At 39.8% G+C, this 57671-nt stretch carries 52 protein-coding genes and 1 riboswitch (2 of these 53 cut by a window edge); of the genes, 26 read left to right on the top strand and 26 right to left on the bottom strand.

Annotated features, from left to right (window positions below; genetic code table 11):
- Positions 1-1037, bottom strand: the 5' portion of a protein-coding gene (locus tag PSM_RS08690; RefSeq protein ID WP_013465149.1) for an efflux RND transporter periplasmic adaptor subunit. 139 nt of this gene lie to the left of the window's left edge; only the first 1037 of its 1176 coding nucleotides appear in the window; the start codon lies at positions 1035-1037; its stop codon lies off the left edge, out of view.
- A gap of 171 nt (positions 1038-1208) precedes the next feature.
- Here PSM_RS08690 and PSM_RS08685 point away from each other — a divergent pair, with 171 nt between their 5' ends.
- The gene (locus tag PSM_RS08685; protein ID WP_008109286.1) at positions 1209-1472 is read left to right on the top strand and encodes a YkgJ family cysteine cluster protein; all 264 of its coding nucleotides are present in this window, start codon (positions 1209-1211) and stop codon (positions 1470-1472) included.
- Positions 1473-1844: 372 nt separating this feature from the next.
- Here the strand turns inward: PSM_RS08685 and PSM_RS08680 are convergent, their stop codons facing one another.
- Positions 1845-3698 carry a TonB-dependent receptor plug domain-containing protein gene (locus tag PSM_RS08680; protein WP_013465147.1) on the bottom strand — a complete coding sequence of 618 codons (1854 nt, stop codon included), beginning with the start codon at positions 3696-3698 and terminating at the stop codon, positions 1845-1847.
- Positions 3699-3900: 202 nt separating this feature from the next.
- Between PSM_RS08680 and PSM_RS08675 the strand changes: the two genes are divergently transcribed.
- Positions 3901-4410 (top strand): peptide-methionine (S)-S-oxide reductase, encoded by a 510-nt coding sequence (locus tag PSM_RS08675; protein ID WP_013465145.1) that lies wholly within the window; start codon positions 3901-3903, stop codon positions 4408-4410.
- A 314-nt stretch (positions 4411-4724) separates the two neighbouring features.
- On the opposite strand, the gene PSM_RS08670 is transcribed toward PSM_RS08675, so the two are convergent.
- The 5 genes from PSM_RS08670 to PSM_RS08650 all read right to left on the bottom strand — a co-directional run bounded on the left by PSM_RS08670 (position 4725) and on the right by PSM_RS08650 (position 10526).
- Positions 4725-5054 carry a hypothetical protein gene (locus PSM_RS08670; protein WP_013465144.1) on the bottom strand — a complete coding sequence of 110 codons (330 nt, stop codon included), beginning with the start codon at positions 5052-5054 and terminating at the stop codon, positions 4725-4727.
- 201 nt (positions 5055-5255) lie between these two features.
- Positions 5256-5807 carry a DUF4136 domain-containing protein gene (locus PSM_RS08665; RefSeq protein ID WP_013465143.1) on the bottom strand — a complete coding sequence of 184 codons (552 nt, stop codon included), beginning with the start codon at positions 5805-5807 and terminating at the stop codon, positions 5256-5258.
- A gap of 104 nt (positions 5808-5911) precedes the next feature.
- Complete coding sequence (locus PSM_RS08660) at positions 5912-8704, bottom strand: ATPase (RefSeq protein ID WP_013465142.1); 2793 nt, start codon at positions 8702-8704, stop codon at positions 5912-5914.
- A complete protein-coding gene (locus PSM_RS08655; RefSeq protein WP_013465141.1) occupies positions 8701-9249 on the bottom strand; it encodes a condensin complex protein MksE in 549 nt (182 codons plus the stop codon). The genes PSM_RS08660 and PSM_RS08655 overlap by 4 nt, the downstream gene beginning before the upstream one ends.
- Before the next feature lie 5 nt (positions 9250-9254).
- Positions 9255-10526 carry a hypothetical protein gene (locus PSM_RS08650; RefSeq protein ID WP_013465140.1) on the bottom strand — a complete coding sequence of 424 codons (1272 nt, stop codon included), beginning with the start codon at positions 10524-10526 and terminating at the stop codon, positions 9255-9257.
- 196 nt (positions 10527-10722) lie between these two features.
- Between PSM_RS08650 and nhaD the strand changes: the two genes are divergently transcribed.
- Together nhaD and lysC are read left to right on the top strand one after the other, a co-directional pair.
- Complete coding sequence (nhaD, locus tag PSM_RS08645) at positions 10723-11970, top strand: sodium:proton antiporter NhaD (protein ID WP_013465139.1); 1248 nt, start codon at positions 10723-10725, stop codon at positions 11968-11970.
- A gap of 98 nt (positions 11971-12068) precedes the next feature.
- A riboswitch (Lysine riboswitch) is annotated at positions 12069-12241 on the top strand.
- Positions 12242-12316: 75 nt separating this feature from the next.
- On the top strand, positions 12317-13708 hold the full coding sequence (gene lysC / locus PSM_RS08640) for a lysine-sensitive aspartokinase 3 (protein WP_029610010.1): 1392 nt from the start codon (positions 12317-12319) through the stop codon (positions 13706-13708).
- Here lysC and PSM_RS08635 read toward each other — a convergent pair.
- Positions 13685-14443, bottom strand: coding sequence for a 4'-phosphopantetheinyl transferase family protein (locus tag PSM_RS08635; protein ID WP_013465137.1), 759 nt, complete (start codon positions 14441-14443; stop codon positions 13685-13687). The two genes, lysC and PSM_RS08635, sit on opposite strands and share 24 nt — an antisense overlap.
- A gap of 166 nt (positions 14444-14609) precedes the next feature.
- On the opposite strand from PSM_RS08635, the gene PSM_RS08630 reads away from it, so the two are divergent.
- Positions 14610-15932 carry a sodium-dependent transporter gene (locus PSM_RS08630; protein ID WP_013465136.1) on the top strand — a complete coding sequence of 441 codons (1323 nt, stop codon included), beginning with the start codon at positions 14610-14612 and terminating at the stop codon, positions 15930-15932.
- Positions 15933-16016: 84 nt separating this feature from the next.
- Here the strand turns inward: PSM_RS08630 and PSM_RS08625 are convergent, their stop codons facing one another.
- Both PSM_RS08625 and PSM_RS08620 read right to left on the bottom strand, forming a co-directional pair.
- Positions 16017-16997, bottom strand: coding sequence for a 2-hydroxyacid dehydrogenase (locus PSM_RS08625; protein WP_013465135.1), 981 nt, complete (start codon positions 16995-16997; stop codon positions 16017-16019).
- An 88-nt stretch (positions 16998-17085) separates the two neighbouring features.
- Complete coding sequence (locus tag PSM_RS08620) at positions 17086-17628, bottom strand: glutathione peroxidase (protein ID WP_013465134.1); 543 nt, start codon at positions 17626-17628, stop codon at positions 17086-17088.
- A gap of 120 nt (positions 17629-17748) precedes the next feature.
- Between PSM_RS08620 and PSM_RS08615 the strand changes: the two genes are divergently transcribed.
- Complete coding sequence (locus PSM_RS08615) at positions 17749-18630, top strand: NAD(P)-dependent oxidoreductase (RefSeq protein ID WP_016900397.1); 882 nt, start codon at positions 17749-17751, stop codon at positions 18628-18630.
- Positions 18631-18854: 224 nt separating this feature from the next.
- On the opposite strand, the gene sbcB is transcribed toward PSM_RS08615, so the two are convergent.
- Positions 18855-20300, bottom strand: coding sequence for an exodeoxyribonuclease I (sbcB, locus tag PSM_RS08610; RefSeq protein WP_013465132.1), 1446 nt, complete (start codon positions 20298-20300; stop codon positions 18855-18857).
- 240 nt (positions 20301-20540) lie between these two features.
- Between sbcB and PSM_RS08605 the strand changes: the two genes are divergently transcribed.
- The 3 genes from PSM_RS08605 (at position 20541) to PSM_RS08595 (ending at position 23173) form a co-directional block, all read left to right on the top strand.
- Positions 20541-21353, top strand: a complete 813-nt coding sequence (locus tag PSM_RS08605) for an alpha/beta fold hydrolase (protein WP_013465131.1) — start codon at positions 20541-20543, stop codon at positions 21351-21353.
- Positions 21354-21498: 145 nt separating this feature from the next.
- Positions 21499-21837: a hypothetical protein gene (locus PSM_RS08600; protein WP_013465130.1), complete on the top strand. Its 339-nt coding sequence runs from the start codon at positions 21499-21501 to the stop codon at positions 21835-21837.
- Entirely contained in the window at positions 21830-23173 is a 1344-nt protein-coding gene (locus PSM_RS08595) for an SPFH domain-containing protein (RefSeq protein ID WP_013465129.1), read from the top strand. Before PSM_RS08600 ends, PSM_RS08595 begins: the two co-directional genes overlap by 8 nt.
- 76 nt (positions 23174-23249) lie before the next feature.
- Here the strand turns inward: PSM_RS08595 and PSM_RS08590 are convergent, their stop codons facing one another.
- Positions 23250-23495, bottom strand: a complete 246-nt coding sequence (locus PSM_RS08590; RefSeq protein WP_013465128.1) for a hypothetical protein — start codon at positions 23493-23495, stop codon at positions 23250-23252.
- A gap of 346 nt (positions 23496-23841) precedes the next feature.
- Here PSM_RS08590 and PSM_RS08585 point away from each other — a divergent pair, with 346 nt between their 5' ends.
- The 3 genes from PSM_RS08585 to PSM_RS08575 all read left to right on the top strand — a co-directional run bounded on the left by PSM_RS08585 (position 23842) and on the right by PSM_RS08575 (position 26786).
- Positions 23842-25140, top strand: coding sequence for a porin (locus PSM_RS08585; protein ID WP_013465127.1), 1299 nt, complete (start codon positions 23842-23844; stop codon positions 25138-25140).
- Positions 25141-25322: 182 nt separating this feature from the next.
- Entirely contained in the window at positions 25323-26168 is an 846-nt protein-coding gene (locus PSM_RS08580; RefSeq protein ID WP_013465126.1) for an HDOD domain-containing protein, read from the top strand.
- A gap of 207 nt (positions 26169-26375) precedes the next feature.
- Positions 26376-26786 (top strand): hypothetical protein, encoded by a 411-nt coding sequence (locus PSM_RS08575; protein ID WP_013465125.1) that lies wholly within the window; start codon positions 26376-26378, stop codon positions 26784-26786.
- Between the two features lie 74 nt (positions 26787-26860).
- On the opposite strand, the gene PSM_RS08570 is transcribed toward PSM_RS08575, so the two are convergent.
- Entirely contained in the window at positions 26861-27760 is a 900-nt protein-coding gene (locus tag PSM_RS08570) for a LysR substrate-binding domain-containing protein (protein WP_013465124.1), read from the bottom strand.
- A 124-nt stretch (positions 27761-27884) separates the two neighbouring features.
- Here PSM_RS08570 and PSM_RS08565 point away from each other — a divergent pair, with 124 nt between their 5' ends.
- The 3 genes from PSM_RS08565 to PSM_RS08555 all read left to right on the top strand — a co-directional run bounded on the left by PSM_RS08565 (position 27885) and on the right by PSM_RS08555 (position 30107).
- Positions 27885-28337, top strand: coding sequence for a DoxX family protein (locus PSM_RS08565; protein WP_013465123.1), 453 nt, complete (start codon positions 27885-27887; stop codon positions 28335-28337).
- A 78-nt stretch (positions 28338-28415) separates the two neighbouring features.
- The gene (locus PSM_RS08560; protein WP_013465122.1) at positions 28416-29366 is read left to right on the top strand and encodes a glutathione S-transferase family protein; all 951 of its coding nucleotides are present in this window, start codon (positions 28416-28418) and stop codon (positions 29364-29366) included.
- Positions 29367-29399: 33 nt separating this feature from the next.
- On the top strand, positions 29400-30107 hold the full coding sequence (locus PSM_RS08555) for a pirin family protein (RefSeq protein WP_013465121.1): 708 nt from the start codon (positions 29400-29402) through the stop codon (positions 30105-30107).
- Positions 30108-30179: 72 nt separating this feature from the next.
- Here PSM_RS08555 and PSM_RS08550 read toward each other — a convergent pair whose 3' ends face one another.
- On the bottom strand, positions 30180-32222 hold the full coding sequence (locus tag PSM_RS08550) for a methyl-accepting chemotaxis protein (RefSeq protein WP_013465120.1): 2043 nt from the start codon (positions 32220-32222) through the stop codon (positions 30180-30182).
- A gap of 206 nt (positions 32223-32428) precedes the next feature.
- On the opposite strand from PSM_RS08550, the gene helD reads away from it, so the two are divergent.
- Positions 32429-34552, top strand: a complete 2124-nt coding sequence (gene helD / locus PSM_RS08545; RefSeq protein WP_013465119.1) for a DNA helicase IV — start codon at positions 32429-32431, stop codon at positions 34550-34552.
- Between the two features lie 46 nt (positions 34553-34598).
- On the opposite strand, the gene PSM_RS08540 is transcribed toward helD, so the two are convergent.
- Both PSM_RS08540 and PSM_RS08535 read right to left on the bottom strand, forming a co-directional pair.
- On the bottom strand, positions 34599-35768 hold the full coding sequence (locus PSM_RS08540) for an MFS transporter (RefSeq protein ID WP_013465118.1): 1170 nt from the start codon (positions 35766-35768) through the stop codon (positions 34599-34601).
- Positions 35769-36085: 317 nt separating this feature from the next.
- A complete protein-coding gene (locus PSM_RS08535; protein WP_013465117.1) occupies positions 36086-37033 on the bottom strand; it encodes a sodium-dependent bicarbonate transport family permease in 948 nt (315 codons plus the stop codon).
- 124 nt (positions 37034-37157) lie between these two features.
- On the opposite strand from PSM_RS08535, the gene PSM_RS08530 reads away from it, so the two are divergent.
- Positions 37158-38102 (top strand): LysR family transcriptional regulator, encoded by a 945-nt coding sequence (locus tag PSM_RS08530; RefSeq protein WP_013465116.1) that lies wholly within the window; start codon positions 37158-37160, stop codon positions 38100-38102.
- A 122-nt stretch (positions 38103-38224) separates the two neighbouring features.
- A complete protein-coding gene (locus PSM_RS08525; protein WP_013465115.1) occupies positions 38225-38641 on the top strand; it encodes a hypothetical protein in 417 nt (138 codons plus the stop codon).
- 456 nt (positions 38642-39097) lie between these two features.
- Here PSM_RS08525 and PSM_RS08520 read toward each other — a convergent pair whose 3' ends face one another.
- Positions 39098-39496, bottom strand: coding sequence for a hypothetical protein (locus PSM_RS08520; protein WP_013465114.1), 399 nt, complete (start codon positions 39494-39496; stop codon positions 39098-39100).
- A 181-nt stretch (positions 39497-39677) separates the two neighbouring features.
- Between PSM_RS08520 and PSM_RS08515 the strand changes: the two genes are divergently transcribed.
- Positions 39678-40181 carry an Mpo1 family 2-hydroxy fatty acid dioxygenase gene (locus PSM_RS08515; protein ID WP_013465113.1) on the top strand — a complete coding sequence of 168 codons (504 nt, stop codon included), beginning with the start codon at positions 39678-39680 and terminating at the stop codon, positions 40179-40181.
- Between the two features lie 25 nt (positions 40182-40206).
- Positions 40207-40998 carry an SDR family oxidoreductase gene (locus PSM_RS08510; protein ID WP_013465112.1) on the top strand — a complete coding sequence of 264 codons (792 nt, stop codon included), beginning with the start codon at positions 40207-40209 and terminating at the stop codon, positions 40996-40998.
- Between the two features lie 68 nt (positions 40999-41066).
- Here the strand turns inward: PSM_RS08510 and PSM_RS08505 are convergent, their stop codons facing one another.
- The 4 genes from PSM_RS08505 to PSM_RS08490 form a co-directional block, all read right to left on the bottom strand.
- The gene (locus tag PSM_RS08505; RefSeq protein WP_013465111.1) at positions 41067-41441 is read right to left on the bottom strand and encodes a VOC family protein; all 375 of its coding nucleotides are present in this window, start codon (positions 41439-41441) and stop codon (positions 41067-41069) included.
- Between the two features lie 41 nt (positions 41442-41482).
- Positions 41483-41890: a GFA family protein gene (locus tag PSM_RS08500; protein ID WP_013465110.1), complete on the bottom strand. Its 408-nt coding sequence runs from the start codon at positions 41888-41890 to the stop codon at positions 41483-41485.
- A gap of 416 nt (positions 41891-42306) precedes the next feature.
- Complete coding sequence (locus PSM_RS08495; protein ID WP_010390276.1) at positions 42307-42486, bottom strand: DUF6435 family protein; 180 nt, start codon at positions 42484-42486, stop codon at positions 42307-42309.
- Between the two features lie 92 nt (positions 42487-42578).
- The gene (locus tag PSM_RS08490) at positions 42579-43739 is read right to left on the bottom strand and encodes a PQQ-dependent sugar dehydrogenase (protein ID WP_013465108.1); all 1161 of its coding nucleotides are present in this window, start codon (positions 43737-43739) and stop codon (positions 42579-42581) included.
- 366 nt (positions 43740-44105) lie between these two features.
- Here PSM_RS08490 and PSM_RS08485 point away from each other — a divergent pair, with 366 nt between their 5' ends.
- From PSM_RS08485 to PSM_RS08475, 3 genes are all read left to right on the top strand, one after another.
- Positions 44106-45149 (top strand): flavin reductase family protein, encoded by a 1044-nt coding sequence (locus tag PSM_RS08485; RefSeq protein WP_013465106.1) that lies wholly within the window; start codon positions 44106-44108, stop codon positions 45147-45149.
- Positions 45146-46198, top strand: a complete 1053-nt coding sequence (locus tag PSM_RS08480) for a fatty acid desaturase family protein (protein WP_013465105.1) — start codon at positions 45146-45148, stop codon at positions 46196-46198. Before PSM_RS08485 ends, PSM_RS08480 begins: the two co-directional genes overlap by 4 nt.
- Before the next feature lie 225 nt (positions 46199-46423).
- Entirely contained in the window at positions 46424-47425 is a 1002-nt protein-coding gene (locus tag PSM_RS08475) for a branched-chain amino acid aminotransferase (protein WP_290208050.1), read from the top strand.
- A gap of 328 nt (positions 47426-47753) precedes the next feature.
- On the opposite strand, the gene PSM_RS08470 is transcribed toward PSM_RS08475, so the two are convergent.
- Both PSM_RS08470 and PSM_RS08465 read right to left on the bottom strand, forming a co-directional pair.
- Entirely contained in the window at positions 47754-50309 is a 2556-nt protein-coding gene (locus PSM_RS08470; RefSeq protein ID WP_013465103.1) for a TonB-dependent receptor plug domain-containing protein, read from the bottom strand.
- Positions 50310-50486: 177 nt separating this feature from the next.
- Entirely contained in the window at positions 50487-50798 is a 312-nt protein-coding gene (locus PSM_RS08465; RefSeq protein WP_013465102.1) for a DUF962 domain-containing protein, read from the bottom strand.
- A gap of 157 nt (positions 50799-50955) precedes the next feature.
- Between PSM_RS08465 and PSM_RS08460 the strand changes: the two genes are divergently transcribed.
- Complete coding sequence (locus tag PSM_RS08460; RefSeq protein WP_013465101.1) at positions 50956-53112, top strand: prolyl oligopeptidase family serine peptidase; 2157 nt, start codon at positions 50956-50958, stop codon at positions 53110-53112.
- Positions 53113-53180: 68 nt separating this feature from the next.
- Here the strand turns inward: PSM_RS08460 and PSM_RS08455 are convergent, their stop codons facing one another.
- On the bottom strand, positions 53181-54473 hold the full coding sequence (locus PSM_RS08455) for an anti-phage deoxyguanosine triphosphatase (RefSeq protein WP_013465100.1): 1293 nt from the start codon (positions 54471-54473) through the stop codon (positions 53181-53183).
- Between the two features lie 181 nt (positions 54474-54654).
- Between PSM_RS08455 and PSM_RS08450 the strand changes: the two genes are divergently transcribed.
- Both PSM_RS08450 and PSM_RS08445 read left to right on the top strand, forming a co-directional pair.
- Positions 54655-55464, top strand: coding sequence for a glucosaminidase domain-containing protein (locus PSM_RS08450; RefSeq protein ID WP_013465099.1), 810 nt, complete (start codon positions 54655-54657; stop codon positions 55462-55464).
- On the top strand, positions 55457-56125 hold the full coding sequence (locus PSM_RS08445) for a DUF2987 domain-containing protein (RefSeq protein WP_016900395.1): 669 nt from the start codon (positions 55457-55459) through the stop codon (positions 56123-56125). Before PSM_RS08450 ends, PSM_RS08445 begins: the two co-directional genes overlap by 8 nt.
- A gap of 63 nt (positions 56126-56188) precedes the next feature.
- On the opposite strand, the gene PSM_RS08440 is transcribed toward PSM_RS08445, so the two are convergent.
- Both PSM_RS08440 and PSM_RS08435 read right to left on the bottom strand, forming a co-directional pair.
- A complete protein-coding gene (locus tag PSM_RS08440; RefSeq protein ID WP_013465097.1) occupies positions 56189-57367 on the bottom strand; it encodes a GGDEF domain-containing protein in 1179 nt (392 codons plus the stop codon).
- Positions 57368-57502: 135 nt separating this feature from the next.
- Positions 57503-57671, bottom strand: the final stretch of a protein-coding gene (locus PSM_RS08435; protein WP_013465096.1) for a TIGR01777 family oxidoreductase. It continues 722 nt past the right edge of the window; only the last 169 of its 891 coding nucleotides appear in the window; its start codon lies off the right edge, out of view — the gene reads right to left on this strand; its stop codon occupies positions 57503-57505.

Raw genomic sequence — 57671 nt, 5'->3', positions numbered from 1 at the left:
ACCATGCCGTTTTGTTCACGTATAATATTGAGAGTTTTAAACGACAGGGTTAAATCGTCATTTAATATCGCAATTTTATTTTCTTTGACTAAATGATGTGGCACAACAATGGCGTTATTAACTGCACGACCTTCTATGCTAGCGTTAACATAGGAGCCAAAACGCAATGGTTGAGTTTTGTTAGCATATGGGGTTGGTAATTGTGCCACTAAGTAGCTCATACGGCTTTTTTGATCTATCACCCCTTCACTGCGAACAACTTCTGCCTGCCATGTGGTTTCTTTGCCCGCGAACTGCGCACTAAATAACACTGTTGCACCAATACCGCCATTATTTAAGTATTGAAGCTCTTTATCGGCAACCGGTAAACGTACTTCAGCGACCGAAGTGGCGCTGAGTGAGCCAAAGCTATTACCTGGATTTACAACAGAACCCAAACTAATGCTACGCGCGTTTATAATTGCATCGTAGGGGGCTTTAATATAAGTGCGTTCTAAATTACGTTTAGCACGTTTTACACTTGCTTGTGCTGAGCGATAACGCGCCATTTTCTCTGCTAATTGCGGTTTACGTAAATAAAGCGCAGAAGCGGTAATATCGCTTGAGTCTGCTTTAATGCGTTCCCATTCAGCTTTAGCAACATGCGCTTGAGCACGTTCAATCTCAAGCGCTGAACTTGCTTGGGCGAGCCCAGCCTCAGCTTCAATTAAATCAGCTTCGTAATCATTTGGGTCAATTCGTGCTAAAATATCTCCTTGCTTTACGAAGGCACCTTCAACAAATTGCCCTGCAACAGAAATAACTTGGCCACTTACCTGAGCAATCAGCTCAGTGCGGTCTTTAGGTTGCACAATACCGTACGATTTAACATCGAGAGTGATTGCATCAAGGTGAATAGGTTGTGCTGCAACCAATGGGCGAGTATCTTGTTCTGGTTTTTCTTCTGGTGGTTTTTTCATTGCTGAAAAGCCCGCTGCAAGGGCGATGCCACCAACAAGGACCGCGATAGGGAGTATTATTTGTTTTTTAGTCGCCACAGGGCATTCCTTCATAAATTGTGCTGATGGGCTAATGATACGCAATAAAGTGTTTACAGTGTGTTTGAAGATGTAACAAGTCATTGCATAATGCGGTTACAAATAGAACAAATCGCTCTGTTTGTATGCAAAGCAGCAACAATATAATTAAAATTTATTACTGAGGTTATAATGAAAACACAATCAATGGCGTGCCGTTTAGGCTGTGGAGCATGTTGTATTGCACCAAGTATTAGCTCGCCAATACCGGGTATGCCAAATGGTAAAAAGGCCGGAGAACGTTGTATTCAGCTGGATGAGCGTAATTTATGTAAGCTATTTGGTGATGAGTCGCGCCCAAAAGTGTGTAGTGATTTTAGCGCTACTTTAGATGTTTGTGGGACGACTAATGAACACGCATTGACGTTAATTACAGAATTAGAGCAATTAACCTAATTTATTGTATTAAATACACATATATTTACAATTTATACGCTTGAAAAGTGTAGACACTTACTTTTTGTTTCTAAAAGTAGTACTGAGAGAGTGCAAAGAGACACTGCGCTTTAGGAGTAAGTGACTTAGACACAAAGTCACTTGATTTAGTGAGTCGTGTTTTTCTCATTTTCTTCTTATTCAATCCTCTTTGTTCATACCGTTTTTAATGATAAATGCACAAAGAGGGCGAAGAGGCGCTGCGCTTTTAGAGTACGTAAAGTAGGGCGAGCTGCGGTATGAAATTTTTAAGTCAGTTTGTTGCTAGTCTGTTTATTATTTCAATTAAAAAAACACGCTCAGCGTGGGATACACCCTCGCCGAGCTAAATTGTTACCAGCTATACGTGGCGCTTAGCGTATATTGCTCACCGCGACCTGGCGTGCCTGGGATTTCTTCAAACGATTCATCCCACAAATTATCCGCAGCTAAAGTAATAAAGAAATTTTGCAGTGTAGCCGGGGTTATTTTTAACGTCAGCTGAGTAAATAGTGCCTCGTCATCTGAACGGCGCAGCGCATTGTTATGCTGTTTACGCCACTCATTATCTACTCGAAACTCTAACATATCCGTCGGGTTCCAAATCGCACCGAGTGTTACACGATGATCAGGAAAATTTAAGGCATAAAAGCTAGCATCAACATTTTCAGCGCCATAGGTTTCTGTTTTATGTAAGTAGGTATAGCTGGCAACAATTTCTGTATTATTAAATTGTTTAGTGGCTAAAAACTCAAGGCCTGTGGTGTCAATATCAACCGGCTGTGCAAATCGCGCTGAGCTTGAATCAAAGCTAAATGTCCAATCGGTTAGGTTGTTATCTTTACGATAAAAAAGTGCGGAATTAAGCTGCCAGCTTTGTTGCTCAAGCAATAAGCCCAGCTCTAAATTTTTAGTGGTTTCGCGCTCAAGATTAGCGTTACTTCTGAACAACCCACCAGTCTCGCTGCCACCAATGGCGGTGTAGCCTGCTACTTGGCTTGCCTCGGCATACGACAAATACAATGTTCGCTCAGTGCCATCGTTATTTTGGGTATTGAAACTAATATCACCAATTAGCGATAGCTCAGAATCATCACGACTGGTGTTATCAAACGCAGCACCTAAGCGGACGGTTAGTTGCTGCTTGCTTGCTAGTGCTGTTGTGTATTCAGGCAATACACTAAGCTTAAAGTAGTTACGTGAAGTAAAGTTATTTTCAAGGGTGGTGGAGTCAATACTGTCTTCTATATATTGCGCCGAGTAATTAACCGCAACTGACTTTGTTTGCGCATGACGACCTGAAATAGCCAATGATTTTACTTGTGTTTCATGAAATGCTTGGAACGCGCTTGGGTTCTCTCTTGAATAAACATAATGGTCGTTATGCTTGCGGTAATAAGCCGATACTTCAAATTCACTGTTGGTAGCATAGGCTTGCTTATGGTTGAGCATCCATAATTGGGTTTCTAAGTCTTCGGTTTCATTTACACCAAAGGGGGTATAAAGGTTTGGCCAACCAAAAAACTTTTCTTGTAAGCCGTAAAATAAATCAGTTTGTGAATCGCTCCCAGTTAACTGCACTCTTCCAGAAGTACGGGTAAAGTCATGATCGCCAAAATCAATTGAACCATCACTTTGTGAGTGCGAATATTCACCTTCAAAACCAATACGCCAATTAGCGTTTGCTTCAATTGGAGTACTCACACCTGCATGAATTGTTTGTAGGTTAAAGTCATTTGAGCCAGCGCCCAAAGAGACACTGCCACCAGTTGTTATTGGTTTCCAAGCAAACGACACAGTACCTACCGAGCTATTCATGCCATAAAGTGCATTATCGGCTCCGGTTAATACGCTGGCACCCGTTAGCATTTGTGGTGCAATAGGAATTTCTGCAAAGTAGTGACCAGACTGCGGGTCTAGTAGAGTTGCACTGCCGACTCTAAAGCCGGTATTTTCAAAAATACCACCGCGTATCGTTACATCAGCTTGTGCTTCAGCCATATTGCGTGATTGCAAGTCAACACGCGGGTCGTACTCTAAATTTGAAATAGGCGAATCAAATGTACCAACAGGTAATGTATTGGCGGTGGGTGACGCTTCAATTGTTATTTGTTCTATGGTTGCTGTTTCTTTACTCTGCTCTGCATAAGCAACAGTTGAAATACTGGCTAGTACGGCCGGTATAATAAGGTGCGGGGCACGATTCATATCATTATTCTCATTTTATGCAATGGCGCTAACAATTAAATACCTATCACTTTTTATCACATGATAAGGTAAGCTCACTAAGCTAGGGTGATTTTGGGCGCTATTGTACATTAATGATAAAAAACTGCATTTGATAATCAAATCTAGCGTTACAAAATAGTAACTCTGCATCCTATAAATTATTTACATTGGTCACTTTATTATGCAAACACAACAATCGAGTCATTCATTAAATCAGCACACACTTTATTTTGCTGGTGGTTGCTTATGGGGCGTGCAAGAATTTATGAAGTATTTACCTGGAGTAGTGACTACTGAGGCGGGGCGTGCCAACGGCAAGAGTAACACAACACAAGGTGAATACGATGGCTATGCCGAATGCGTGAAAGTAACCTTTGATGCCCAAGAAGTGACCTTAAATGAATTAATCGGCTATTTTTTTGAGATTATTGACCCATACAGTATCAATAAACAAGGTAACGATGTAGGCGAAAAATACCGCACCGCCATTTTTAGCCAAGACAGTAATCATTTAAACATCGCTAGAGACTATATTAGCCAGCGTGATGATGCTGAAAAAATAGCGGTACAAGTAGCGCCACTGACTAATTATGTCCCTAGCGATCCCGAGCATCAAGACCGTTTAACTAATCACCCAGATGACTACTGTCATTTACCCTTTGAGTTATTATATAAGTACAAAGCGAGTTAATTAAAACTATTGTTTATTTTTTCTTTGAACTTTTTTGTTTATCTTTTTATCTTTTTATCTTTTTTACGAGGGAACATATCTCTACTTAAGTAAGGTACCGCTAAAAAAAGATCCCACATCCTAAGTAAAAAAGAAGGTTAAAAAGATAAGCAAATGGAGAGGTCGAGAAAAAATAAACCTCAGATTCAACTCGATAATCTGTTGGTGTATGAACATAACCGTCTTGTATAGAATTTACTGCGATTATTATAAGTAATAACCCTAAAGCAAAAGAAAACAAAGTGAATACTACTTGGCTCAATAGCATTCTAGTATTACTGATATCTACATATTTTACTTTTGGTTTCTTTTTTGATTGCTTCATTTTGGCCAAAAAAAGTAATAATGATTGCTACTAATATTCCTACAAAACCAGCGCTTGAAAAAATTAGACTGTATTCACTCTTAATATTGAAGATATTTAATAGGCTGGTTATTAACAATAAAAAAATACCAATAATTTTTATAATCGTGAGTGTTTTATTCAAACAAAACCATGTTTGACAAGAAGGGCATTGTTTTTCAATAAAAATACTATTTTTGTTAATATTATTTATATCTTTAGCTGCAAAATTACTTTTACAATTTGGGCACATTTCTTTCATTTTAATCCTTTAATTTATCTCACAACTTTAAACACTAGGTTTACTAAACGTCTTATTGATTAAGCTTTATCCCTTGTAACATGATTACTATAGCATTGAGCTATCACCTTGTTAATGCGCAACTTATTACATTATAGGCAAACAGTTTTTAAGCCATAAAAAAGCCCGCGAACATGCGGGCTTTTAAATATTAATTAAAATTTATTGCTGCGCTTTAGGCGGAAAGTTGCTTAAAATATTGGCAACCGTTTCTTTAATAGCGGCTTCACGTTGTGATGGTGTTTGTTTTTTCTTTAAACGACCATCTTTAGCACCACGCCAAATTAATTGGTTTGACTCACGATCAATAATATCGATAACTAACGTGCCTACTTCATATTCACGTGCGCTTACATCGTGGTTAAAGCCTGTGCCCCAGTAACCCCAACGTGCACCGTAGCCTACGTTAAAGGTATCTACTTCAAGCTCTTTATCAACACTTGCATGGTAATTAACAAGTACATCAGCTTGCGCTACGTCAACCAATTGCATACCTAACTGTTGGCTTAGTTGGTTGTTTACCGCATTGCGAACGCGTTTTTCCATAAGGCCACTGATTTGGTAGTTATTCGTGTCTTTGGTTAGGCTCGCGTTTTCTACCCAAGCAAACGTTTTGTAGTTACTAAAGTTTGCTGATTTATCGTAATCCCAATCGGGCGTTTGTGTACAGGCGGTAAGTAGCGCCAGTGCTGCGACAATAAATATATGTTTCATTACGTTTGCTCCAATAAAGTGCGTTTATTTAAACTACCATGGGCGAGGGTAATTTAAAATCTAAAAATAAGTGTAACTGGCTAAGATGAATAGCCAATTAATTTTTAGTCCAGTAGAGAGGCTTTATGTTCAACCTCAATCCAATCTTTTTCATCTACCCAGTTTTGTGCGCCGTTTTTTACTGAACGAATTGGCACAATATAATCACAACTTATTTGCGGTTTAACCGAAGCAAATATTGGCACAAAGCCAAAGCTCAGGGCGGTTTCTATAATTGCTTTTTGGTTTTGCGGATCGATATCAGCCGCTTCATCTATGTAAATAGGTATACGGTATAAGTTTTGTTCCTGATCGCTTAATAAGTAACGAATAAACAACATGCCACATAATAGCTTAATGGTGATACGCGTACCATTTGAACCAGCCGAATCTATTTTTTCAAAGTGCTCGGTTTCGCCCGCGCGGTTAACCACTTCAAAACGAATATCAAATAAATCGGTAAGGGTCAGGCCTGCTTTGTCTGAGGCGAGTTTAATTAAATGATCTTTTGCGTCGTTTACCGCACTTTCGCTGTACGGCTCTTGGCTAAGTAAATCAAGAGTATCGCCTTGTTCAATTTGGTTAGAGGTACTTATAATGGTATCAATGCTATCTACCAACATTTTGCGCGGGATAATATTAATTTTAAACGCTTGCAGGTTTGAAATACGATGCTGGCTTATGCCTTTATTAAAGCTATTCATTTCACGGCGTAGGCGGTCTAAATCTTCACGTAAGCCTTTAATCGTGGCGGCCACTTCGGTGAGGGCAACGCGACCTTGGCGCTCAACGGCATCACGCTCGTTATCAATATTATGAAACGCGCTAATAAGTTTTTGGTATTTACTAAACTCATCGTTTTCGTTATCGAATTTGGTAATACCTGCATTGTAAATATGCATATAAGTATTACGTACATTTATATCGAAATTACGTAGCTCTTGGCAGTCTTTGTTAAAGTGGTGAATTAAATCGCTTAAATTATCAAAATCGATTTTTATATCAATCATGTAAGGTGTCACTTTACCACTGTATAAATCTAACGTGTGGTCAATACGCTCGGTTTTAACTTGGCGCAGGCGCTCTGTTTGACGATTAATTTGCGCTTGTTTTGATTTAATTAACGAGCGTCTATCAGCAATTGAGCCACTGTTTTTTTGAATATCTTGTAGGTAGTCGTCAACTTGTTCGCGTTCGGCTAAAAGCTGCTCTTTTAGCATTGCTTGGGCGTCAACCGATTGTTGCATCACTTCAAATTGCTCTAAGCGTTTAAGTGCACTTTCAGCACTCATAAGCTCATCGTATAGCGCGTCTTTTTCTTTTTGCTTATCTGCAACATTGGCGGCCACTTCGCGCTGTTGTTTAAACTCTTTTAATGATTGCTCAAGTGCGGTTAATTGAGCACTCAGTTGCTCTTTGTTTTCGCCGCTTTGCATTTGCACAGGCGAGAGTTTTTTAAGCTTAATACTGGCACCGGGCAGGGTGAGTACACCGCCTTTTACGTTTTCACTAAGCTGCGCTAAAAATTCGCCGAAAGCATCGTCATCATCAATAGTGATATCGCCATTGCTGGTGGTAGCAAAGGAGAGAAGATCGGGGTTTAATAATCGCGATATTTCTTCAACTTCTTTCAGTGATAAGTCTTCACGCATACGAGTGAATAAATTAAATTCTAAGTTTTTAAGTTGTAACTTTAAGCTTTTAATTTGTTTTTGTGTTTCGCCAATGCGGTAATCAAGGGTGTGCAGGCTTTGACCTTGTGCACTCGTTATTGAGTGTGACAACGACTCGTAGTCATTTTTTAACTGCGTTAAGCTGGTTTTGAGCGTGGCTTTATTAACCAGCTCAAACTCACTTTTAAGAGCGTTGTAATCTAAAAACCACTGTTCAATTTGGGTTTGTTTGCGCTCTATATCGCGCGATTGTTGAACGTATAAGCTTTGTTTTTGTTCAAACTCGTGTTTTTCGTGCTCAATATCTTCAAGAGCGATGTTGAGCTCGCTTAGTTGCTCTTCCTGATACGTATCAAAATCAATCAGTGCTTGGTCAATTTTTGGTGCATAAGCGGCCAGTTTACCTTTAAGAACGGTTTGGTTTTCAAGCATAGATTCGAGGGCGGCTATGGGCTCTTGCATTGACTCAAGGGCTTTTAATTCACGTTTTGCGCGGTTTACTTTATCAAACGACCGGCGCCATACTTCGTAAAAGTCGACCTTTGAATTTGACATGTGGCGTTCAAACACACGTAACATAAAGCGCTTAACGTCGTTTGCGCCTAATTTATGTAAATTAAGAATACGACGAAATATTTCTTTGTATATTGCAGAGTCTTGAACGTTGTTAAGGGGGATCATTTTTAAATTGATCTCACCATCAAATTGCGTTGCACCGCCAGTAAGTAGGGCGTTTAACTCTTGCGCTTTAAGCTCTATCGGGTTGTAACCTTGCTGCTTTAAGTGATTAAACAGCTTGGTAAACTTAATAATGGTATTGCCTTGGGTGTACTGGGCTAAATCAAGTTTGCCTTGATAGCAAAAGTATTGGTGTGCATAACCGGCAATTTTACCTAAGCCTGCTACGCCAATGACAACTGAGCCATGGGGTAAATCGGCTTGCAATAAAATGTACGATTGATCTGATGAAAAATAAAACTTACGGGTTTCATCTAAATCGTGGCCATCCCACTCGGTAAGGCGTAAATCGTTAATTAGCGGAAATTGCAGTGCATTAATAACTGAGCTTTTACCTGTGTTGTTAGGCGCACAAATCGAGCTACTTTTATCAAGTGGGATCACACACTTTGCATAGCCTGCAGTATTAAGTAGGGCGAGTTTACTCAGTCCGTATAAGTTTTTCATTCCTCGTCCTCTCCTAAAAAGGTTTCTTCATTTACTTCCATTAAGGCATCAATATAGCGATGAATTGGCGCCTGTAGCATAAAGCCGCCTTCCACTTCGCGGGCAAGGCCTAAACGTACCATGCGTAAATACACATCTTTGCGTAAATCAGAACCCGAGAATATTTCAAGCTGATCAAATAAATGTTTATTAAGTTGTACCAAGGTTTGCATTAGCTCTAAATCGTTTGGCTCATCAAATAATGCACGCATTGGGTCTTTACCTGTGTTGGCAAAGTGTTCGATTAAAATATAAATAGTGAGCGCTATCGCGCGCGATATTTTGCCCATATTGGGGGTGCTTTCATCGCTAGCAAAATAATAAAAGCCACGACTGTCGTGCTTTAAATCATGGCCTAATGCTGTGAATAAGGCGCTGTAGGCTTCAATTTGTTGGTCAAGCTCTTGCCACATTACCGTGTCTTGTTCGCAAATGTGGTAACCCGCGACTAATTTTTTATTAATGGCTTGTAAGTGAGAAAGCTCATTTAAGTTTATCTGTGTCATGGTCATTACTCGTGCTCGGCTTTATCAGCCTGAGGCTCTGAATTAAAGGGGTACAAAGAAAAGTGCTGGCCTGCAATGTTAACGCGGGCTTTTTTATCGCTTTGGCTAATGTGTAGGGTGGTATCGCTCACTAGCTTTTGATATAAAAACAGCATTTCATCGGCTTCAAGCTCTGGGTAGCTTTCGTCTAAAAATTGCAGCAGAGGCTGTGGTTTTTTACGCTGCTTTTTGAAGCGTTTTGCAAACTGCGCTTTTACATCGTGATAGTCAGGAATGTTTGGCGTGACAAACGCAGGCACATCGTTTTGCTCTGGTAGCTGATATTCATGATGCTCAAATTCAGCCAGGCTTGCCATGTAGGCTACTATATGGCGCTGTTGACCCAATGAATACTTTTGCGCATCGCTTACAAAATGTGGCTGCACGGCGCTGAGCATATTATCTACCCCATTTTTACGTATTAGCCCTAATACTTTTGCTACTTGGCGGGTAACAAGGTTATTACGGCGCAACTCTTCACGCAGTGGCATAAGCATATCGGCACTTTTACGTAAGCTTATCCGGCCAACTAAGTGCATTTCTAGAATTCGGGTACGCAATTGCTCAAGCATGCGTTTATCGTTGTACGCTTTGCCTGAACGTTCAATATGTTCTATTTGGGTGCTAATTTGTTGCTCAATTAAAGTAAAACAGGCATGAAAGTCGCCTCTAATATCCACCATTTCCAGCATGGGTTCTATATACTCATCAAACGCTTCTATCACGGCTTTATAGCGTTTTTGTAGCGACTGCACTGCATTATTAGATTTGGCTTGCTCAACAATATTTAAAATGGCGTTTTCGTTGTGTAAAAACAGTTTGATTATTTTACGCACCCGATCATCCATAATACGGCTAAAGCGGCGTAAATCATCAAAATCTTCCATTTCACCGGCATTAGATAGCCGATTACCTAAACGGGCCAAATCATCAACCAAGACACTAATTTCTTGTGCTAAGCCTAAATGTTCTTCTTGCAGTAAAAAGGTGGCAAAATCGGCAATGGCGCGGTTAATTTCCAGTTGTGACGATTTAGCCAGCGGAATAATAATTTCTTGATTTAATAACCGGTTGGTTTCTTTATAAATACGCTCATTATTCCACGTGGGTTGCTTTTGCTTAATGGCATTTTGAAGATCTTTAATACTAAAGTCGGCCATTTTAAAGCGCTTAAATAATAGCTCTAATACACCCCAGTGTTCATTTAGGGTATTAAGTAGCTTTTTAGCTGGGATCATAAGGCGTTGCAACTTCCTAGTATTCGTTATTTTATATTTCTCGAACTTATATGGTATTCGTTTTTGCGACGATTTAATAATAGTTTTTACACCCGCTTAGTGATAGTATCCGCGCCGAATATAGGCACATAGAGTTTGTGGGTATATTTTTTACATGGTTTCAATTTTTACTTAACCCCGAAGGTTGTTTAATATCATGGTTTCCTCGATTATCCTGACGCTGATAGCGATTGCATTCTTGCTTATCGTTATTGAGGATGTGATCCACGTTAACAAAGCCAAAACGACGTTATTTTTTGGTACACTTTGCTGGATTATCTCCTTTATTTTTCCTCTTAATGGGCAAAGCCCCGAAACGATTCAAACCCTCCTAGACCACAATATTTTAGAAATTGCTTCTTTATGGCTGTTTTTAATGGCCGCAATGACCTTTGTCGCCTATTTAAACTCTAAAGGACTTATCGAAAATGTTGTGAATCGGATTATGCCAACCAGCATTAGTGAGCGAAAGCTGATGTTTTTGGTGGGGTGTTTTGCGTTTTTATTTTCATCTATTTCTGACAACGTTACGGCCACGCTAATATCACTGGCAGTGATTATGTCATTAAAACTTGAAGCCAAAAAGTTAGTTAAGTACGCCACGCTTATTGTATTTGCTGTAAACTCCGGTGGTGTATCACTTATCACGGGTGATGTAACCACACTTATGATTTTCCTTGATGGTAAAGTAACAATTAGCAATTTATTACTGTTAATTGTGCCTGCGTTACTAAGTGTATTATTACTGGCTACTTTGTTATCAATTGGCATGAATAAGCAACTCGAGTTTAAAAAAACTAAATTTAAACGTATTGAAAAAACCGACATAACCATTGCGGTTATTTTCTTCACTACGGTTATTGCTACGCTTACATTGAGTGTTTTATACAGTGTACCGCCTCTGCTTACTTTTTTATTGGGTTTATCTATTATGTTTTTAGTCGCGCAATTTTTAATGCGCAAAAAAGACATCAACAAAGATATGATCGATTTTATACGCGACATAGAGTACGACACCTTATTGTTTTTCGTGGGTGTGTTACTGCTTGTTGGTGCGTTAAAAGAAGTTGGGGTACTGAGCCAATTTACTAATTTGTATACGGTAATGGCGCCAGAGTACGCAAACTACTTAATGGGTATTTTATCTGCAGGTGTTGATAACGTGCCACTAACGGCAGCGTTATTAAAAGCCGACATTGTAATGAGTCAACAGCATTGGTTGTCGTTTACGTATGCAACCGGTGTAGGTGGCTCTATGCTAATCATTGGCTCGGCGGCCGGTATTATAGCCATGAGTAAGGTAAAAGAGCTGACGTTTGCAAGTTACCTTCGCTTATCGCTGTATTTATTACTGTGTTACACCTTTGGTTATGCGGGCTCTTACTTAATGGGTAGTTTTATTTGATTTTATAGTAAAACGACTTGACAGCTAGACGTCTAAACGATAACTTTCAAAGCCGCACTCTTAGTGCGGTTTTGTTTTATTAGCCACAGGTTAATAATACATTCAGAAGAGGTGCGATACTTAGGTACTTAATGTGAGGCAACGACAGCCTGCGATCATTAAGGAGGGAAGTACTCGCCGAGGAAAATAATGGGTCGTTACCATTGTTTTTCGGTTTATGGGGCTGAATCCTCAAAACTGTCACCAATTTAGGTGGAGAGCTTCTGGCAGTAGATTTTTCTTATCTTTATTTCCTGCCAAGTTCTTCTTGTTTTATTGCGGTTTGGATGCCGCGAAAGGAGACGAAATGACTACCCAACCAGTGCCACAAAGTTCACAGTGCACAAAATCAGATTACATTGTTGCCAAATTTGGTGGCACCAGCGTTGCTAACTTTGAGGCGATGAGCCGTTGTAGCGAAATTATCGTAAACGATAAAAATGTACGTATTGTTGCAGTAAGCGCCAGTGCCGGAGTGACCAATCATTTAGTGGAGCTTTGCAAAGCGGGTATTGAAGCCACTAAACGCCAACAGCATATTGATGGTGTCCTTGCGATTCAGCAGGCTATTTTAAATGACCTGTCGTTAGATGAGGATTTAGCCCTTGGGTTTAATCAAACGCTTGATGCATTTCAAACGTTGGCGGCACAAACACTCAATACTGAGCAGCAGTTCGATGAGCTACTTAGCTTTGGCGAGCGTTTATCGTCGTACTTATTTACCCAAGTACTAAGGTTAAAGGGTTTAAATGCCACTCGTTTTGATGTGCGCCAGGTGCTTAAAACCGATAGCCAATTTGGTAAAGCAACACCAAATGTGGCCGCCACAGCGCAAGCCGCTCAAACACATTTAATTCCGCTGCTTGATGATAGCGTTATTGTGACCCAAGGGTTTATTGGTAGCGATGCAAACAATTTAACGACCACGCTCGGTCGAGGCGGCTCAGATTATAGCGCTGCACTGCTTGCTGAGGCTATTAACGCTAAAAGTGTGCATATTTGGACTGACGTAGTGGGTATTTTTAGCACCGATCCTCGTTTGTGTGTAAAAGCCACTCCTATTGCGCGTTTAAGTTTTGATGAAGCAGCAGAAATGGCGACCTTTGGCGCTAAAGTATTGCACCCGGCAACTATTTTACCTGCCAGTCGCAGCCATATTAATGTGTTTGTTGGCTCAAGCACAGAGCCAGAACTTGGCGGTACGTGGATTGAACGTGAAAAATCGCAGCTACCTGGTATTCGTGCGGTAACGCAACGTAAAAATCAAATATTATTAACCCTTAAAAGCCCAGAAATGCTGTTAGCCAGTGGCTTTTTAGCCCGTATATTTACTATTTTAAGTGAGTGCAATATTTCGGTAGATTTGGTCACCACTTCTGAAATTAGTGTGGCAATTACCCTTGATAATGCGCCTAATGCATCACGCCCAGAGCTAGATCAAGAGTGCTTGGATAAACTCGCTGAATTTTGCCATGTATCGGTTGAAAACAATTTAACGCTGGTAGCGTTAATTGGCTCTGAAATTGTTTTGCGCCAACATGAAATGAATTTAATGAAAGTATTATGTGACTTTAATATTAGACTCATTTGCCATGGTGCAAGTAAACATAACTTGTGCTTTTTAGTTGAGCAAAGCGAGTCTGATGCAGTGGTTCAAGCGATTCATAGTCGATTACTAGAAAGTGATTGCGCTGCGTAAATCGTTAATAGTTATTATTGAGCACCGCCAGTCGGTGCTTTTTTTTGCCACAACGCTAATATCAAACATGTCGTTATGTGCTCCAACCACGGTATTGCTACAAGCTGTAAGCTGAGTGTTATTAAGTTCGTTAAACACATTAGGGCTTAATAATTGAGCAATGGGGCGGCTGGTGGCTTTAGCCAGCGCTTCTTTTAATGTCCAAATCCTAAAAAAATGATGTGCTTGAGTTGTTATGTTATCTGTATTGGTTATTAAACTCACTTCGGCTGGGTGGTAAAAGTGTTTAGCGAGTTTATTAAAAGGGCGCTTTAAACTAATTTTTTCAATATCAAAGCCAAATTGAGTTGATGCTACATTTAACGCTGCACCTACAAAACCATGAGAATGAGAAATACAGCAACTGATCACGCCTGTTGTATTTTTAATATGTAATTCTAATTTACTGTTATCGGGGTTAAATTCAGAACTAATATCACACAGCTTTAATGATGCATAAGAAGAACAAGCGGTTTTTACTAGGTATTTAAGCACTAAACGTGTGGCTAAATATTCTTGTTTAGCCTGTGGATTTTTACGCCGATTAATAACATTGAGCTCAAAAGGGCTTAAATAGTGGGGTAAATCAAATTCACCCACATTGAGGGTTGTTGCGTTAAGCAACGCAATGCAATGGCTGTTATTTGCTAAAGCGGGCGTGGCTTTTAGCTGGTTTTCAAAGTAAGTTACACTCATCATTGCTCGTTATAAATGACGACCGATTACATATTTATTACCCAAAGCTGGATAGTTTGTGAGCGGTTGTTAGTTGTTGTGAGCGCTAAGTACATTTTTATTACTCAGTGGCTCTTAAATATGGTTTAATTCGCATTCGTTAAAATAATAACAGATTTGTAGGTGTATGGCACAAGTGCGTGATGGTTTTCAAAGTCGACTAGGTTTTGTATTGGCAGCAGCCGGTGCAGCGGTAGGTTTAGGTAATATATGGGGTTTTCCTACGCAGGCTGCTAATCATGGTGGCGGCGCATTTTTACTGGTTTACTTTATCGTTATTTTTTTGCTGGCGTTACCTGCTTTGTACACCGAGCTGTATTTAGGTTACAAAGCCCAAGCTAACCCTGTTAAAGCGCTAAGCCAAGCATGGCAAGATCATGCCCCTAAAGTGGGAGCCGCAGCAGGCTATATTGGCCTTGCCGGTGCCATCGTTATGTTAAGTTTTTACTCAATTGTGGCCGGTTGGATGCTTTCCTACGCTATAGAGCCTATAAGTAGCTTTTTTGGCTGGCATAGCTTGAGTGAGTTTTTACATAGCGACTCTATGTTACGTAATTTTATTTTTACGCCGCTTATGCTTATTTTAACCGCCAGTATTATTTTAAAAGGGGTGAAGTCGGGAATAGAAACCTGGTCACGCCGTTTAATGCCGCTTTTACTTGTTCTCCTTATTGGGCTTATTATTTATATTGCAACGTTAGATGGCGCAAGCGAAGGGTTTGCTGCTTATTTAGTGCCTGATTTTAGCAAAATACTCGACCCTGATTTAATTATTGCCGCAATGGGACAGGCGTTCTTTTCGTTGTCGCTTGGGGTAGGCTGTATGATGATTTACGGCTCATATTTAAAACCTGGTGCTAACTTACCAAAATTAACCGCAAGTGTTGCGCTACTTGATACCAGCGTGGCGTTTTTAGCGGGCTTATTAATAATTCCGGCTATTTATGTTGCCCAGTACAATGGCGTTGAAGTATTTAATAACGGTAAATTAATTGGTGAGGGGCAACTTATATTTGCCATATTACCTGAGCTATTTGGCACTATGGGTGAAATTGGTTTATTGGTTGGCTTATTATTTTTTGTATTGATGTCGATAGCTTCAGTTACCTCAACTATTTCATCAACTGAGATCCCTGTGGCATTTTTGGTTGAAAACCACAGTGTAGATAGAACCAAAGCAACATGGGCAGTCAGTGCCATTGTATTTGTTTGTGCCAGTACTATTATTGTTAATTTTGATTGGCTATTTGGTTTGGTTATTATGGTATTTACTCAATACCAACTTCCGTTGATGGGACTGTTTTATTTTATTACAGTGGGCTGGTTATGGCAGCGTGGTAATAAGCTTCATCAAGCAAGTTCTGGTGCACATTATTGGTTTGCTCAGTACATTCGTTTTGTCTGCCCAGTGCTAATGACCTTAGTATTTGCAAACGTTGCGTTTGGCTAGAACGCGTTAATAACTCATGTGTTATTGATAACAAAAAAGCGAACACTATATTTTGTTCGCTTTTTTGCTTTTTGTTTAGCCGCGCTATAGCACTTCGTTTGTTAAGCTATTTCCTTGAGTAACCTCAAATGCATTTTGTAATGTTATATTAGCGATTTCGGTTAGAGCTTCTTGAGTAAAAAAGCCTTGATGCCCTGTTATTAACACATTTCTAAAACTCACTAAACGAGAGAATATATCGTCTTGATTTATTTCGTCACTGTGGTTTTTAAAAAACAGTTCTGATTCTTGTTCGTACACATCGAGCCCTAAATACCCCAGTTTTTGTGATTTAAGTGCTTTAATACATGCTTGGCTGTTTACCAGCGCACCGCGAGAAGTATTAATGAGCATGACCCCGGTTTTCATTTTATTAAATGCGGCGTCATCGATTAAATGGTGCGTGTCTTCGCTCAGCGGGCAGTGCAGTGAAATTATATCGCTTTGGGCAAGTAGGGTATTTAAATCGGTAATAGTGTAATTGCCTGGTTTTGCAAAAGGGTCGCACACTAAAACGTTAGCGCCAAAACCATTTAAAATGTTACACAGTGCCAAGCCTATTTTACCGCAGCCTATAATACCTATGGTCTTGTTATGTAAGTTAAACCCAAGTAAGCCATTTAAATCAAAGTTGTCTTCGCGTACGCGGTTATAAGCTTTGTGTGTTTTACGGCTGAGGGTGAGCATAAGGGCAACACAATGCTCCGCGACTGCCTCAGGGCTGTAAGCGGGTACGCGTAACACGCTGAGGTTACGCTGTTTGGCAACAGGCAAGTCAACGTTATTGAACCCCGCACAGCGTAATAAAATAGCGCTAACACCCAATGTGGCAAGTTGCTCAATCACTGCTTTATCTACTGTATCGTTTACAAATACGCACACAGCGTCAAAGTTTTTAGCTAATATTGCCGTCTGCGCCGATAAACTTTGCTCAAAATAAGTAATAGTGATGTTAGAAAAGCCATTTAAACTTTGCTCAAAAAAAGGTCGCTCATATTTCTGAGCACTAAAAAAAGCAATATCCATTAACTAGCTCCAAGTAATCAATTATTTTATTACCATAAACTATTCTTACTATAGATGCTTCACTCTTGTTGTTTTAATTACGACAGGATTATTTTAATACAGCCGAACGGACTCCTAAACGAGCGGTCGTCGGTTTTATAACGGGCACTGATTCTAAGCAGCTTGTTATTACATTATGTAATGACTCTGGTTTAGTTCGCGGTGCATAGCGAGCAACCAGCTGCCCTTGTGCATTAACTAAAAACTTAGTGAAGTTCCATTTTATTGCTCGGTTTTGTGCAATCCCCCGTGTATGAGACTTTAAATAACTAAACAGTGGATGCGTATCTGGGCCATTTACCATGACCTTATTAAACACCTCAAAATTAATTGAAAAATGTTTTTGATAATAGTCTTTAATGGCCATTCCCTCTAATGGCTCATTTTTATCAAATTGATTACACGGAAAGGCTAAAATAGTAAACCCATCGTTTTTGTATTGTTGATATAGCTTTTCTAGCGCGCATAATTGCGCAGAAAAATGACATTTACTGGCGGTATTAACAATAAGAACCGTTTTTCCTTTTAGCTGACTCAAAGAAAAATCATCGTTATTACAAAGTGGTGCGTTAAATTGATAAATACTATCCATAGATTACCTACCTAATTTCCGTATGAGGGAAATTTTAAAAGACTTTCATTCGCTTTTTTAGCGGCCGATTGACATAATCGAGCTTATGTTTCTAAGTTATCAGTTAAATAGGTCATTTTTATGTCAGTAAAAATTGCATTTATAGGTTTAGGCGTAATGGGTTACCCAATGGCAGGGCATCTAGCAAAAGCGGGGCACAGCGTATGTGTTTATAACCGCACAGCAGCTAAAGCACAAAAATGGGTTGAAGATTTTAACGGCAGTTTTGCACCTACCCCGCGTGAAGCTGCAAGTGGTGCCGATATGGTATTTATGTGTGTTGGCAATGACGACGACTTACGGTCAGTGGTATACGGCGATGATGGCGTTTTAGCTGGTATGGACAAAAACACGATTTTAATCGATCACACAACTACTTCTGCTGAGGTAGCGCGTGAAGTTGCGGCAAAAGCGGCTTTACAGCATATCGACTTTATTGATGCGCCAGTATCGGGCGGTCAAGCAGGTGCTGAAAACGGGGTATTAACCGTAATGGCCGGTGGCAACGAAGCGGTATTTGCTAAAGCACAACCTATCATGGCGGCATTTAGCCGTTTTAGTCAGCTTTTAGGCGAAGTGGGCTCAGGGCAATTATGTAAAATGGTTAATCAAATTTGTATTGCTGGTGTGGTACAAGGCTTAGCTGAGAGCTTACATTTTGCTAAACAAGCAGGGCTTGATGGCGAAAAAGTAATAGAAACCATTTCTAAAGGCGCAGCTGGTTCGTGGCAAATGGAAAACCGCTATAAAACAATGTGGGCAGGCGAGTACGAGTTTGGTTTTGCTGTAGATTGGATGCGTAAAGATTTAGGCATTGCCCTTGATGAAGCTAAAAATAATGGTGCAACGCTGCCAATGACTGCAACGGTCGATCAATACTACGCCGATGTACAGGCTCTTGGCGGCGGCAGGTACGACACATCAAGTTTACTAGCGCGTATTGAAGCACTGCATAAAAAGTAATGTAATTGGTAAAAGTAAACTGTTCACAAAGAGGCTAAGAGGCGCTGCGCTTTTAGAGAAAGTGATACACATAAAAAATGAATGTTGGTTTTATGTTTTCTCATTTATTCCTCATTCACTTCTCTTTGTGGGATTAACTTTCGCTTACCTAGCTATACACAAAAAACGCGACACTTTATTGCTAAATCGTCGCGTTTTTCATGGGTTATATACACTAAAGCAAATTACATGCTTTGCGCGTAGTTATACAGCGCTTTTAAAATTGTAAGATTTTTTTCGCTGTCATCATGCTCATGCGCTAGGTTTTCAAGGGTGATCATAAAATCTTGTGCGCTGATTGATGGCTGATCTTCGCCATGCATTAACTTGCTTTGGCAATATTGACGCCATTGATCAAGCTCTTGCTGGTTTAGCGTTTGTGGCCAGTTACGCGCGCGGTATCTAAACAGCAAAGTATTAAACTTAGGATCTTCAAATTCAAGCTTTAAACTTGCCAAGTCTTCAGGTTTTGCATCACGAATAATCGCAAATTTGGCTTTATCAGCATGGCTAGTAAAGCCATCATAAAGTAAATAATCTACATTTGTAGTGGCGCTGTAATCGCCTTGCTCATTAAATACTTCAGTGACTTTATCGCGAAGCTCAGTATTGGCTTTTAAAATGGCTAAATTAGCCAAGCATTGCTCACGGTCAATACCCAAGCGAGCAGCGTTTTCAGGCAGTAGTGTTTTAGCTGGTGCTAAAATAGGGCACTTATTTAAATGCACCAATTTTAAACCTACGGGTAAATCACCCTCTGCTAAATCTATACGTTTGGTGTATAAACGCTTGCGTAATTGCTCTACATTTAAATCAAGTAACACCTGCGGGTTTTGGGTTAAATCAAAACAAATAACTGCGTTTTTATTAACAGGATGAAAGCTCATAGGTGCCACCCACGTGGTACAACCCTGGGTTGCTGGAATACGCGACGAGGTATGCACTAATGGGGTCATGTTAAACACGTCCACCAATTCAGCAAGGGCTTTCTTATTACGCAAACTAAAAAAGAAGTGATACAGCTTAGGCTGCTTTTCTTTTATTAATTTAGCCAGTGCAATGGTAGCCGTTACATCACTTAATGCATCGTGCGCAGCGGCATGTTCAATACCATTAGCTACAGTTAAATGCTCAAGTTTAAAACTTGGGCTGCCATCTTCTTTTAATGGCCACTCAATGCCCTCAGGGCGAAGTGCATAGCAGGCACGCACTAAATCTATAATATCCCAACGACTGTTATTGTTTTTATATTCACGCTCATATGGGTCGTAAAAGTTACGATAAAAGCTATATCGGCTTACTTCATCATCAAAGCGAATACTGTTATAACCAGCCACACAGGTATTGGGCACGCTAAATTCGGCATGAATTTTAGCAATAAACTCAGCCTCAACTAAGCCTTTTTGCATCGCCACTTGCGGGGTAATACCGGTGATTAAACACGCTTCAGGATGGGGTAAATAATCCGCTTGCGGCTTACAGTACTCAATAAGCGGCTCGCCAATAATATTTAAATCAAGATCGGTGCGTACACCTGCAAATTGGCTCGGCTTATCTTTTTGTGGGCTTGCTCCCCAGGTCTCGTAGTCGTGCCAATAGATTGTTGCTTGATTTTGCTCTTGATAAGCCATTAAAAAACCCTATAAGTTAGCTTGAAACGGTTTATATACCGCCAAGTTACTAAATTTATGAATTATTTAGATTATGGCATAGGGTCACAGAGGTTTATAGGCTTGAATAGGGAAATCTATTAGTCAAAACATGATTTAAGGGTGATTATTTATTTTTAAGGTTCTGTGATAGAGAAATTATTTATAAACATAACGGTTAATGTTATAACTTAAGCCAACACTCCATATTCTTTCAACAACATGAAACTAATAATAAAAACGACTCTATTTTGGGTATTAATCACCTCTACCGCTGCGTTTGCTGAGCTTGCAAAAGTTAAAGTAAATGGCTTTGATATTGAATATGAAATAGCGGGTAGTGGTAAACACACTGTTTTACTCGAGGCGGGTGGCTCTGCAGGGCTGAGTGATTGGGATCCCATTTATAACTCGCTTATCAAGCATGCAAAAGTAATTCGCTATTCTCGAATTGGCAATGGCGGCTCAGCGCAAATAAAGAAAAACTATAGCTCTGAGGAGTATGCTGCTGAAGCTTTACTATTACTTAAAGCGTTAAAAATTGAAGAACCTGTGATTTATGTGGCGCATTCTTATGGTGCTTATATCGCAAGAGTATTTGCAGCAAGCTACCCTGATAACATTAAAGCGTTAATGTTAATTGAACCCGCCTCAGAGCATGATGTTGATATTATGCGTAAGATTGATTTACCGCGCGCTGAAAAAGAAATTGCTGCTATAAAACGTGATGATATGAAAAACGGCATATCGAATCAGTATTTAGACTTTTGGTCGAAGCGGCCTTTGCCCGATTATCCACAAATAGCAGATATTCCCGTGACGGTTATTGCCTCAGTTAAAAAATATGAAAATCCATCGGTGTTATTTTTTACTGAAAAAGGGCGTGAAATGTGGGGAGAACTGCATTCAAACTGGGCTAATGCTTTTCCTCAAGGTGAGATAGTGCTAACGCGTAAAAGTTACCACTATCCACAAAATGATGAGCCAGAAATGGTGATCACCCAGCTAGTCAGGTTACTTAATCGCACTGATTAATTTTTAGTTTACAAAAATATACACAAGCCAAGTTTTAATTCTGTTATTTGGGTCGTTATTCTGTAAAATTATCGGCTTAACATTTGTGACCTAGTCGTTACATTTGTTGTTGGGGTTAATTATTCAATTAATATAAGCAGACGTTATGATTTTTTATATTATTGGGTTAAGTACGCTTGTTATTATTTTGTGTGTGGCGCTTTATGTGATTTACAGCAATATACGTAAGAGCCGAGTAAGAAAGTCAAAAGAATATAATGTGTTATTTGATAAAGACACCATTATTGATGAACTCATTGCTCAACTTAGCGAGAAAAACCAAACCCAAGAAAACCAGGAAAAAACAATTAAAGGCAAACAAGAGATCCTTGCAACTTTTATAGATTTGCATCGATCGGGTAGTTTTTGTGCGCATTTAAGCGAACAAGAAATTACGTATTTTGTTAAAAAGAAACTAAACATGGAGAGTACTCAAAATGGATAGCGAGCAACAAGCAGTCGCTGAGGCAAAAAACACCTCATTTATGGCACGTTTTGGTCGTCGTAATGTGATTTTACTAACATCCGTTGTCGTGGTGTTAGCAGTGATTGCAACATTAACGTCGCAGGTTATTTCATGGAATGAAGCCGATGAACGGCTAGTTCATCAGTCAGCTTTTACCGGTAATTTAACGGTAATAAATCAAGCGGGCCCTTACTTAAAAGCATTTGGTACGACATCAGCCTATAAAAAAGTTATTTCAATTAACTTTACCGGCGATAGCAGCGCAACAGCCAGTGCCATTGTACCACTCATTCCTATTCGATTCTTAGATACCACGACCGGTGGGGCACGCGGTGTTTCCCGCTTTAGATTGCCTGGCAACGTACCCGCTAGTGAATCGGGTGCTTTACGTGGTTTATTAAAAATTCATGAAGAATTTGGCTCCCAAGAAACCCTAATTTCTAACCTTTTAATGCGTGCCACTACAGAAAATGTAAAAGCGTCGGCACGTATGATGTCGGTGGAGCAACATTATTCAGGTGGTAATGGTCAATTAAGCCAAGATTTTTCTGATCAACTTACGAATGGTATTTTTGTTACTGAGCAAATTATTAGTACTGGCGAGCGTGACAAGTCTGACGATTTAAGTAATTTAAGTAAGCAACAACGCGTTACCATTAATATAAAGAAGGATGCTGAAGGTAATCCGCTACGTAATGCGCCTATTTTAGGCTCTTATGGGATCACAGTCGTTGATGCGAGTATTATTGATATTGATTACGAAAATAAAGTAAATGCACGTTTAGAGGCGCAAAAACAAGCGGCTGCTGATGAAGCGCTGGCAAGACAAAACCTTAAAAAAGCAGAGCAACAAGCACGTACTGAAGTGGCATTAGGCGAACAAGCGATTGCAAAGCAAAGAGCTGAGTCTGAAAAGCTAAAAATTAAAGAGCAAATTGATGCAGAACGAATAAAAGCGAATGCGATTATTTCTGCTCAGCAACGTGTAGCTGTTAAAGCGGAGCTTGCAAAAGAGCAAGAAGAAATTTTAAAACAGCAACGCTTAGAAGCATTAGGTATGGACGTTTTAGCTGAAGCGCGTTTACGCGCAAAATCAGCAGCGCTTGATCCTAAGTATGTATTTGATGAAACACTTAAAGCAGAAGTTAAAATTCAAACGGCTTTATTTAATAGCTTAGGTAACAGTCGCTTAGTGCCTGAAATTGTTATAGGTGCAGGGCAGGGTGAGCAAAATAATGGTTCTGAATTTATGCGCTTACTGGCGGCCGACGCGGCATTGAGCCTTAAGAAGCGTTTAGAAAAAGAGAAAAAATAAACGTTAAAAATCATTATAAAGCCCTAGCTTTAATTGCTAGGGCTTTTTTTGTGGTATCGCTTTGTAAGTGGTGAGTTTAAAACTTAGGACACAAAGCGTGGCTAAAGCCTTTTTCGGTTAGCAAAAAAGTGGCGCTGGGCGTCGAAAATATATATTCCTCATGAAGAAGAAACGCAATTGTTCCTTTTATTTGCTCACCTTGATGATCTGAGGCATCGCTAATTAATTGTTCAGGATCTAACTGGCTTGGGCTTGGAAAGTTATTATAAAGATGCTTAAAAATTAACGTAGCAATTGTGTTAAAGGTATCGTTATTTTTCATTTTTGGAGAGTCCTTAATTTATATATGTAGCAACAAACTGGCTGTTTTAAATATGCTTTTTAAATAATAACACATTAAAAATAGGTACATGATCATCCTACTATTTTTTTAAGCTTTAATTTTGCAAGCTGCTGCTTTCATTTATTAAAATGATGATTAATTGTCATGCTTACCCTGCTAAAAAGTAGTGTGTGTTGTTGGTGTGTTGCGCAAAATCATAAAGTGTAATTGAAGAGTTGTAAAAATACGTTATCATTGTAAAACAATATGTAAAATCAAGCAGGTACTTAGCTCACGCTGACCAAGTTCGAGTTAATAACATCAACAAGGCAAGCAAGGACAAATTATGACACCTATGAAACCTTTAGCACTGGCAGTGGCTATGGTTGTTTTTTCACATCCGGCACATGCAGATACAGATCTTGATAAAGTAAAGCAGCAATTAAGCAGCTTACAAAAACAAGTGGAAATGCTGCAAAAGCAACTTGCAAAAGCAGAGCAAAAAAGTGAAAAGACAATCGAGCGCACCATTGAACAGAAAGAAGATATAGCTGAAGTTAAAGTAGCTAAACATGAACACAAGCCTCAGGGAATTAAAATTGGCGGTGCTGTTCGAACCAACTATAGCCACACCTCGTATGATGACGACAATAAAAATCGCGGCGGCGATTTTGACTTTGATATTTTTCGCTTAAATTTCTCAGGCGATGTGGGTGATGTAAAACTAAACGCTGAAATTCGTTTTTTTGATTACATGACAGCTGTTAAATACGCCTATGCTGCTTACGATTTTGCTGATGATTGGCAAGTTCAAGCAGGTATTACTCAGGTTCCTTTTGGTAACTGGCCTTACAATTCACATAACTACTTTTTCAGCACTAACTATTACGTAGGCCTTGAAGACGACCACGATTTAGGGGTGTTATTTAAGCGTAAAATTGCCGATAACTGGCAGCTTGATTTAGGCTTTTTCAAAAATGATGAATTAGGTGGTGTTGATGGTTATGTAGATAACCGCAGCGATCGCTACTCATACGATATTGTTGGTTTTAGAGAAGCTGGTGATGGTGTTTACGCTGAGCCGACCAATCCAATTGGCGAATATAATACGTTCTCAGGTCGTTACGGCTACCACATAGAGCATGAGGGTGGTAAAACTGAAATTGGTGTGTCAGCGCTTGCTGGTGGCTTGCATGATGGTGTTGACCGCGCAGGTGACTATAACGCATGGGCGCTTCACTTAAACAGTAATATGGGCCCTTGGAACTTGCAATTACAACATGGCGAATACAACTACGATATTGATAACGTAAACCGTATTGCTGTAGGCGCTTACTCGTTTTACGATAGCATGGCAGCGGAAGCAACTATGTCGAGTGCAAACGTAGCATACAGTGTGCCGGTGCAATGGGGTGCAGTAACAAACTTACAGTTTTATAATGACTACAGCGCTATTTACGACAAATCAGACAACAGCAAAGATACCTGGATGAACGTAACCGGTTTCTCGGTCGCTGCAGGTGGTTTATTTACGTACTTTGACTTAGTTCATGGTAAAAACATGCCGTTTGTTGGTGGGTCATTAGCGGGCGATAGCAGCGAAACTGAACGCCGCTTCAACATTAATATTGGCTATTACTTCTAATAAGCTAGTATTCAAAGCACACGTCTATATACTGGGCGTGTGCTGCTGTCGTTTTAAAAATTATTTTTACCCTACCAATTTCAGCACCTACAAATTGATAAATCTCTAATCAACTTCTAGTATAAAAGTTCAAATGGAATTAAATAAATAATCCATATAGCTTAGCTGGAGGCTAGACATCGATGTTTGTCGTTAATGAGCAGGTATTATCTGATGTAAACAAAAACTTTATTATTCCCCCAAAACCGCAAATTTTAGATGATCTTGATAGATTAGCACGTCAAAATGAGCCGTCTTTAATGGCTGCTGCAGATATAGTTGCTAAAGATGTGGCCATATCGTCTGCTATTTTAAAAATTGTTAATTCACCCGCTTACGGCTTAGTGCGAAGCATTGCTGACATAAAACAAGCCATCATGTTTTTAGGTTGGAATGGTATAGAAGCACTTATTCCTGCGCTTAAATTAAAGCAAATGTTTTTACAAAAAACATGTTGTATTAGTTTAGAGCGTTTTTGGGATAACGCGTCTGAAATTGCTAATGTAAACATGATTGTTGGGCAGCGAGTAAAAAATAAAATTCCAGTTGAATACTTATACACTCTCGGTTTATTTCATGATTGCGGCATAGTTCCGATGGCGATTAAATATGACGACTACGTCAATGTGCTGCATGGTTCAAATAGAAGCAGTAAAGAAAGTTTAGTTGATATTGAAGATCGTGTTTATGGCGCTAATCATGCCATTATCGGCTATTACTTAGCATCGAGTTGGCATTTACCAAGAGATATTTGCCAGCTTATTCTACGCCATCATGATTTAAGTTTACTTGAGGACACATCCGATCCTAATCAACAGCTCTGTTTTTGTGTGTTAAAGCTCTCTGAAAGCATAGTAAATAGTATTTTACGTGATGAAAAAATTAAAGATTGGGAGCGCCTTGAACCGTTTATACTTAAAAAGTTAAATATGTCTGAAGATGAATATATTGATTTACAAGAAGAAGTTATTGATTACTTAAATCAGTAAATAATCATGCCGGGTTTGCAGCCTAGTTAAACGAGCGGTTACTTGTCGCTTTTATTAAAACGAATATGCTCAGTTTAATTAGACTAAAGTCTATAGGTTAGTTTTTTTCACTTATTGGTTTGTTTTTAATCGTTTGTCGAGATTAAGTAAACACTCTAAAGTTTAGTTGTCGGCAACAAGCACGACTAACCAAATAGGAAACTAATCATGAAACGCTCACTTATCAAAACCATCGCTCTTGGCTCTTTATTAACTTGCTCAGCTGCTGTAATGGCTGATCAAAGTGACTACAAGTTAATGGTTATTGAAGAGGCTGCAACAGCCCCACAAGAATTCGAAGTTGCATTTAACAGTTGCGCATTAAATGTAAAATCAAAAAACTACAGCCAAGCTGAAGAAATTTGTTCAAAAGCAATTACATTATTACAGCAAAGTACAGGCCCGCGCTTTAAAGTACGTGAGCTGACTTCATTTGCTTTAAGTAACCGCGGTGTTGGCCGTTTAATGGCTAAAAACGAAACCGCAGCGTTATCTGACTTTTACGAAGCACAGCAAATATCAGGTAACGAGTTAGTGTCGCACAATTTAACACGTGCTAAGCAAGATCTTGCTCTATAAAATCTATTAGTGATTAAAAAAGCCCATGCTAATTTAGTTAGCATGGGCTTTTGCATTTATGTAGTTGGCTTATTTCATGTCTGTAAATTATTGTCGATTAAAAGTTGAGTCAATTTTTTTAATCCTTTACCTTTGTTGGTTATTTTCCATGCAAGGTATAAGTCTTGAATAGGACGTGGTTCAATGAGCTCCACAACATGAAGTTTTTTAGCTTTAATATGTTCAGCAATAAGGTTTACTGGTAAATAACCAATCCCGATTCCCGATAAAATAGCGGTAATTTTTTGTTTTACGGAGCTTACATAAAAACGTTGACTACCTTCGATTAAATTAGCTGACCACGGAATACTTTGTTTTGCAGAGTCATGAACTATCACTGTGGTGTATTGACCAAGCTCACTAGGCTTGATGGGTTTTTGCTCTTTTGCTAAAGGGTGGGTTGGGTGAACCACAAGTACATTTTGAATATCCGTTACTTTCACTGCTCTGATCCCTTTTTGAGCAGGCACGGGGGCGGGTGCACCAATCACTAAGTCAACATTGTCCTCTATTAACGCCTCCCATGTACCGCTCATGACCTCTTCTTTTACATCAATTTCAATGCTTTTATGTTCAATTAAAAATTGCTGCAAAGCAGCAAAAACATTTGTTACGTCAATAATTGAGTCAAAAGCAATCCGTATTCTAGGCTCCCAGCCATTAGCTATGGTTTGTGTTTGCTCCGATAAATTATTTATAGCATTGAGCACTTTACGCCCCTCGCTCAGTAAATGTTTACCTGCGGGGGTTAAAACTGCTCGCCGACCTTGGCGCTGAAATAAAGTTACATTTAATTGCTCTTCAAGTTTATTAACAATATACGACAGGGCTGATGGCACTTTATTAAGTTGTTCTGCAGCGGCTGCATAACTGCCACGATGCTCAATGGCGTCTAATACCAGTAAAGCTTCTATGCTAATAGGGGGTGTATTCATCATCATACCAAATATTAACTGTTCAAAATATTTGAACATATAAAGCAAATAATAGGAGTTATTTAATTTTAATTCAACTTATACAATAGCTGCATAATCAACAGAAACAATACAGGTAAACATTATGACGATTAAAAATATCACAGCTGCCATCACAAAAACTGAACAGTCTTTTGCAACACTACCATTAAGGCTTATTGCAGGATTAGTGTTTAGTGCTCATGGGGCACAAAAACTGTTTGCGTGGTTTGGTGGCTATGGCTTGGAAGGCACAGGGCAATGGATGGAGTCGATTGGCTTAGCACCGGGCTATTTAATGGCATTAATGGCGGGTGGCGCTGAATTTTTTGGTGGATTACTACTCATCGTTGGTTTGCTGGTGCGTCCTGCGAGTTTTTTACTGGCTATCACTATGGTGGTTGCTATTTTTACCGTACATATAGATAACGGCTTATTTATGAGCAACAACGGTTACGAGTTTGGTTTATCGTTGTTGGCAATTACCTTGGCCTTATTTATTCAAGGAGCTGGAAAGCTATCCCTTGATGGAAAAATTCATAACAGATTAAACCAATAAGCTGATCATATAACTGATTGAACTTTAAGCTGCCAATCTGCGTAAGGTTGGCACATTCTACATACTTAGGAGACGGACATGGGATTACTTGTTAACGGTGAATGGGTCGATAAATGGTACGACACCGAAAAAAGCGACGGTAAATTTGTACGTCAAGACAGCCGTTTTAGGGATACTATTTCATCTGCGCCACAAAGCAAATTTACCCCTGAGGCGGGGCGTTATCATTTATATGTATCGCTGGCGTGCCCATGGGCGCACAGAACGATTATTTTTCGTAAATTAAAGCAGCTCGAAGATATTATTTCTATGAGTATTGTTGAAGCGCCCATGATGGAAAACGGCTGGGAATTTGGCGAGCAGGGCGATCCACTTTATAACTTAGATTACGCCTATCAATTGTATTTAAAAGCCGATCCTAGTTATGAAGGGCGGGTTACTGTGCCGATTTTATGGGATAAAAAAACGCAAACTATTGTAAATAATGAATCAATAGAGATCATTCGTATGCTTAATAGTGCGTTTAATGAGCTCACTGGCAATACTGATGATTATTATCCAGAGCCACTTCGTGAAGAAATCGAAACCGTGAATAACCGTGTCTATAACACCATTAATAATGGCGTATATAAAGCCGGTTTTGCTACTACACAAGAAGCTTACAACGAGGCTTACACCGCACTATTTGATAGTTTAGACTGGCTAGAAGCGCGTTTAGCTAAGCAGCGCTATCTCGTTGGTGATGTTATTACAGAAGCTGATTGGCGTTTATTTACAACCCTTATTCGCTTTGATGCGGTGTATCACGGGCATTTTAAGTGTAACCGTCAAAAATTAAGCGAGTTTCACCATATTAGCAATTACGTTAACGAGCTTTACCAAGTACCGGGTGTTAAAGAAACAGTCGATTTAGAGTACACAAAGGTGCATTACTATGTAAGCCACTTAACGATTAATCCAACACAAATAGTACCGCTGGGTGCAAAGCATCATTTTGATGCTCCACACGACCGTGAACGTCCATATTAATTAATTAATGTTTATTCTTTTTGAGGAAAGACCATGATCAATCATTATCCAAAGAATAGTTTAGGCAGTGCCGATCACGGTTGGCTTAAATCTAAACATCATTTTAGTTTTGCACATTACTATAATCCGGCACGTATGGGCTTTGGTACATTACGCGTTGTTAATGATGATTGGGTTGCACCTGAAATGGGATTTGGAGCGCATCCACACAAAAATATGGAAATTATTAGTTTCATACGCAGTGGTGCCATTACTCATCAAGATAGTATGGGTAATAAAGGCATAACCGAGCAAGGTGAAGTGCAGGTAATGAGTGCAGGCACAGGCATTGTGCATTCTGAGTATAACCGTACGAATGAGCCACTTACTTTTTATCAAATTTGGATTCAAAGTAATAAACAAGATGTGCCGCCGCGTTGGGAAAGTAAAAAATTTCCGACCGACGTAGCTAACGAGCTTACGCTTTTAGTGTCGGGTTATGCAGAAGATGCGGGTAACACCTTATTTATCAATCAACAAGCACGTATTTATGGTGGAAAGCTTGCAAAAGGTACCACCATCACTCAGCGTATTGATCATCAAGCTTATGTACTTGCATCTGATGGTGTATTTACTGTAGATGACAAAAGCAGTGTAATTACCATGAACAAAGGGGATGGTGCTGAGGTCACTCATGCTGATTTTATCACGCTAACTGCAACAACAGAGTGTGAAATAATTATTATTGATACACTAGCCTAGGCTATTCGGCTTAGTTGGGTTTATCTTAATGGCGCAGTAAACACTGCGCCATTGTTTTACAAACATACAGCACTATACCTTAAAGCTATCTACTTGCGATTTCATTTGCTTGTAAAGCGCTGATACATTTTTTGACTGCAATGTTGTTTGCTCAGAGATTTGTTTCATTTGTGCTGACTGTTCTTTTAACGATACCAAATTTCTATTAATCTCGTTTGCTACATGGGATTGTTCTTGTGTTGCTTGTGCGGTTTCGGCCGACATTTGCTGCACTTTTTCAAAGGCGTGAGTTAGGTTGCTAAAAATACTAATAACGGCATCAAAATTACTGAGTGTGGCATTAGCATTTGTTTGACTGTTTTTAATAGAATCTGATGACGCTTTTACATTGTTATTTAAGCGTTGGATCATTGTATCTATTTCATCGGTGCTTTGTTGTGTGCGGGTGGCCAACGTTCTAACCTCATCAGCGACAACGGCAAACCCTCGGCCTTGCTCGCCAGCTCTGGCAGCCTCAATCGCGGCATTTAACGCTAATAAGTTAGTTTGTTCGGCAATATTTCTAATGACCTCAAGTACAGACGTAATATCGGTTGAGCTGCTTTCTAATTCAATAGAATTTGATAAAGCCGATTGAATATCATTGATTAAATCTTCAATTGCTTTACTCGATACATCAATGGCTTGAACTCCTTGCTGTACCTGCTCGCTAGAAATATCAGCTTCGTGGGCGGTATTTTTAGCCAGCTCAGCCATTTGCTGGTTTGCCATATCCATTTCATGACCAGCGCTTACAATAGAGTCAGACGCATTAGCAAGTTGCTGGGTCACGTCCATCGCGGTATCAGAGACATTATTAAGATCGCCGGTCACAGTACCTAGTTGAATGGATTGCTGCTGAATGTTTTTTATTATTTGCTGCAGGTGCGCTAAAAAGTTATCAAACTCATTACTCAGCTCACCGAGCTCGTCATGTGATGTAGTATTAATTCTTTGCGTTAAATCACCATCACCAGCGGCAATTTCTTGGATTCGTAGAGTAATATTATTTATATTGTCGGTGAGTTTTTTAGGGATGTAATAACCCACAGCTAAAGCAACAATAAAGGCAATAATAATGATAACAAACACAATTTTTTCAAAAAGTTGAATGCTAGCTTGCACTTCATGTTTTACTTTTCGGGCATAGGTTCGCGCTTCTTCGCCCGCTATATCAAGTATTTCTCTCAATTCATTAAAGCTTTTATCTGCTTGCGCTAAATTATCATCAATTAAGGCTATTTGATTAGCCGAACTTGAGTAAACTAACGCTTTTCCTTTCTCGTACCACTGTTGATAAAGTTGATCAAAATTAGCGTATTTTTGTGTCAGTTGTGGCTCATCAATTAAGTAGCTGCGGTAACTATTGAAGCGACGAATAACCTGAGCTGCATTTTCTTCAAATAGTTTTTGGTTTTGTGCCAATTCGCCATGTTGGTTTACAATTTTTTGTTTTGCTAGTCGAGCTTGGTATATATCTCTATCTGCATTGAGCACCTCGGCCATTGCTTCTACATAGCGACTTAATAACTCTGAGCCGACTTTATCTTGCTGCTGTTTATTGGTATGGATGCGAAGCTCTTCACCTGCTTGATCCATCATTTCTCGTATTTGTAAAAATTCAGATTCAGTTTGATTCAAATCACTTTGCATTTTACCTTGTGAGTGACTGGAATCCATTAACGTTTTACTGTGGTCTAGCCATTGATTGTATAAAGGCTCAAAACGAGAAAAAGAGTCATGTTTTGACAATAGTGCTTGTTCATCTTTTAAGTACGTTAAGTATTTGTTGAAGCGGTCTTTGACTTGTTCAGCGTTTTCTAAAAACTCTGCTTTATTGGTCTCATTATCGCCTGTGGCACTGAGTAGATTTTCCAGTGCAATACGTGCTTGGTATATGTCTCTGTCAGCATTTAAAATAACGGTAACGGCTTCAAAAAAGGTTTCGGTTTGCCTTTTCATCGCGTTGTCTTGTATGTAAGTAATTGATGCAATTGAAACAAGTAAACCTGCAAGGATCAGTGCTAAAAAAGCAATAGGTAAAATAACTTTGGTTCTAATTGAGTTAATTCGCATGTTTCAATCCTTGTTAAATCACTGTATGTAGAGTAAATATTAGTCACAATAGGGAGTTATGCCAAGGAAATGGATAAATTGATTGGTTGTTTTTTGTTCTACTTTAACGCGTTGAAAATTTTACCGCCAGATTTATTATCCTTACAGCGCGTATTACCTTAAAATAGCGTTAATTGGTTCATTTTTATAAAGGAATTCTGCTGTTAATGAATTCTATTTCCCCCAGCGTATTTGGCCGCCTGTTTACCCCACTCCTCGCTGTTGATATTAATCAACAAGGTTTAGTCATTAACAACAAAAAGCACACAGATACACTGAATTGGTGCGATTTAACCTCGCCTATTTGTTATGAATATGGGGTTTTTGGACAAACACTACGTTTTTCAACAAAGTCTAGGCAGTATCGAGTGTGGATGAGGGCTTATGGCAGTCACCGAATACTTAAAGCTAAGACGGATCAGCTATGGGTCAATAATAATATTGAACCATTAAATGAGCTGCTAGAAAATATTAACCAATTTGCACATCATCAATTTTTGCGTCAATCCTATGTGGCAGATATAAAACAGCGCGTTAAACAACAATACAACCGCTGGTTACCTTGGATAAAAAAGAGTGAGGCATTGGCAGTTGTTAGCACGCAAATAAAACGGCTCGAACAATATAGTCAGTGGAGCGATTCATTAACTCGCTTTTTACAGCATAAATACACACAGACCCAATTGCAGCGTTATGCTGGTTTTTTCGATAACGTTGAAGCAAACCCACTTACTGAAAAGCAAAGACGGGCATGCATTATCGATGACGATAATAACCTCGTATTAGCCGGTGCCGGCACAGGTAAAACCAGTGTAATGGTGGCGCGAGCGGGCTATTTAGTTAACAGTGAGCAAGCTAATTACGATGATATTTTATTACTCGCCTATGGTAAGCAAGCTGCCAGTGAAATGGACGAACGTATTAAAGCTAAGCTGAATACACAGGCTATAAAAACCGCTACTTTTCACAGCTTAGGTTTAACAATTATTAGTGAGGTTGAGAGAAAAACGCCTAAAATATCTAAACTTGCTGAAAACGAAAAAGCTAAAATAAAATGGGTTGAGGCATGTTTTGAATCACTTGCCAATGCTAAACCACAGTATGCTAAAGCATTGGTAAACTATATAAATAACAATCTTTATGACGCTAAAAGTGAGTTTGAATTTAGTGCTGCAAAGCCTAACCATATAGCGCTTCTAAAAGAGATAAAAACTGGCGGTTATTTAACCAAATTAGCAACTTTATTTAGTCAATTAATAAGTGTGTATAAAACAGCAAACAAAACCTTTGAAAGCGACTCAAAGCAGTTACAGCAGACTTGGAAACTATTAAAGCCATTATTAGCCAACTATAACCATTATTTACATACTCAAGGTGAAATAGACTTTGACGATATGATCCTCAAAGCTCTTGATTACGTCACTGCAGGGAAATTTGCTTCACCTTGGCGTTATATCATGGTTGATGAATTTCAAGATATATCGCCTACGCGTGCGGCGTTGGTTAAAGCGCTGCGCGATAGTAAGCCTAGAAGCTCTTTGTTTGTAGTAGGCGATGACTGGCAAGCTATTTACCGTTTTAGTGGTGCTGATATGCGCCTGACCACAGAATTTGCCGCACATTTTGGTTTTACCACACAAACCATACTGGATGTTACGTTTCGTTTTAATAATAAAATTAGTGAGGTTGCTTCATGTTTTATCATGAAAAACCCTGCCCAGTTAGCTAAGCAAATTAACTCGTTATCACAAGTGACAAAGCCCGCTATTAGCATATTAAAAACAGCGAATGTTGTCTCAAGCAAAAATACAAAAATAGCTGAGCTAAATAATGGGGCACTTGCCCATGTACTCGACACTATCAACAAAAATAAGCCCGCTGTTGTGTATTTACTGGCACGCTATCGCTTTCAGTTACCTACTAAAGCCGATATTAACGCCTTGCAGCACACCTTTTCTTCATTACAAATTGAGTGTGATACCTTTCATGGTTCAAAGGGTAAAGAAGCCGATTATGTAGTTATATTAGGTATGCATGGCGGGCAATTTGGATTTCCGAGCACTAAGCCATCGCCTGCAATGTTAGAAGCTCTGTTACCCGCTAAAGATTTGTATGCCCATAGCGAAGAGCGACGCTTATTTTATGTGGCGCTCACTCGTGCTAAACACAAGGTGTTTATCATAAGTGATGACAACAACCGCAGCTGTTTTGTTGACGAGCTCATAAACGAGTATCAAATTGAGCTAAAAGAGTTAAAAAACATAGCTATTAAAGTGGTAGCGCAGGTATAAACCGCTTAGTGGCAAACGAATAAGCTTAAGCGGTTTATCGCGTTAGTTAACCTGCAACAGGGGTGTTACCTGTGGGTATTTTTTTCATACTTTTTATGAGCATATAAATACAGGTGGTAATTAAACAACCACCTAAATAAATAAGCACACCATGGCTTGCATCAGAAAAATGCGTTGCCAACAACGGGCCTAATACAGAGCCAACACTGTAGCTGAGCAGCATTATTTCAGTGGCTGACACTATTTTTGCCATAGGTAAGGAGTCGCACGCTAAAGTAATCGCAATCGGATAAAGTGCAAAACTACACGCACCTAATACAAAGTAACTTACAACTAATCCGCCAAAGCTATGTGCGTTTAATATTCCCATTACGCTGGCAGCACCAACAAAACAAAAAATAGCCATAAGTAAGCTTTTTATAATACGGGTTGATAAATAACTCACTAAAGGTTGCACCAGCATACCACCTAAAATAATCACCGCCATAAGTAAGCCGGTATATTGGGCTTGATCAGTTTGCGCGGCTATATAAACAGGTAATAACCCGTAAATAGGGCCTAGTAATAATCCTGATACTAAACAGCCTAAAATAGCAGGGCGGCTGAGAGTTTTTAACTCTTTAAGTGGCAGCTTTTGTAATTGCTGAGCATTAGGTTGGCCTGTGGTAATTAATAATGGAGCTAAAATAGCCAACGCCAAAAGGGCCACGACAAATAAATACGGTACGGCACCTTCAGTGCCAAGCGGTGTGATTGCTAATTGCCCCACAGCGCTGCCACCATATAAAGAGGTCATATATAAACCTAAGCGTTTAGCTCGCGCCTTAGGTGTATTCGCCATTAACAACCACGACTCAACCACTACAAATACTCCCGCAACAGCAATACCAGCAACAAAGCGAGCAATTAACCACATTGTGGTTGTAGGGGAAATGATCTGTGCAATAACACTGATGATCAGCAACATTAAAAATGCGATAAATGCCATACGGTGGCCAATTTTTACTACCACACGCTCAATACACAGCGCGCCAATAAGTAAACCAAAATAAAAGACGCTGGCAAGCCAAGGCGCAAGATCAATACTTAACTTAAAAGCACTCAGTGATAACGGGATCAGGCTCATTAAAAAGCCCGAAGCAATAGCAAAAAAAGATAAACCAATAACAGGGGCTAAAGGATTATTTGATTTACTATTAGCGGCAAGTTCCACCATTAGATTATTCCGATAAAAAGGGTTTAAATAATTGCTGATTTAGGTGTGATAGTGGCGCGATTATTTGAAGCAGGTTAATTTGGCTGCGAATTTATGCTGCTTTTTATACCAAGTAAAGTGTTTTTTAATTGCTCAATCAAAATAATTTTTAAAATGTTTTTTTACGTAAACTAATCGCTTAATTGCAATCTGATTGTAGAAATAAGTTAGCGTTTTTGTTTTATATTTGTTGATTTTTTAAAGAGGGTGATAACGTAGTAATGGCGGGGTATAGTTAAAAAATAAAAGCCCATGTTGGGCTTTTATTGGTGTTTATTTTAGTGCATGGCAAGCGCAAGCTTATGGTACAAACCAATACCAACAATCACATTAAACGGAAACGTTACCCCTAAAGAGCTGAGCATAGCTAGGCCAATATCAGCCTTGGGAACGGCTGCTTTAATTGCCGCAGGGGCTGCAATATAAGACGCACTAGCCACTAAACTACCGAGTATCACCACCGAGCCTAATTCTAATTTTAATAGTGTGCCTACAGCCACGCCGATAGCACCTAAAAATAGCGGAGTAATAATCGCAAATGCAGCGAGTCTCCAATGCTGCCAAGGAAATGGGCGCAGAGTTTGCGCAGCCACTAAACCCATTTCAAGTAAAAACAATGCCAGTACTACTTTAAAACTACTGGTTAAAAGACTGGTTACTTGGCTGCCTTGCTGTGTGCCATACATCATTCCGATGATCACACCGCCTACCAATAAAATCACGCTTTTGTTAGTGAGTGTTTCGTGCCAAAGCGCTTTGAGCGACAGTGTATTACATTGGCTATGTTGTTTGTCGAGTTTACGATACAGCATTAAACCGACAATAATGGCAGGTAATTCGAGCATCACTAAATACAGTGTAACCTCAGCACCTACCTCTAATTTAGCTGACTCTGCATAAGCCAATGCAACTGCAAAGGTACCTGCGCTTACCGAGCCATAATGCGCAGCAATACTGGCGCTATTGGCCACACTGAGTCTAACAACATATTTTAAAATAGGGTAAAGAGTAAGGGGAATAAGACCACCGAGTAACATAACCGAGGCCATTTCAGGAAGAAGTTGCCAGCTTAAGTTACCATGCAGCACCATGCCACCTTTTAACCCTATGGTGAGCATTAACAATAGACTTAGCGTGTCATAAGTGGCTTTAGGTATCGCTAAATCAGAACGTAAAATCCCCGCCACTAATCCTAAAATAAAAAACATTACGACGATATCAGGCACACTGTTCTCCTTTTTGTTATTAGTTACTCAATTTGTTAAGCGGCGCTATTGTAAGCCTATCTATGTATAGTAAATAATAAAATGAATGATAGTATCTTATAGATAAAAATCTATGAGGTGAATAATGAACACAAGGCAGCTATCATTTAGGCTACTCGAAGTCTTTATGAGTGTAGTTAAAACCGGCTCCATTAGCGAAACAGCTCGGCAATTGCATTTAACCCAGCCTACCGTTTCTTTGCAAATTAAGCGCTTACAAGAAACCGTTAATGAGCCTTTAATTGTTATGCAACAGCAAAAATTACAGGTTACCGAGGCTGGCTTACAATTATTTAGAACTTGTGAGCAAGTGTTTGGGCACTTTGATGCTTACCAAGACTATTTAGCCGAGCTTAAAGGCGGGGAGCGCGGGCGCTGTAAAATTGCCATGGTAAACACTGCACAATATATTTTGCCTAAGTTACTTGGGCCTTACAGTAATGCCCATCCCCATGTAGAGCTGCCATTGGAAATTGGCAACCGCTCTGCAGTGTTAGCGCGTTTTGAGCGTGGAGAAGACGATATTTATGTGTTTAGCCACCCACCATCACTTGAACATGCCCAAGCTGCGCGTTTTTTACATAACCCCTTAGTTTTTATTGTGCCGCTTGATCATCCGCTTGCCGATGTAAAAGCATTAACATTAGCTGATTTAATGCCATATCGATTTTTATTAAGAGAGCCAGGCTCTGCTACGCGTATGCTTTTTGAAAGCGAATTACAAAGCCGTGGTTTAGTCCTTAGTGATAGTGTGCAAATGGCCAGTAACGAAGCCATACGAGTTGCTGTTTCCTCGGGAATGGGGATTGCTGTGCTTTCCCATCATGTATTACCAAAAGGCGATAACAGTTTTAAAGTGCTCAATGTAACCGACACCTGCTTAGCCAGCCATTGGTATTTTGTAGTGCGCACAGACAGGCATATTTCTCATGCTGCGCGCAGCTTTTTAAAATTTGCCCAGCTGAATTTAGAGCAATATCTCGATAAGCAATGGGTGCGTAATGAGCTAAATGGGCTTAATTTAAAATAAAGAGTTAAAGCGAAGCGAAAAAATATAAGTTGGTATTAAAGTTGCTGTAGTTATTCACATACAATTATCTAAGTGAAAATAGTTAAAGATAGATATTTTAACGCAAAAATGGATTTGAGCTGATGACATCAATAACCTTTAAAAATCAATATAGTACTTATGTTAGTACAATAAATAAACCGGCAAAAGCTGACGAAGTAGCGGCAACTTCTGGCCCTGCGGCAACAGCTAAAACCAGCGATAGCGAACAAACACAAATCGCAAGCGCTAAGCCACAAGACAAAAGCTTTTTAGAAAATGCGCAAGAGGCGCTTATCTATCAACGATTAGGAGTTGATAAAGAAAAAATTGCTGAGTTAAAAGCAGCAATCGAAGCATTGGCAGAAAAACTTCAAGAGCAAGGTGCTGATATAGACACCATTAAAGAGCAGCTTGCAGAGTTACAAAAAATGCTGGAGCAAGAATACGAAAAAGGCACTGATCGAATGGCCATGCAACCTACGCATGAAAAAGGCAAGCTTGTAACCGCGTTAGCTTAGATAACGACACGTTGCAAGCTCATTTACTTCTGATTTTAAATAGATTTTAAGAATTATGCACAAAGAGGGCGAAGAGACGCTGCGCTTTTAGAGCAGTGATCTAAAGCATACTTTTTATGGCTTCTCATTTTCTCCTCATTCAATTCTCTCAGTTCATACTGTTTTTTATGATCAATTTACAAAGAGGGCGAAGGGACGCTGTGCTTTTAAATTAAGTGGCTGAAATAAATAAATTTTTTACTCATTTATTCCTCATTCGCTTCTCTGTGTTCAAATAGGGTTGAGTAAATTATGCACAAAGAGTGCAAATAGACGCTGCGCTTTTAGAGGGGTGATCTAAACCATACTTTTTATGGCTTCTCATTTTATCCTCATTCATTTCTATCAGTTTAAATTATTTTTAAGTGATTAATACACAAAGAGAGCGAAGAGACGCTGCGCTTATAGAGCAGTGATCTAAACCATAACTTTCATCTGCAACCAAAAAACCAAGCTTGGGCATATAAAAAGTATCAACATGCCTACACTAAGCAAGTTGCCTTTAAAGAGATTAAAGTCATCAAAAATTCTCTGCCACTTATATTTAAATAAATACCTACCCACAAAAATATCTAAACTAAGCATTATTATTAGCCACATTAAGCCTAATTTAAAACAATCTAGGTAATTTGTAGGGGCAACCCATGGCAGGGCTAACCAAGCTATAGCAAAAATAATGGCGATGCCTGAGAGTAAACTAAGTGTTTTAGCGCGTCGTTGCCCATATAATCGATGCAGAACTCGCACCCGAATGTTGCCATTAATTATCTCGCCTAAAGCAAGTAATAAGCCTATGGCTAGAGCTTTTAATAACATGATGATTTCCTTATATTACAAGGGCCAACAGTTAAACATTTATTTTAAATAGTTTACATCAATACCCAATTAGAGAGCCATTAGTTAGCCTTTTAATTTATAACCATCGGTATTTGTTGTTATTGTGCGCACTTTTTTATAAGGTGAACTTTGCTTATAAAAATAACAACGGGATCAACCTATGAAAACTCTACAACAACAACTTGGCCAGTATGGCTTGTATCATCGTTCAAAGCGTAACGTATTAACTCACTTTTTTGGTATTCCACTGATTGTATTTGCTGCATTGTGCTTACTAGCGCGTGTTGAAATTCCTCTAGGGAGTTTTAATGTCGATGGGGCGCAGCTTTTTGTCCTTGCCAGTGTGGTTTACTATTTTATGCTGAGCTTTTCGCTAGGTTTAATCATGGGCATCATTTTTACTTTATTGTTAGTGGCAGCGCAGCCTATCGCCGCAATGCCCTTTACATCTTGGCTGACGATTGGTGTGGGTGTGTTTGTATTTGGCTGGGTGTTACAGTTTATTGGTCATTATTTTGAAGGCAAAAAGCCCGCCTTTGTTGATGATTTAGTGGGTTTAATTATTGGCCCTTTGTATGTCACCGCAGAGCTGTTATTTTTAATGGGTTTTTATAAAAATTTAGAACAGCAAGTTAATGAAATAGCGGGCCCAACTAAAGCATAATCAGTCAAAGACTATAAGGTAAACCATGGATTATAATAATAAAACAGTGTGGATCACCGGTGCATCATCAGGTATTGGTGAAGAGCTTGCAAAACAATTTGCAGAGCAAGGTGCGAAGGTTATTTTATCAGCGCGAAATATCGATAAACTCAACCAAGTAAAAGACGAGATAAAAGGCGAGGGGCATCGTGTTATTCCCCTTGATTTATCAAAGCCCGAAACTGTACTGCAGGATGTATCAGCGCAAATAGATAGCTTAGGCCCAATTGATATTTTAATAAATAATGGTGGCGTATCACAGCGTAGTTTATTTTTAGAAAATGACTTTAAAGTGTACCGCCAACTCATGGAAGTAAATTACTTTGGTTTAATTGCACTCACTAAAGCAGTGCTACCTTCAATGGTGGCGCGAAAAAGCGGCTCTGTAGTGGCTATTAGTAGCGTGGCAGGCAAAGTGGGCTCTAAGTTTAGAACGGGTTATTCAGGCAGTAAATACGCTGTAGTAGGCTTTATGGATTGCTTACGCGCCGAAGTCGCGCAGCACAATATACATTGCTTAACTATTTGCCCTGGCTCAATTAAAACAGCGATTGCCCATAATTCATTGAACGGGCAAGGAGAGGCACAAAACAAACCTGAGCCTTCAATAGAAAATGGTATGAATGTAAATGTAGCCGCATCGAAAATGCTCACCGCAATCTATAATAAAAAAGACGAAGTGGTAATAGGCCAAGGGTTAAGCGGTTGGGCACCGTTTATAAAACGGTTTTTCCCTAGTTTATTTAATCGATTAACCGCTAAGGTAGAATATAAATAACTAAGTACAGTACTTAAACACCAGCATTGAGCCCCTGAGCGCAATGCTGATTCGTGTAAAGTTAATAGCTATTTTTGTACTTTCCAAGGTGGGTTTAATCGATTTTCTCCAGCTTTGTAGAGTTTAATTTTATTGCCTGAAGGGTCTCTTAAAATCGCTTCTTTCCATAGATACCTTTGCTCTGTGGGTTGCTGTTCGAATACGATCCCCTTTTTGATCAACTGTTGGCACAATTGCTCAAGGTCATCGTTTTCAAAATAAATTACAGAATGATTTTCAAAAAATTCACTCTCTAGAGACAATGAAAATGTAGAGTCACCTTCAGGGCAACTAAAACGTGCATAATGAGGTGTGTCAACAATTTGGGTAAAGCCAAGTGAGCGATAAAAACTCACCGCTTCATTCATATCTTTGACTGGCAAAGTTACTTGATTCAGTTTCATGTAAACTCCCACTACAAAAAAATAGATAAATTTATGGCGATTTACTTTCGCCCTGGCTCATGTCCCTCATAACGAGGAAGCTGAGCATCTAAATCTTCCCAATTAGCTTTTGAGGTGATGAAATTGTGCGATATTGGTCGCTCTGTAATATCGCAGGTCAACGCGCCTAATCGAAGGCGATATCTTTGAGGAGATTGTGCATTAGCACTATAAATTGGTGCACCACAGGTTTTACAAAAGTACTTACGTTTACCTTCACTACTTTGGTAAAAGGTGAGGGTTCCGTTTTTGTCAGTTAACGTCAACTCGCTGGCATTAATAAACCCATTGGTAGCAAAGGCACTGCCACTGGCCTTACGGCAAAGCGAACAATGACAATGGATAATATCAGTAACATTACCATTAATTGAAAAATTGATTGAGCCACATAAACAACTACCTGTGTACATCTGTATTCCTTGGTTTATATAATTTGTTCGTTATATTGTATTCTTGCCAGTAAATTGTTGACGCTTTATGGCTTGATTACACCCCACTAAAAATGCTTTTCTCGTATCCACATAACCATTAGCGCTTAAATGGTTTGCTATTTCAAACAATTCATCAAGTCCTTGTCGTATTAGGTAAATAATTTCACTAATTAACTTTAATGTAAACAACTGATTATGCGAGAAATAAAATGGCTTTTGAGTGTCGCACTAATAGGGCTGTAATAACGTGATGGGGGAAATGCAAAGTGAACTTATAAGAAGTGTATCTAATTTTACTTAGTTGGATAAATGTTTATCGAAGTTATTTAGTCGGGGAAATACAAACCCCGCACTGTTAATGCGGGGGATAAGTTTAAACTTATTAGGTTTAATGTTTACTTGGCTTTTTTGGCTTCGAGCGCTTCTATTTCATTCCAAATTTTTTCAGCCTCGTCGGTTAACATAGCGTAGCTTTTTATATCGCCTTTTCTTTGCGCTTGCATGCCTTGTTCTAATTTTGCGTCGTATTCTTTACGTAATTTTTTGATTGGATCTGGCTTTAAAAATGAAAACATCAACACCCTCGTTGTTTATTAGCTAGTTACATTAACAATACGCAGTGAAGACGCAAAAAGTTTGCTGTTACTGTAATTAGCTTATTAAAAGATTATTGTGGGTCAAGGCGCATAATGCCTTGGCCGTCCAATCCTAAGTAAATAGTGCCATCATCACTTTGTGCTAGACTGCGAATACGACCAATGCCTTCCAGTAATTTACTTTGTTTAACGACATTGCCATCTGCTATTTCAAGTACGCTAATAAACGCGTATTTCATTGAAGCGAGTAAAAATTTTCCTTTAAGCTCAGGATACTTGTCACCTTTTACGAGCAGCATGTCTGAAGGAGCAATAGAGGGTGTCCATTGTAATGTGGGCGCTTGCATGCCTGATTTTTCGGTTAAATCGGTAAACGAGGTGCCACTGTAGTTAATACCATAGCTTACCACTGGCCAGCCGTAGTTAGTTTTAGGCTTAATCATATTAAGCTCATCGCCGCCACGGGGGCCGTGTTCGTGTGCCCAAAATACATTATTTTCACCATCGAACCACATGCCTTGTGGGTTACGATGCCCGTAAGACCAAATCGCTGGTTTTGCGTCTTTTTGGTTTACAAATGGGTTGTCGGTTGGAATTTTACCATCGTCGTGTAAACGATAAATTTTACCGCCATCGCGGCTTAAATCTTGTGGGTTAATATCTCGCGAGCCGCGATCGCCAATCGAAAAATACACATAATTTTGGTTATCAAACACAATACGGCTGCCGTAGTGCTGGCCTTTTTTAGAGTTATGCTCGCCTTTGTATAATTGTTGTTGCTCGCGTAATTGGCTGTGATCGTTACTTAATTTTGCGCGCATAAGTGCGGTGTTACTGCCAGCACCGTCACCTTCACTGCTTGAGTAAGTGATATACAGCCATTGATTATTAGCAAAATCAGGATGCAGCTCTAAATCAAGTAGGCCGCCTTGGCCGTTGGCATCAATTTTAGGTAGCCCAGAAATTTTAGTTAAGCTGGTGGTATTTTTACGCAATAAATATAAGGTGCCACTGCGCTCGGTTATTAATAAATCACCGTTTGGTAGAGCCTCAATAGCCCAGGGAATAGAAACCCCTTGGGCAACAGTGACCGGTTTTACATTAAGCGCTAATTTATCCAGTTCTTTAAAATCAACTGCATGAGCACTAAGGCTGGTAAGCGCCGAAAATGCCAATGCAAAACTGGCTGTGGCGAGTGTAGAAAATTTTTTACGCGTTGTTACTTTGTTCATAATGGCTTCCAAAATTAACTAAATTTTAACTACCTTAGCACGCTATTAATCACAGTGTTAAGTATTTGGGATGAATGAAATTGCACGCTATTTAACCGCTTTAATGTTGGTTTTTAGCTTAATGAGCTTGTTTATGTCCCTCAGGTGTTTAACTAACTTTACGGGTATAGGAATTAAAGACCGCTTTAAAAAAATTGAATAATTACTCTATTAGGGTTGAAATTTAAAAATTCGAGCGTACACTTGTGCGCTGAAAGTTGAGCTTACACGTGTAGGCTCAAATATTTAAAGCCTAGCACATGTGTTTGCGTGAATTCGCTTAACACAAAGTGATGGGTAGTCGATTTAAGTAGAGAATTAATAACCATGCTAACTTCGGTATTAGACCAATTTTCAAAATGGTTTTTACACCATCAAAGCTTTGCCGCTTACATAGAGCCTTTAATACAGGTCGTTAAACCTGCATGGCGAGCCGGCTTTTTTCGTGCGCAAATTATTGATGTACACGCGTTGAGTGGTCAGTTTTTAAGTGTAACGCTTAAACCCAATAAACAGTGGCGCGCCCACATTGCGGGCCAGCATATTAGTTTAACGCTTGAGCTCAACGGGCGTTTGCTTACCCGTGTATTTACGCTTGCTTGCAGCCCCGCGCAATACAAAGCAACCGGATTGCTGCGAGTTTTAATTAAAACCAATGAGCAAGGACGTTTTACAGCTCAGTTGCAAAGCACATTAAAGGCGCCGTCGTGGTGTAATATTTCTGCGCCAAGTGGCGACTTTGTATTTAAAAGCTGGCATAAAGCCAGCACCTTTGTTGCTGGTGGCTCGGGTATTACACCTATGCTGGCAATGCTTAGCCAGCAATTAGCAAATACTCAGCACACTATCAAATTACTGTATTTTGCAAAAGCTAATGAGCACCAATGCGTTGAAGAACTTGCCGCATTAGCAGAGCGTTATGCGCATTTTTCTTACTTGTTACTCACTCGCGATATGAGCCCGCAATTAACTACGCATATAAACATCGATGACAATCCTGATATTTACTGCTGTGGGCCAGCAGCGTTTATGCAAAAAATTGCACATTTTGCAAACCAGCATCATTTAACCTATTACCAAGAAGCCTTTAGCCTTGCATTGCCAAGCTTAAATGATGACAGTCAATTTACTGTAAAAATTAATAATGATCACCACGACGTAGCAGCGAATGAGGTGTTGTTAACTCAGTTTGAGGCAAAAAAACTACCTGTGCAGCGAGGGTGTGGGATTGGTATTTGTCATCAATGCCAGTGCATTAAAAAAACGGGCGTGGTGCGCAATTTAAAAACCGGTGAGTTATCAGATAACGGCGAGCAGTTAATTCAACTGTGTGTTAGCCAAGCGGTCAGTGATTTGGAGTTACAGCTATGACAACCATAAATTATCAACAATTAGCCGAAGATTTAGATGGCATAAAAATGTCGACGCTTGCCAAAGTAGGGCAAAAGGATGCTAATTATATACGCTCTATTGTCCGCAAGCAGCGACTGTGCGAAATAGGTGGGCGCATTTTATTAATGCTTGGTTTTATTCAGCCCTTACTTTGGGTGGCGGGTGTGTTATTACTGGCTTTGGCTAAAATTCTCGACAACATGGAAATTGGCCACAATGTAATGCATGGTCAATACGATTGGATGAACGACAAACAGCTTAATTCAAAAACATACGAGTGGGATATAGCCTGCGACGGCCAAAGTTGGAACCGAGTACACAATTTTGAGCACCATACTTACACTAATATTATTGGCAAAGACCGCGATTTTGGTTATGGCTTATTAAGATTAAGTAGTGACTTTAAATGGCGTTTAAAAAATACTTGGCAGTTTATTACCTATTTAAATTTAAGTGTGCTATTTCAGTGGGGCGTGTCGTACCATGAGCTGGCGGGTGAGCGTGTGTTTATAGGTAAAAAGAAGCCAAACCGCGAAGGGGCTGTAGCGCATAGTACGTTAAAAAAACGCTTTTTTAGTAAAGGGGCGCGCCAATTAATTAAAGACTATGTGCTGTTTCCACTTTTAGCGGGGCCTCTGTTTTTATGGGTGCTAAGCGGTAACTTATTGGCGAACCTAATTCGTAATTTATGGACATCAACCATTATTTTTTGTGGCCATTTTACCGAGCAAACGCATACCTTTTACGAGCAAGATTGTGAAAACGAAAGCCAAGGTCAGTGGTATTATCGCCAAGCGCTTGGGTCGTCAAACATTAAAGGGGCGCGTTGGTTTCATATTTTAACGGGGCATTTAAGTTTTCAAATTGAACACCATTTATTTCCAGACTTGCCATCGTCACGCTACCAAGAAATAGCACCACAAGTGCAAGCTGCTTTACAAAAGCAGGGCATTGCATACAACACCGGCGGTTTTTTTCACCAATATACCTCAGTGTTAAAACGTATATTTCGTTATTCATTTAAATAGAGGTTAATAAAATAGCCGCTACTATAATGTACGCATTAAATAATCAGCTAACCTTAAATTGTTAGCTGATTATTGCATTAAAGAGTTAGCAAGTGCTTTTTTGATTAAATAATCATCAGTACATGCAAAAAATTCGTCTAATTAATTTAAAAACAGCCTGTTTTGCTATGGTTAAATAGTAGCGGGTTGTCATACAATGGAGAAAAATAGACCACACAAGAGAGAATAAAAATGGCCGCATTTGGTACTGTGTTTATGCCGCAGATGATTCAAGCTAAGTTTTCTGACAATCAGTGGGGCGAAAGCTCAATTGTTCCTTGCGATAAGCTTGAGTTGCATGCAGGTGCACACGTTCTTCATTATTCAAGTACATGTTTTGAAGGTTTAAAAGCCTTTCGCCATGAAGATGGTTCGGTAAATATTTTTAGAATGGATGCAAATATTGCGCGTATGCAGCAAAGTTCTGAATTATTAAGTTTACCAGCGGTTGATGGCGAGATGCTAAAAACAATGATCATCAATATTGTTCGTGAATACGCCGATGAAACGCCGCTTCCTCCTGGTTCTATGTATATTCGCCCAACCCACATTGGTACGGAAGCTGCCATTGGCAAAGCGGCTGCGCCTTCAATGAGTTCATTGCTTTATACGTTATTATCGCCAGTGGGTGACTACTTTTCAGGTGGTGCTACCGCGTTACGTGTTTTATTAGAAGAAGACGGCATGCGCTGTGCCCCGCATATGGGTATGATTAAAAGTGGTGGCAACTACGCCAGTGCATTAGGGCCAATATCAGCAGCGCGCACTAAATATAAAGCCGACCAAATTTTATTTTGCCCAGGTGGCGATGTGCAAGAAACCGGCGCGGCCAACTTCATATTAATTGATGGCAACGAAATCATTACTAAAGCACTCGACAGCACCTTTTTACATGGTGTTACCCGTAATAGTATTTTAACCATTGCGAAAGATTTAGGAATGACGGTAAGCGAGCGTAACTTTACCGTAACTGAGCTTTTAGAGCGTGCAGCAAAACCAGGCACTGAAGCAGCACTTTCAGGCACTGCAGCAGTATTAACACCAGTAGGTACGTTTATCCATAACGATAAAGAATACAAAGTGGGTAATGGTGAACCAGGACCAACAACAGCACGTTTACGTCAAGCATTGAACGATATTCAATGGGGTAAAAGTGAAGATACACACGGTTGGTTAACTAAAATCTAATCGGGTTCTAGGGTCTGTTGACCTTTGCGGATTAAAATTTGTTCAAACTAGGGGCGGTTTAATCGCGGCGCGAGGTTTGTAACCTAGTGGGCTAAGTAAAAACCGAGCAACAAAGAGTAAATCGTCCCTAGGCAGAACCCTTCGGGCAGCGCCTGTTTGGCATTGATGCTGCGTTATCGCCTATTTATGGGGAATAACCACACCACATAGGCTCTGCCTTGCCTAAATACCAAACAGACTGCTGCAAATTTAACCTTGAAAGATCAACAGACCCTAATCTATTAAAAAGCCACACTAAATAGTGTGGCTTTTTGTTTTTAGCTGCAGCTTAAAATTTCATTTCAACTTTGCCGTAAACATAGCGGCCATTAAAACCAAATGGCGAAAAGCCCGAGTAAGAGAACAAACGTGAGAAGGTAGTTACATCGCTCACTAAATCACGAGTTGGATCTGGGTATACATCAAACACATTATTCGCGCCTAAGCTCAGAGTAATGTTGTTATTAAGTGCATAGGCAACATCTAAGTCGGTGATCCACTTTGGCTTGAGCACTTCGTTACGCTCTGGAATTTCTGATGGGTCTTGTGTTTCACCATAGCGAGTGCTGCGAAGTGTGGTACGCCATTCGTTTAGTGTCCATGTAGCGCTTAGGTTGTATTTATTACGCGGGGTGCTTACTTCAAAACGGCGCAGTTCATTACCCGAGAACAAATTATCTTGTTCAACACCTACGCTTTGTAGCTCAGCGGGTGGGGCAATAATATTAGTCACTTCGTTTTTGCCGTAGTTATAGCCTAAATTAAACGCTACATCACCGTAGTTATCGGTCATTAGGTTGTAAGAGGCAACCACATCAACGCCACGGGTTTTGCTATCAATCGCGTTTAAGAAAAACCGCCCTTGGTTAGCTCCAGTGCCCTCAAGTAAACTTGCTACACCTGCACCCGACAGGTTATTTGATAACACAATACGGTCATCAATTAATATTTGGTAATAATCCACAGATAAGCTGAAATTAAAGTCGGTTGACCAGGTAAAACCTACCCCGTAGTTGGTGGCTTCTTCTGCATCTAAGCCCGGTGATCCCAATGCAACGGCTACATCACTGCTTGGGGCAAACGTCCCTGTTTGTGTTGGAATACCATCAACAAACACGGTGGCCACTGAAGTAAAATATTGCTGTTGCAGAGAGGGCGCTCTAAAGCCGGTTGATACAGAGCCGCGTAATGCTAAATCTTCTGTTAGCGTATAACGGGTGGCAATTTTACCATTAAGCGTATCGCCAAAGTCAGAGTAGTCTTCGTAACGCGCTGCGACGGCAACATTCCAGTTATCTGTAATAAAGGCTTCTAAATCAACGTAAAGGCTAACATTATGGCGGCTGTTATCACCCGCAGACTCAGGTGTGAAACCTGGGAATACTTGCGAACCTGCAGAGCCAAATGGGCCATTAACTGGGTCGGTTACTGCGCCACCAGGGCCAAAAGTGCCTTGTGCGTATGAGGCTTCTTCGCCTGCCTGAATTTCGTAGCCTTCACGACGATACTCAGCGCCCACTGCGACGTTGATTCCGCTAGCTAAAAAGTCTGCATCAATCTCGCGGCTAAAATCAAGATTAATAGTCAGCTGATCGTAGGTAAGTGTACCGGCATCAAAACTGGTTTGACTGCTAGGTCCATATGAGGTGTTTAAGCTATCAATAACACCAAAGTTAAAGGCATCTTGGCCGTATACAGCAGAAGCGTCGTAATTCCATTCATTAGCAAAACCTTTTACGCCGAGTGCTAACGAAAAATCGTCAATATCTGAGGTGATCACCGGTAAAAAGCCATCAGGATAAATTTCTGTTACGTTACGGCTGTCTTGTGCGCGACGATAAAAACCTCCGCCTTCGCCTTCACGCTTGCTGTAAGAGCCAAACGAGTAGAGCTCGGCATCGTTAGTTAATTGATAACCGGCATTATAAAACAGCGCGAAGTCTTCAACGGTGCCATTGCCAAAGTTATGATTGTAACGATCCCATGTGAACTCACGCGGATCAAGAGAGCCATCAGGTAGGCGGGCGTAATTTTCGCGCTGGTCATAATCAGAGCGATTCGTTGAGCTACGGTCGCGATATTCAGTAGAAATACTTAAAAAGCCGTTATCGCCCAATTCAAACCCCATATTACCTTGCAGGGTTAAGGTTTGGCCGTCGGTCAGCGAACGGTCGCTGCCTTCATTAAAGGCTAAGTTGCCATTGGCATCTTCAGAAACGGATTCTAGTTGAGGCACACCCTGCATTTCGGTGATGTTTGCTCCATATACAGCACCTAGGCTGCCGCCACTGCTATTACTTTTAAGGACAATATTAATCACACCGGCAATGGCGTCTGAGCCATATTGCGCAGCGGCACCATCGCGCAATACTTCTATTCGCTCAATGGCATTGGCTGGAATAGCGTTTAAATCAACCGATGATGACCCACGACCGGTTGAACCATTTAAATTAAGCAGTGCATTACTATGGCGACGTTTACCATTTACGAGCACTAAGGTGTGATCAGGTGCTAAGCCACGCAGTTGAGCTGGGCGCACATGGTCGCTGCCATCGGTGATTGATGGCTGAGGGAAATTAAAGCTTGGTAATAAAGTGCTCAGTAGTGCATTGGTTTCAGTTTGCCCTGAACTTTTTAGGGCATCACCGCTAATGATATCAATCGGAACTGGGCTGTCTTCAACTGTGCGGCCGAGTCGGCGAGAGCCAATTACACTAATTTGTTCAATATTTTCTTCTGCTTGTGTGTCTTGCTGTGCGGCATTTACCGACCAGGATCCAAGTAGTGCAGCGGCAACACTGAGTGTAATGGTTTTTTTTGCTGTAAATAGCTGTTTTAGTTGCATGATTAGTTTCCCTCATTCAATGCTCTACAGGTAATTCAATTATTAATGAACTAATTGAAATTTCTGTTGTCAAGGTAGACCATTTTTACAACCAAGGTCAATTGAATTACATTCAATCTACAATTTATTTACAGCGGCAGGTGGACTATTTGAGTAGCCTGTAGCGTAAGTCGCCATTTACCATTTTATTTTACCTGTGAGCATATCTTTAAACATTACCCAATCGCCCCATAAACTATATAACGGGTGCTTAAATGTAGCAGGGCGGTTTTTTTCAAAAAAGAAATGCCCAACCCACGCAAAGCCATAACCAATCACTGGTAATAACCATAACAACATAAGTTGTGAGCTAAAAAACGCATAGCCTGCCAGTAACAGTACTAAACTACTGCCTATAAAATGCAATCTACGGCAGGTTTGATTACGATGCTCTTTTAAGTAATAAGGGTAAAAGCGTTTAAAGCTTTTAAAGGATTGGGTTTCTGTCATTACTTAGCCTATTGGTGTTTAAACGTTGTTCATTAATGTATTTAAGCGTAACTAAGCGCAGGTTAACAGCGATAAATGACGTTTACCGCATCTTAATAGACAAAAGCAGGAAAAGTTAATAACTTAGAGTGATTATCAACAAGGAACTAAAATAACAATGCTAAAAAAAACACTGACCTGTGCGGTTGTAATCGCACTTGCGGGTTGTTCACAACCTGCAGAAAACACCACTCAAAATGAAGTAAAAACAGCAATGAAAGCAGTTAACTCTCTAGATTACCCTGAAACTAAAAAAGGCACAGTGGTTGATAGCTACTTTGGTGAAACTGTGGCTGATCCGTATCGTTGGTTAGAAGATGATATGAGTGATGAAACGGCTCAATGGGTTAAAACACAAAATAACCTAACCTTTTCATATTTAGAGCAAATACCGTACAGAGATACGTTAAAGCAGCGCCTTGAAAAGTTAATGAACTACGAAAAAATCAGCGCGCCGTTCACCGAAGGTGATTACACCTATTTTTACAAAAATGATGGCCTGCAAAATCAGTACGTTTTATACCGCAGTAAAGACGGGGGCGAGGCTGAGATTTTCTTAGATCCTAATACGTTTAGTGAAGATGGTACCACTTCAATGTCGGGCTTATCATTTTCAGAAGATGGCTCATTGTTAGCATACCAAATATCGGAAGGTGGCAGTGATTGGCGTAAAATCATTGTTATAGACACCGAAACCAAAGAGCAAGTAGAGCAAGCACTGGTTGATGTTAAATTTAGTGGCGTGAGTTGGTTGGCAAATGATGGTTTTTATTATTCAAGCTACGACAAACCAGAAGGCAGTGAGCTTTCTGCAAAAACTGATCAACATAAAGTGTACTACCATAAATTAGGCCAAGCCCAAAGCGAGGATACGCTAGTATTTGGCGATACCGCTGAGCAAAAACACCGTTATGTAGGCGCTAAAGCGACCAAAGATGGCCGTTATTTGTTTATTAGTGCTAGCGTATCGACCTCAGGCAATAAGTTATTTATTAAAGATTTAACTAAGCCAGATAGCGAGTTTGTTACCGTAGTGGGTAATACCGACTCTGATACCAGTGTGATTGATAACGAAGGTAGCAAGCTATTTTTGGTTACTAACTTAAATGCTCCAAATAAAAAAGTAGTGACGGTTGATGCAAGCAACCCGCAACCTGAAAACTGGCAAGACTTTATTCCAGAAACTGAAAACGTACTCAATGTAACGCTTGGCGGTAACACATTCTTTGCCAACTACATGGTTGATGCTATTTCTAAAGTGAAGCAGTATAACAAGCAGGGCGAATTGATCCGTGATATAAGTTTACCAGGGGTTGGTACGGCGGGTGGTTTTGGCGGTAAAAAAAAGCAAACTACGCTTTATTACTCATTTACTAATTACAAAACCCCTGGCACGACTTACAGTTTTGACGTACAAAGTGGTGAGTCTAAAGTATATCGTAAGTCAGGGATTGATTTTAATAGCGACAACTACACCTCTGAGCAAGTATTTTATACCTCTAAAGATGGCACTAAAGTACCGATGATTATTACTTACAAAAGTGATATTAAATTAGACGGTAGCAACCCAACTATTTTATATGGCTATGGTGGCTTTAATATAAGCTTAACACCTCGCTTTAGTTCAACAACAGCGGCTTGGCTTGAGCAAGGCGGCGTATACGCAGTGGCTAACATTCGTGGTGGCGGTGAGTATGGTAAAGAGTGGCATAAAGCAGGTACGCAATTGCAAAAGCAAAACGTATTTGACGACTTTATTGCTGCTGCACAATACTTACAAGATAAAAAATACACCTCTAAAAAGCGCCTAGCACTGCGAGGTGGTTCAAACGGCGGGTTATTAGTCGGTGCCGTAATGACCCAGCGACCTGACTTATTTCAAGTGGCGCTACCTGCGGTAGGTGTACTGGATATGCTTCGTTATCATACTTTTACAGCGGGTGCTGGCTGGGCATACGATTACGGTACTAGCGACCAAAGTAAAGAAATGTTTGATTACTTAAAAGGCTACTCGCCAATTCATAATGTAAAAGCAGGGGTTGAATATCCGGCGACGATGATCACTACAGGCGATCATGATGACCGCGTTGTACCGTCGCATTCATTTAAATTTGCAGCAGAGCTTCAAGCGAACCAAGCGGGCACTAATCCAACGCTTATTCGTATTGAAACCAATGCAGGCCACGGTGCGGGTACGCCAACAAGTAAAATTATTGACCTTTATGCCGACATGTACGGTTTTACGCTTTACAACATGGGCATTAAATCACTTTAATGTGACTTTATAAGCTAACGAAAAGCCGAGTTACTTAAATGACTCGGCTTTTTTTTAGGCTCACTACTTTATTGTATGGGAGAGAACAACCGTTGATAAGTTTTATAAGCGTATTCGTCGCTCATACCGCTTAAGTAGTCACAAATAATTCGCATGCCTTGATGGTGCTTTTCGGCTTCTAGGTAAAGTGCTTGCGTGGTTTCGGGTAATAACCGCATTGGATCGCTGGCAAATGCGGTAAACAGTTCAATAAGCAGATTTTGCCCTTTAAATTCTATTTGTTGCATTTGTGGGTCGCGTATCAAGCGTTGAAACACAAAATGCTTAAGTATTTGTAATACGCTTTCGTATTGCTGATCTAATTTAGCGGTGTGCTTTAAAATAGGGCATTCAAAGGCATCGTTTTGTATGTCTAAATGAATATGAATAATAAAGGTATTTACTAATTCACCAATGGCATCTTTACGCTCATGTTCGTGTTTTGAAAATAATCGCTCTGTAAGTGATTTAAGTAGCGTATTTAACCAATCATAGTTGAGTGCTTGTAAGTGCGGCAATGCATGGGTTAACCAATCGTCTAGGCTTAACACATCGGTGGCTATGGCATCTTCAAGATCGTGAACGGCATAGGCAATGTCATCAGCCAGTTCCATAATGGCACTATCGAGAGATTTATAGCGTGTTTTAGCTCGGTATGAATCTACAATATTTTGGCTGGTTAATAATGCTTTATCATTTTGACTCAGTGGTTCAATGATCCAATTAAATATAGGTGCATCGTCATTGTAAATACCTTTAGCAGGTCGCCAGTCGTCGGCTTTTATAAACGCGCGTTGTTTATCTACTTTGGGAATGTTATACCACAGCTGGTCGATAAAACCAGGGTACTTTATAAACCCTAATAATGTGCGCCTTGTTAAGTTCATGCCATAGCCATTACTGTAAGGCTCTAGTTTGGCTACTATTCGTAGTGTTTGTGCGTTACCTTCAAACCCGCCATGATCACGCATCATGTAGTTAAGCGCAATTTCTCCGCCGTGCCCAAAGGGCGGATGGCCGATGTCGTGCGCTAAACATAAGGTTTCGAGTAATCCGGTTGATGGAAAATGTTCAAAACGAGGGTGCTGGGCTTTTAAGTGACGTAATATGCCCGTGCCTATTTGCGATACTTCTAAAGAATGGGTAAGACGTGTGCGATAAAAGTCATTTAAACCAATACCCATTATTTGAGTTTTGGCTTGAAGGCGTCTAAATGCTGCAGCATGAATAATTCGAGAGCGGTCTATTTGCCAAGGAGAGCGGTTATCGTTTGGGCGGTGCTTATATTGTTCAATTATTCTATTTTGCCACTGTTTATCCATGTCACAACCTATCTCTATATCTACGACTTTAACGCTTAGTATATTATAAATAACTCACAATAGGCGTATGAATTTTATTCAGTTGTTCGGTATTCGCGTTTATAAAGTGGCTTAGGTATAATGAGTGCTCGTATGTATGTGACTACACCATACATAACTTAGAGTTTAATTGAGATAATACATGTTAAAAACTATTTTTCAGTTGTTGTTAGCCGCCCTTGTTATTTGGGCACTTACTCATCCATTTATACAAACTGATGAGTTTGTTTCAGATGAACAAACACGTGCTGACGACATTAAAAAAGAAAAGAAGAAAGAAAAACCATTGCACAATGTTAAGTTGCCAAAATTCTCAGAATACACCGATGTAAAAGAGAAAAAGCATGCGTTTTTTAACTTCATTAAGCCCCATGTAGAAGCCGAAAACAAAAAGATTTTACAGCAACGTGCAAACATTGAAATTGCGCGCATGATGCTAGAACACGACGAGCCGTTAAGTAAAAAACAAGCGAGCGATATTAAAAAAATACTTAAATTATACCGCTTACCTGAAACCTTAGACACGCTTACACTAACTCAAGCGCTGCGCCGTGTAGATATTATTCCTAAAGAACTTGCCCTAATGCAAGCTGCTAATGAGTCGGCATGGGGTACCTCACGCTTTGCCCGAATAGGCTTAAACTTTTTTGGCCAATGGTGCTACAAAAAAGGCTGTGGCATGGTGCCAAGAAGACGTAATAATGAAGCCGAGCATGAAGTGGCTGCATTTAAATCGGTTCGCGCTGCTGTAACGTCATATTTTAGAAATATTAATACGCATAATGCCTATAAACAATTACGCAGTATACGTGAAGATTTACGCGCACAGCAAAAGCCAATTAAGGCGACTAAGCTAACCCTTGGGCTGATGTCCTACTCAGAGCGTGGTGAAGCGTATATTGAAGAGCTAAATACGATGATCAATCAAAACCGAGCGTACTTTGATGAATAAACCAGTATTAAAATTAGTTACGACTATAGCGACCTGCTTTTTAGCAATAGCGGCAAATAACACCTATGCTAAAGAGTTTGTTATGTCGTATGACGGTTTTTACGACCGTTTAAAAGTAGTAAACAAAGGCGATTTTCAGTACGCCCGCGTAAACTTTTATATTAGCGATATTGGTACTAACGAAGTATGTAGTATCAAAAGCGGGACTATTTTAACTGAAAAAAATGAGTACCCGCTTAATTACACTGACAAAGCGCAACTGTTATTACCGTATGATAAGCAGCTCGATACTGACAAAGCGGTGATTGTGGTTCAGCCTAAAAATCCGATTCATGATTGTCAGTTAAAGCTCCAAATAGAGGCCAACGAGCTAGAAGGGCTAACCTTTTCAAAGCAATCATTATTAACCATTAATAATGAGCTTGAAGCGCTTTTAACAGACTTGTCGGGCTTTTTTGTTAGCAAACTAATGTGGTTTTTACTGCCTGAGCAAAAAGGGGTGGTTGTTACTTTTAATGCGCCTAAACAATTTGATGATGAGCGCATAACATGCGAAGAATCAGTATGTTATTTTGAAGTAACAGACAGCTGGCAAAACGACACAAAAGTATTGGCTGATATAAACGAGGTAGTTAAAGTAACGCCTTGGATCAGTAAGTAATAAAATTAATTGGTTTGATTATAAAGCGGGGTCAGGTTTGACCCCGCTTTTTTTATTGCTAAATTAAATAATGGCAGAGTGGCTATTCATGAGTGCGCTTTTTTCATCATGAGTAACAACTTTATTTCGGCCCGTTTCTTTAGCAAGGTAAAGGCGTTTATCAGCTTGCAATAGCAGCTCTTGCATATTTAAATCGCGAATAAGTGCGCTACTTACTCCAGCACTAACAGACAATGCAATACTATTACCGTTAAAATAAAAGGGATATTGATCAATACTTCTGCATAGCTTTTGGGCTAACTGCCTTGCTTGAGTAAGATTTTTTTGGTTAAGGAAAATAGCAAACTCTTCTCCGCCAATTCGAGCGGTAATGCCTGCTTCAAAAAACAATTCGTTAATATGTTGTGCAATCCATTTTATTGCTTCGTCGCCAGTTTCATGACCATATTGGTCGTTCACTTGTTTAAAAAGATCGATATCGAGCATAATTAACGACACTCTGCTGTTAAGTGGTGCAGTGTGGGTTATTTTTTTACACAGGCGGAAAAAGCCTCGCCTGTTTAATAATTGTGTAAGCGGATCGTGATTCGCTAAGTTTATTAGTTTTGATTCTTCATTGGCAAAAGCAATAAACGGCAGAATTAATGCACTGGCTGTGGTTAAAAATAAATGCGAGACCAATAATAGTTGTAATCCCGCGGCTAAGTTCGCCTGACTAATTTGGCTAAAGTAGGGTAAAACAAGGAGTACAACTTGCAACAGCATTACTACACTGTGTAGTGAAAAGCAGGCAATTAGTAGTCGTTGCTGTACTTTAGCAACACTGGGGGTTTTAATCATTAAATAGGCCGCGTAGCTAAATAGTACGGCAGTAATAATACTGGTAATAATTTGCCCCGCATCAATGAGATACACAGCAAGTAGCAATGTGCAACATATAGCACAGGCATAATATAAAGGCGTTAGCTTTACTGCAAGCACCGTACTTTGTGGTATTAACCCTAAAATAAGCAGGAGTGGGGTTAAAATAATAAATAGGTAAGCAAAAAAGTAAGTTAAAAGTGGATAGTCAATCACTCCTCTCAAACCAATTAGGGCAATAGCGGTTATAAACGAGCAGCAGGCAGTAGCAAAAAATAAAAAGCTAGGTTGTTTTTTATATGAATACACTGAAAAAAAGAACACTGCAATAAACAAGTTAAGAATAAAACAGAGGCTAATTAATGTGGGTAAATGAAGCATGTTTTAGTTGCTCTTTTAGCTGAATAAGAAATAACGCTTAACTCATTATTAGGTAGTAACACTAAAATAGCAAGGGAGTAAAAAGTATTAACTTTATACTCCCTTGCTACAAACTTAACCCTTTAAGGTCAGTCGTTAAACTAAACTTTTTAATGCGGCATCGATTTCAGAAAAGTGAAAACGGTAATTATTTTCTAATGCTTTTTTAGGCACCACAAATTGGCCCGTTGTGAGTAGATCTGACATTTCTCCCATTAAAACATTGAGCACAGCTGCAGGCATGGGCATAAAGGCAGGGCGTGAC

Source organism: Pseudoalteromonas sp. SM9913 (assembly GCF_000184065.1).
Taxonomy (GTDB): Bacteria; Pseudomonadota; Gammaproteobacteria; order Enterobacterales; family Alteromonadaceae; genus Pseudoalteromonas; species Pseudoalteromonas tetraodonis.
This window is presented reverse-complemented; position numbering and strand designations above follow the sequence as displayed.

Bases quoted from the DNA above. Each gene is read 5' to 3' on its own strand.
- PSM_RS08480 (WP_013465105.1), top strand. From the start codon at position 45,146: ATGACAACCATAAATTATCAACAATTAGCCGAAGATTTAGATGGCATA.
- PSM_RS08630 (WP_013465136.1), top strand. From the start codon at position 14,610: ATGGCACAAGTGCGTGATGGTTTTCAAAGTCGACTAGGTTTTGTATTG.
- PSM_RS08500 (WP_013465110.1), bottom strand. From the start codon at position 41,890: ATGTACACAGGTAGTTGTTTATGTGGCTCAATCAATTTTTCAATTAAT.
- PSM_RS08565 (WP_013465123.1), top strand. From the start codon at position 27,885: ATGACGATTAAAAATATCACAGCTGCCATCACAAAAACTGAACAGTCT.
- PSM_RS08635 (WP_013465137.1), bottom strand. From the start codon at position 14,443: ATGAGTGTAACTTACTTTGAAAACCAGCTAAAAGCCACGCCCGCTTTA.
- PSM_RS08525 (WP_013465115.1), top strand. From the start codon at position 38,225: ATGACATCAATAACCTTTAAAAATCAATATAGTACTTATGTTAGTACA.
- PSM_RS08595 (WP_013465129.1), top strand. From the start codon at position 21,830: ATGGATAGCGAGCAACAAGCAGTCGCTGAGGCAAAAAACACCTCATTT.
- PSM_RS08615 (WP_016900397.1), top strand. From the start codon at position 17,749: ATGTCAGTAAAAATTGCATTTATAGGTTTAGGCGTAATGGGTTACCCA.
- PSM_RS08680 (WP_013465147.1), bottom strand. From the start codon at position 3,698: ATGAATCGTGCCCCGCACCTTATTATACCGGCCGTACTAGCCAGTATT.
- PSM_RS08575 (WP_013465125.1), top strand. From the start codon at position 26,376: ATGAAACGCTCACTTATCAAAACCATCGCTCTTGGCTCTTTATTAACT.
- PSM_RS08510 (WP_013465112.1), top strand. From the start codon at position 40,207: ATGGATTATAATAATAAAACAGTGTGGATCACCGGTGCATCATCAGGT.
- PSM_RS08540 (WP_013465118.1), bottom strand. From the start codon at position 35,768: ATGGTGGAACTTGCCGCTAATAGTAAATCAAATAATCCTTTAGCCCCT.
- PSM_RS08445 (WP_016900395.1), top strand. From the start codon at position 55,457: ATGAATAAACCAGTATTAAAATTAGTTACGACTATAGCGACCTGCTTT.
- PSM_RS08655 (WP_013465141.1), bottom strand. From the start codon at position 9,249: ATGACACAGATAAACTTAAATGAGCTTTCTCACTTACAAGCCATTAAT.
- PSM_RS08555 (WP_013465121.1), top strand. From the start codon at position 29,400: ATGATCAATCATTATCCAAAGAATAGTTTAGGCAGTGCCGATCACGGT.
- PSM_RS08650 (WP_013465140.1), bottom strand. From the start codon at position 10,526: ATGATCCCAGCTAAAAAGCTACTTAATACCCTAAATGAACACTGGGGT.
- PSM_RS08660 (WP_013465142.1), bottom strand. From the start codon at position 8,704: ATGAAAAACTTATACGGACTGAGTAAACTCGCCCTACTTAATACTGCA.
- nhaD (WP_013465139.1), top strand. From the start codon at position 10,723: ATGGTTTCCTCGATTATCCTGACGCTGATAGCGATTGCATTCTTGCTT.
- lysC (WP_029610010.1), top strand. From the start codon at position 12,317: ATGACTACCCAACCAGTGCCACAAAGTTCACAGTGCACAAAATCAGAT.
- PSM_RS08675 (WP_013465145.1), top strand. From the start codon at position 3,901: ATGCAAACACAACAATCGAGTCATTCATTAAATCAGCACACACTTTAT.
- PSM_RS08665 (WP_013465143.1), bottom strand. From the start codon at position 5,807: ATGAAACATATATTTATTGTCGCAGCACTGGCGCTACTTACCGCCTGT.
- PSM_RS08605 (WP_013465131.1), top strand. From the start codon at position 20,541: ATGAAACTAATAATAAAAACGACTCTATTTTGGGTATTAATCACCTCT.
- PSM_RS08490 (WP_013465108.1), bottom strand. From the start codon at position 43,739: ATGAACAAAGTAACAACGCGTAAAAAATTTTCTACACTCGCCACAGCC.
- PSM_RS08450 (WP_013465099.1), top strand. From the start codon at position 54,655: ATGTTAAAAACTATTTTTCAGTTGTTGTTAGCCGCCCTTGTTATTTGG.
- PSM_RS08505 (WP_013465111.1), bottom strand. From the start codon at position 41,441: ATGAAACTGAATCAAGTAACTTTGCCAGTCAAAGATATGAATGAAGCG.
- PSM_RS08470 (WP_013465103.1), bottom strand. From the start codon at position 50,309: ATGCAACTAAAACAGCTATTTACAGCAAAAAAAACCATTACACTCAGT.
- PSM_RS08530 (WP_013465116.1), top strand. From the start codon at position 37,158: ATGAACACAAGGCAGCTATCATTTAGGCTACTCGAAGTCTTTATGAGT.
- PSM_RS08620 (WP_013465134.1), bottom strand. From the start codon at position 17,628: ATGGATAGTATTTATCAATTTAACGCACCACTTTGTAATAACGATGAT.
- PSM_RS08590 (WP_013465128.1), bottom strand. From the start codon at position 23,495: ATGAAAAATAACGATACCTTTAACACAATTGCTACGTTAATTTTTAAG.
- PSM_RS08670 (WP_013465144.1), bottom strand. From the start codon at position 5,054: ATGAAAGAAATGTGCCCAAATTGTAAAAGTAATTTTGCAGCTAAAGAT.
- PSM_RS08600 (WP_013465130.1), top strand. From the start codon at position 21,499: ATGATTTTTTATATTATTGGGTTAAGTACGCTTGTTATTATTTTGTGT.
- PSM_RS08550 (WP_013465120.1), bottom strand. From the start codon at position 32,222: ATGCGAATTAACTCAATTAGAACCAAAGTTATTTTACCTATTGCTTTT.
- PSM_RS08485 (WP_013465106.1), top strand. From the start codon at position 44,106: ATGCTAACTTCGGTATTAGACCAATTTTCAAAATGGTTTTTACACCAT.
- PSM_RS08585 (WP_013465127.1), top strand. From the start codon at position 23,842: ATGACACCTATGAAACCTTTAGCACTGGCAGTGGCTATGGTTGTTTTT.
- PSM_RS08560 (WP_013465122.1), top strand. From the start codon at position 28,416: ATGGGATTACTTGTTAACGGTGAATGGGTCGATAAATGGTACGACACC.
- PSM_RS08465 (WP_013465102.1), bottom strand. From the start codon at position 50,798: ATGACAGAAACCCAATCCTTTAAAAGCTTTAAACGCTTTTACCCTTAT.
- PSM_RS08455 (WP_013465100.1), bottom strand. From the start codon at position 54,473: ATGGATAAACAGTGGCAAAATAGAATAATTGAACAATATAAGCACCGC.
- PSM_RS08495 (WP_010390276.1), bottom strand. From the start codon at position 42,486: ATGTTTTCATTTTTAAAGCCAGATCCAATCAAAAAATTACGTAAAGAA.
- PSM_RS08515 (WP_013465113.1), top strand. From the start codon at position 39,678: ATGAAAACTCTACAACAACAACTTGGCCAGTATGGCTTGTATCATCGT.
- PSM_RS08570 (WP_013465124.1), bottom strand. From the start codon at position 27,760: ATGAATACACCCCCTATTAGCATAGAAGCTTTACTGGTATTAGACGCC.
- PSM_RS08580 (WP_013465126.1), top strand. From the start codon at position 25,323: ATGTTTGTCGTTAATGAGCAGGTATTATCTGATGTAAACAAAAACTTT.
- PSM_RS08440 (WP_013465097.1), bottom strand. From the start codon at position 57,367: ATGCTTCATTTACCCACATTAATTAGCCTCTGTTTTATTCTTAACTTG.
- PSM_RS08685 (WP_008109286.1), top strand. From the start codon at position 1,209: ATGAAAACACAATCAATGGCGTGCCGTTTAGGCTGTGGAGCATGTTGT.
- PSM_RS08460 (WP_013465101.1), top strand. From the start codon at position 50,956: ATGCTAAAAAAAACACTGACCTGTGCGGTTGTAATCGCACTTGCGGGT.
- helD (WP_013465119.1), top strand. From the start codon at position 32,429: ATGAATTCTATTTCCCCCAGCGTATTTGGCCGCCTGTTTACCCCACTC.
- sbcB (WP_013465132.1), bottom strand. From the start codon at position 20,300: ATGGCTTATCAAGAGCAAAATCAAGCAACAATCTATTGGCACGACTAC.
- PSM_RS08520 (WP_013465114.1), bottom strand. From the start codon at position 39,496: ATGTTATTAAAAGCTCTAGCCATAGGCTTATTACTTGCTTTAGGCGAG.
- PSM_RS08625 (WP_013465135.1), bottom strand. From the start codon at position 16,997: ATGGATATTGCTTTTTTTAGTGCTCAGAAATATGAGCGACCTTTTTTT.